Origin of the sequence: Streptomyces sp. NPDC055955 (assembly GCF_042270245.1) — a bacterium.
Classification (GTDB): domain Bacteria; phylum Actinomycetota; class Actinomycetes; order Streptomycetales; family Streptomycetaceae; genus Streptomyces.
Map to the genome: position 1 here is coordinate 136,720 of NZ_JBHJYS010000014.1, position 53,546 is coordinate 190,265.

Below are 53,546 nucleotides of genomic sequence, written 5' to 3' on the forward strand. Positions count from 1 at the left end.
GCGGCTGATCCCCGTGACGACGCTGCGGGGCGCGGTCTCCGCGCTGACGGCCCTGGACAAGGGCGACGCGAGCAAGGTCCCCAGCTGCTGAAGCCCTGAAGCCCTGAAGCCCTGAAGCCCTGAAGCCCTGAAGTCCCCGTCCCCGGCGGCCGGATCGGCTCACTCCGTCACGAAGCCCTCCTTCACCAGCCAGTCCTTCGCCACGTCGTGCGGGTCCTGGCCGTCGACGTCGACCTTCGCGTTCAGCTCCTGCGCGACCGTGTTGTCGAGCTTCTTCGTGATCGGCTCGATGACCTGCGCCATCGCCGGATACTTCTCCAGGGACTTGGTGTTCATCTCCGGGGCCGCGTTGTAGTTCGGGAAGAAGTGCTTGTCGTCCGCCATCACCTTGAGGTTCATCGCCCTGATGCGACCGTCGGTCGTGAAGACCTCGCCGAACGTGCACGTGCCCTTCGCGGCCTGCGTGTAGATGATCCCGGTGTCCATCTGCGTGATGTTCGTGGTCGGGATGCTCATGCCGTACGCCTTCTCCATGCCCGGCAGCCCGTCCGCGCGGTTGGCGAACTCGCTCTCCACGCACAGCGTCACGGCCTTGGGGTCCTTCTTGGCGAGCGCGGCCACGTCCGAGAGGGTCTTCGTTCCGTACTTCTTGAAGTTGGCCTCGTTCATGGCCAGCGCGTACGTGTTGTTGAGCGCGGACGGCGGCAGCCAGGTGATGCCGTTCTTGAGGTCCGCGTCGTGCACGGCCTGCCACTGGGCCTGCGGGTCCGGGATGGGGTGGGAGTGGCCCAGGTACGTGATCCAGGCCGTCCCCGTGTACTCGTACATCCCGTCCGCGTCACCGTTCTTGATGGCCTCGCGGGCGCCGATGGAGCCCTGGATGCCGGTGCGGTCGAGGACCTCGGCGCCGGCCGCCTTGAAGGCGATGCCCATCATGGCGCCGAGGATCAGCTGTTCGGTGAACTCCTTCGACGTGACGGTGATGGCGGCGCCCTTGAGCGGCTCGCCCTGGCCCACCGAGCCCGGCTTCACGTCGTCGACCATCGGGCTGCCGCTGGTCAGTCCGCAGCCGGCGAGCAAGGACGCCACGAGGCCCGCTGCCGCCGCCGCACGGTACGTACGCCTCATACCCGGACCTCCAGCCCGCGCGGCCGCAACAGGAGTTCGGCCAGTGACGCCAGCCAGTCCACGAGCAGGGCCAGCGCGACCGTCAGGATCGAGCCGAGGACGAGGACCGGCATGCGCTGGGTGGTGATGCCGGTGGTGATGAGGACGCCGAGTCCGCCACCGCCGCCGAACGTGGCGAGGGTCGCCGTGCCGACGTTCAGGACGAGCGCCGTGCGCACGCCCGCGAGGATCAGCGGTACGGCCAGCGGCAGTTCGACCTTGCCGAGGACGCCGAGCGGTGACATGCCGATGCCGCGCGCCGATTCGAGGAGCGTGGGGTCGTTCGCCTTCAGGCCCGCGATCGTGTTGGAGAGCACGGGCAGGATCGCGTAGATGATGATGCCGATCAGGGCCGACCGCCGGCCGATGCCCAGCCAGATCACCAGCAGGGCGAGCAGGCCGATCGCGGGGGTGGCCTGGCCCATGTTGGCGAAGGCGAGGGCGACCGGGGTGGCCCTGCGGAACATCTTGCGGGTCAGCAGGATGCCCAGCGGGATCGCGATGATCAGTACGAAGAACGTGGAGACCACCGTCAGGTAGATGTGCTGCTTGAGGAGCTTCCAGACCACACCGCCCGCGATGGCGTTCTCGGAGATCGTGTCCAGGGTGGCCTGCTGGAACCAGAGCCAGGTGGCCAGCAGCACGACCGCGACCACGGCCGGCAGGAACGTGAGCTTCTGCCAGGAGATCCGGCGCTTCTCGCGGACCGGCGGAGGTGGCGCCTCCTGCTCGGCCTCGCCCTCGTCGCGGAAGGCGACGCCCTTTACCTCGTGCTCGCCCTCGGGGCGCTTGCCCGGGGGCGGCTTGGGGGTGTTCACGCTTTCGGTCCCCCCTCGCCTTCCTGCTCCTGGTGGGTCTGCTGGGCCCGCAGTTCCTCCAGTTCGTGCTGGTGCTCCACGGCTTCGAGCCGGTCGGCGTCCAGGAGTTCGTGCACGGAGTTCATCAGCGTCTCCATGTCGACGACGCCCTCGTACTCGCCGCGCCGCCCGGTGACCGCGACGCGTCCCGCGTTGTCGGTCAGGACCGCTTCGAGCGCGTCGCGCAGGGTCGCGTCCCGGGTCACCGTGTCGTGCACGAGGGTGCCCGCGCGGGCCAGTGATCCTTTGGCACGCATCAGGTCGCCGCGCCGCAGCCACTTGTAGGGGCGGCGCCGCTTGTCGAGCAGGAGCAGTTCGTTGGTGCCCGCGTCGCGCAGCTTGTCGAAGATGGTCTGGAGGGGGTCGTCGACCTGCACCGTCGGGTAGTCGGTGACCTCCACGTCCCGTACGCGGGTGAGGTTGAGGCGCTTGAGGGCGGCGCCCGCTCCGACGAAGCCGGACACGAAGTCGTCGACGGGGTTGGTGAGGATGGCCTCGGGGGTGTCGAACTGGGCGATGTGCGAGCGCTCACGCAGGACCACGATGCGGTCGCCGATCTTGATCGCCTCGTCGAAGTCGTGGGTGACGAACACGATCGTCTTGTGCAGCTCGCGCTGGAGGCGGATCAGCTCGTCCTGGAGATGGTCGCGGGTGATCGGGTCGACGGCGCCGAACGGCTCGTCCATCAGGAGGACGGGCGGGTCGGCCGCCAACGCCCGGGCCACGCCGACGCGTTGCTGCTGACCTCCGGAGAGCTGGCGCGGATAGCGGCCGCGGAACTCGGCGGGATCGAGGCCGACCAGGTCCAGCATCTCCTCGACGCGAGCCTTGATCTTCGACTTGGACCAGCCGATCATCTTCGGCACCAGGGCGATGTTCTGCGCGACCGTCATGTGCGGGAAGAGGCCCGAGGACTGGATCGCGTAGCCGATCTTGCGGCGGAGCTTCACCGGGTCCATGTCCGTGACGTCCTCGCCGCCGATCCTGATACGGCCGCTGGTCGGTTCGATGAGCCGGTTGATCATCTTGAGGAGGGTGGTCTTACCGCCACCCGAGGGTCCTACGAAGATGACGGTCTCGCCCGCCTTGATCTCCAGGCTGACGTTGTCCACGGCGGGCGCGGCGGATCCGGGGTAGCGCTTGGTGAGGTTCTCCAGCTCGATCGTCGCTCCCGTCGTGGAGTCGGGCCGCCCCGCGTCGGCGTCGGCGGTGGCGGTCGCCGTGGTGGCCGACGCGGGGGTCTCGGGCACGGAGTCAGACACGGATCCCCCTCGGGATGGTCAGGCGGCCGACGAGGACGTACGCGGCGTCGAAGAGGAGCGCGAGGATGATGATGCCGATGGTGCCCGCGAGGACCTGGTTGAGCGCGTTCTTGCTGCCCAGGGACGCGATGCCGCGGAAGATCTCGTTACCGAGGCCGGGGCCGGACGCGTAGGCGGCGATGGCGGCGATGCCCATCAGCATCTGGGTGGAGACCCGGATCCCGGTGAGGATCGGCGGCCAGGCCAGCGGCAGCTCCACTTTGGCGAGCCGGGCGACGCGGGACATGCCGATACCCTGCGCCGCGTCGATGAGGGAGGGGTCCACGCCCCGCAGGCCCACGATGGAGTTCCGCACGATGGGCAGCAGCCCGTACAGGGTCAGCGAGATGACGGTCGGCGGGACGCCGAGGCCGACGATCGGGATCAGCAGACCGATCATGGCGAGCGAGGGGATCGTCAGGATGGTCGAGGTCGCCAGGGTGGCGACGTTGCCCGCCCACTCGCTGCGGTAGGTGAGGACGCCGATGACGACGCCGGCGAGGGTCGCGACGACCATGCACTGGAAGACGAGGCTGGCCTGCTGATAGGCATCCGCCAGCAGCTGCTGATGGCGGGTGACGATGTACTCCCAGAAGTTCACGGGCCTCACCTCCTCGCGCCGGGCTGACGTCCGGCCGGCTTCGGCCGGTGGTCCGGGGGTGTCCCCGGGAAGACGCGGCGCCGGCACTCACCTCGTCCGGGCGGACTCCGTGAGCGTCGAGGACGTGGCGGGTCAGGAATCCGACGAGGCCTGCTCCACGAGCGGGATGATCCGCAGCGGAACGGGGTTTTCCATGACGATCGCGGTGGAAGCCCGGACGATGCCATCAAAACCCACGACCCGGTCGATCACCCGCTGGAGATCGGCGTTCGAGCGGGCCACGAGGCGGCACAGCATGTCGCCGCTGCCGGTCGTGGTGTGGAGTTCGAGGACCTCTGGGACCGTGGTCAAGTGCGCCCTCACGTCGGGGCCTTGGCCCTGCCGGATCTGGAGCGTGGCGAACGCCGTGACCGGATAGCCGAGGGCCGCCGGGTCGACCTGAGGTCCGAAGCCGCGGATGACTCCGTTCGACTGAAGCCGGTCGAGGCGCGCCTGCACGGTGCCGCGCGCGACCCCCAGGCGCCGGGACGCCTCAAGGACCCCGATCCGGGGCTCGCGCGCGAGCAGCAGGATCAGCCGCCCGTCCAGATGATCGATCGCCATACGGGCCTCCGTGATGGTCATCCTGTACAGAACGCCCGCCCATAATGGCGATCCATTGAGCAGATTGACCACCTAAATCGCAAACTATTGCGCATCTTGTGGTTCAGAGAGAGTCTCGGGCCATGGCAGCTACTTCTGCGCACATCCAGCCCACCCCTGACACCGCGCGCGAGGCAGACCCCTTCCCGGTGAAGGGAATGGACGCGGTCGTCTTCGCCGTGGGCAACGCCAAGCAGGCGGCCCACTACTACTCGACCGCCTTCGGCATGAAGCTCGTGGCCTACTCGGGCCCGGAGAACGGCAGCCGCGAGACGGCCTCCTACGTGCTCACGAACGGCTCCGCCCGTTTCGTGTTCACCTCCGTCATCAAGGCCTCCACCGACTGGGGCCACTTCCTCGCCGGCCATGTGGCCGAGCACGGCGACGGCGTCGTCGACCTCGCCATCGAGGTCCCGGACGCCCGCGCCGCGTACGCGTACGCCGTCGAACACGGCGCCCGCGGCATCACCGAGCCGTACGAGACCAAGGACGAGTTCGGCACCGTCGTGCGCGCCGCGATCGCCACCTACGGCAAGACCCGCCACACACTCGTCGAGCGCACCGGGTACGACGGCCCGTACCTGCCCGGCTTCGTCGCCGCCGACCCGATCGTCGAGCCGCCGGCCAAGCGCACCTTCCAGGCCGTCGACCACTGCGTCGGCAACGTCGAGCTCGGCAGGATGAACGAGTGGGTCGGCTTCTACAACAAGGTCATGGGCTTCACGAACATGAAGGAGTTCGTGGGCGACGACATCGCGACCGAGTACTCGGCGCTGATGTCGAAGGTCGTCGCCGACGGCACGCTCAAGGTCAAGTTCCCGATCAACGAGCCGGCCATCGCCAAGAAGAAGTCCCAGATCGACGAGTACCTGGAGTTCTACGGCGGCGCCGGCGTCCAGCACATCGCGCTCGCCACGAACGACATCGTCGCCTCCGTGCGGACCATGCGCGCCGCGGGTGTCCAGTTCCTGGACACTCCCGACTCGTACTACGACACCCTCGGCGAGTGGGCCGGCGAGACGCGCGTGCCCGTCGAGACGCTGCGTGAGCTGAAGATCCTCGTCGACCGCGACGAGGACGGCTACCTGCTGCAGATCTTCACCAAGCCGGTCCAGGACCGGCCGACCGTCTTCTTCGAGATGATCGAGCGGCACGGCTCGATGGGCTTCGGAAAGGGCAACTTCAAGGCGCTCTTCGAGGCGATCGAGCGCGAGCAGGAGAAGCGCGGCAATCTGTAGGGAGCGCGTCTAGGCTGGTCCCATGGCCAGGATCAACGACGTGGGCGGCATGACAGGGTTCGGCGCCATCGACACCACCGACGACGCCGAGCCCTTTCACGCGGACTGGGAGGCGCGCGTCTTCGCCCTCCAGCGCGCGCTCCTCGTCGAAGGGGTCTTCAATCTCGACGAGTTCAGGGACGCCATCGAGACGATGCCGCCGGGCGAGTACCTCGCGGCCTCGTACTACGAGCGCTGGTTCCACGCGATCCGCACGCTCCTCGAACGCAAGGGCGTCATCGAGGAAGGGGCGCTGCGCGATGACTGACCGGTTCGCGGCCGGCGCCCGCGTCCGCACGTACCCGCACGACCCGGCGCACCACACGCGCCTGCCGCGGTACGCCCGCGGAAAGCTCGGCGTCGTGGTCGAGCCGGAGGGGCGGGCACCGCTCGCCGACGTGCGCGCGCAGGGCCGGGACGACGCCCCTGTCGAGATGATCTACGCGGTCCGGTTCGCGGCGCGCGAGCTGTGGGGTGAGGGCGAGCACCACGTCGTACTCGACCTGTCGGAGAGCTATCTGAGGGAGGCCGAGTGATGTCCGGTACGCACGAGGACGCGGTGATCTCCCGTCAGGTGCGGCGTCTGGAGAGCCTGTTGGAGGCGCAGGGCATCGTCGGGGGTGACACCGTCGACGAGGTCATCGACGGGTTCCTGGCGGGCGCCTCGCCCGTGAACGGCGCGAAGGTCGTGGCCCGCGCGTGGACGGACCCCGCCTACCGCGAGCGGCTCCTCGCCGACGGCACCTCGGCGGTGGGTGAACTGGGCTTCTCCGCCGGGGGAGTTCAGAAGCAGCGGCTGCGCGTCGTCGAGAACACCGCCGACACGCACAACGTCATCGTCTGCACGCTGTGCTCCTGCTATCCCCTGCGCCTGCTCGGTCCCTCGCCCGGCTGGTACAAGAGCGAGGCGTACCGCTCCCGCGTCGTGCGGGACCCGCGCGGCGTCCTCGCCGAGTTCGGTGTGACGCTCCCGGAGTCCGTGGACATCACGGTCTGGGACTCCAGCGCGGAGACGCGGTACATGGTCCTGCCCAGGCGCCCCAAGGGAACGGACCGCCTGAGCGAGGAAGAACTGGCGTCCCTGATCACGCGGAACGGGCTCATCGGGACGGGTGTGCTTTAGGGCGCCGGGGGCCGGAGGTCTCGGGGGCCGGAGGTCTCGGCTTTCGAGGGTCTCGGCTTCCGATGGTCCCGGGTTCCGGGGGTTACGCGCCCGGGGGCTTGGGCGTCTGGGTCTGAGGGGCCGGCCGGGGCGACGGCTTGGCCGGAGCCTGGGCCGGAGGCGTGGCCGCCGGGGGCGCGGGCTTGGGCGGCGCGGCGGGGGCGGTCGGGCGGACCGCGGGGCTCTCGTTCGCCGGGGGCCGGGATGCGGGGCGCTCGGGGGCCGGGCTCCGGGGCGCCGCGTGGGGCTTCGACGGCGGTGCCGTGCTCGCCTTCGTCCCCCACGCCTTGCCGGGCTCCCCGACGGGCGGGTCGCCCAGCGCAGCCAGCGCCTTCTTCGCGAGCGGGGACAGGAGCGGCGAGAACGCCGGGTTGATGCGCAGGGCCTCGCCGATGTGCCGGCGGGCGGGCCCGTCCATCTTCAACTGCCGCTCGACCTCTCCCCGGTGGTACACGATCAGCGCGCTGCGTACGGTGCCTCCGTGCTCCGGGTCCGTCGCGCGCTGCGCGTACTTCAGCGCCTCCTTGTCGTTGCCCGCCTTGTGCAGCGCCCAGCCCAGCGCGTCCGCGGTCTGCACGCTCGGCGCCCGCCCCCATTCGGCCCGCAGCCGGGTCACGGCCGACCGGGGGTTCCCGTGGTCCGCCTCGAGCCGGCCGAGGAGGAGCGAGTCGTCGACTCCGTTCACCCCGTCCGCGCCCGCCCTCTTGCGCAGCAGGTCGTACTCGGCCTTCGCCGCGTCGCCGAATCCGAGCGACTCGTACAACTCGCCCAGCTCCAGGGCGTATTCGGGCCGCGGTCGCGTGGCGAGCACGCTCCGGTACGCCTGGACCGCCTCCGTCGTACGGCCGAGCGACGCCAGGGCGCGGCCCTTCCCGGCGAGCGACGCGTCGTTGTCGGGGTCGGCAGCGAGGGCCTGGGAGAAGTAGTTCAGCGCCTGCGCGGACTGGCCCCGCTCCCACATCAGCTCGCCCGCCCGGTGCAGACACGCGGCCCGCTCGGACGGCGTCGAGGCGAGCGCCGCCGCGTCGGTCAGCGACGCGAGCGCGTCGTCACGCCAGCCGTGGTCCTGGTAGACCTGCCCCGCGCGCGCCATCACGACCGCGCCCGAGTGCAGTTTCGTGAGCGTGCCCAGCGCCCGGTCCACGGCCTTGTAGTCCCCGAGGCGCCCGTACGTCTCGATCAGCAGCGGATACGTCGTCCACCGCTTCGGCGCCAGTTTCACGGACGCCTCGCCCCACTTCTTCGCGGTGCGGTAGTCGTGCCGGGCGTTGGCGAGCGCGGCGAGCCCGTCCATGGCGTCCACGTTCCCGGCCGACCGCAACTGCAGCGAGATCCGCAGGGCGCGTTCGGCCTTCGGGTAGAACACCGAATCGGCCGTCCGCTGCCCCTGTTCGACATAGGCGGCCCCGAGCGCCGCCCACGACCGGTCGTCACGCGGATGGGCCCGCAGATACGCCTCGCGGTCCCTGATGAGGGCTGCCAGATCGGGCAGCGACGCCTCGACCCCCGCGACCGCCGCGTTCGCCGCGCGGCCGGCGGACCCCGGAGCGGGTGCCGCGCCGCGCTCCGGCGAGGAGGGCGGTACCAGCAGGATGCTGCCGAGCACCACGGACCCCGTGACGGCGCTGACCAGCGCGCCCTTCGCCAGCGGGGACAGTCGGCGCCCCGGCTCGGGAACAGTTGCCGGAGTCTGTGCTTCCGCTTCGATCTCCTCGGTCTTCATGACGCACACTGTGCGTCAATACGAAGAGCACATCACGGCAACATCCCGGCAGGTGAAGGCCGCCGCAGACGGGTTCACACCGATGGCCCCGAGTGCGAGGCTGTGATCATGAGCCGCACACTCGTCGAACGACTTCAGGAAGGCCTGCCGGCCGGGGCGGTCCTCGCCGACCCCGACGTCACGGCCTCGTACGCGCATGACATGGCCAGCTTCTGCGACGCGGGAGCGCCGGCCGTCGTGGTGCTGCCCCGCACCGTCGAGCAGGTCCAGCACGTGATGCGCACGGCCACGGAGCTGCGCGTCCCCGTCGTCCCGCAGGGCGCCCGCACGGGCCTCTCCGGCGCGGCGAACGCGTCCGAGGGCTGCATCGTGCTGTCCCTGGTCAAGATGGACCGCATCCTGGAGATCAACACCGTCGACAGGATCGCGGTCGTCGAGCCGGGCGTCATCAACGCCACGCTCTCCCGCGCCGTCAACGAGAAGGGCCTCTACTACCCGCCGGACCCGTCCAGTTGGGAGATGTGCACCATCGGCGGGAACATTGGCACGGCGTCGGGCGGCCTGTGCTGCGTGAAGTACGGGGTGACGGCGGAGTACGTCCTCGGTCTCGACGTCGTCCTCGCCGACGGCCGGCTCCTGTCCACGGGACGCCGCACGGCCAAGGGTGTCGCGGGCTACGACCTCACCCGCCTGTTCGTCGGCTCCGAGGGCAGCCTCGGCATCGTCGTACGGGCCACACTCGCGCTCAAGCCCGAGCCGCCGCAGCAGCTGGTCCTGGCCGCCGAATTCGCCTCCACGGACGCCGCCTGCGACGCGATCTGCAAGATCATGGAGGGCGGTCACGTTCCGTCGCTGCTCGAACTCATGGACCGTACGACGGTGAAGGCCGTCAACGCGATGGCGAACATGGGGCTCCCCGAGACCACCGAGGCGCTGCTCCTCGCGGCCTTCGACACCCTCGATCCGGCCGCGGACCTCGCCGCCGTCGGCGCCCTGTGCGAGGCCGCGGGCGCGACCCAGGTCGTCCCCGCCGACGACGCCGCCGAGTCCGAACTCCTGCTCCAGGCCCGGCGCCTCTCGCTCACCGCACTCGAAGCGGTCAAGGGCACGACGATGATCGACGACGTGTGCGTACCGCGTTCGAGGCTCGCCGAGATGCTCACCGGCGTCGACCGCATCGCCGAGAAGTACGGCCTCACGATCGGCGTCTGCTGCCACGCGGGCGACGGCAACACGCACCCCACCGTCTGCTTCGACGCCCAGGACGCCGACGAGGGCCGCCGCGCCCGCGAGTCCTTCGACGAGATCATGGCGCTCGGTCTCGAACTCGGCGGGACCATCACCGGCGAACACGGCGTCGGCGTACTCAAGAAGGAGTGGCTGGCGCGCGAGCTCGGCCCGGTCGGCATCGAGATGCAGCGCGCCGTCAAGGCGGCCTTCGACCCGCTCGGCCTGCTCAACCCGGGCAAACTCTTCTGACGCCCGCCCCTCCGGGCCGGCCGGCCCGTATCCACCCCCGTGGGACGCGCGCTCACTCACCGTCCTGGGACTCGTCCGAGGGCCACGGGTCGCGCAGCCACAGGTCGTCGACGCGGCCCGAGGCGGGAGCGAGCAGCTCGGCGAGGCCGTCGTCGATGCCGAGCCGCTCGGACTCAGAGCCCGGAGGGACCACCCGCAGTGTCCGCTCCAGCCAGGCGGACACCGCGGCGGAGGGCGCCTCCAGGAGTGCGTCGCCGTCCGGTGAACTCAGCGCCATGAGGACGACGTTGCGGCGGTCGACCTTCGTCGGCCACACGCGCACGTCCCCGTGCCCGCACGGCCGGAACACCCCCTCCACGAGCAGCTCGCGCGCGAACGTCCAGTCGACGGGGTGCTCGGAGCCGATGTGAAAAGCGATGTGGACGGCGTACGGGTCGTCGGTCCGGTAGGTGAGCCGGGCAGGGACAGGGATGCTGCGCTCGGGCGACAGGACGAGCCTCAGCTCGAGTTCGCGTTCCACCACGGTGTGCATGTCGTGCGTTTCCTCTCCTCGTACGGGTCGTGCACGGGCTCGCGGGAGCGGCCCCGTGCAAGGAGAGAGGGCGAAGGGCGCGGAGCATTACGCGAGTTCCGGAAAGTTTTTTCGGCGTCCCCGGAAAGTGGTCCGTACGGGCGGACCCGCCCGGCGGCGGGCGGTGGTCTGATAGATGTGGACCCCCAACAGAACCCCCGAGCAGATACGGGACGACGGACATGAGCGCCCCAACTCCGGCACCCGGCGACGACAGGCCCCGCGACGGGTACTACCCCGACCCGTCCATTCCCGGATATGTCCGGTACTGGAACGGTGTCGCCTGGGTGCCCGGCACGAGCCGCCCGGCCCCGTCCGACGGCGAACCCCTCGCCGCCCCCGCCGGGGTGGCCCCCGCCCCCATCCCCGAGCCCGCCCGCACGCCCGCGCCCGCGTCCCTCGAGGAAACCGGCCCGGTCTTCCTCGACGAGGAGCCGGAGCGGTACTCGGACGAGCCGGCCGCACCCGAGCCCGCCACGGCCTGGCAGGCGGACGCGTCCCGCCAGACCGGCTTCGGCGGCGAGCAGGACCGCCGCGTGTCCTGGGGCACGGACCCGCGCGTGCCTGCCCAGCAGCAGCAGCAGGAGGAGGAGCGCGCGGACCGAGCGGTCACGAACCGCCCGGCACAGCCGGAGCCCCCGACGCCGCCCACGGACGGAACCGTCACGTTCCGCCGCCCCGCCCCGCCCGCGGACCGCCCCGAGGGCACGATGACGATGCGGGCGCTGCCCGCTCGGCAGACGCCGGGCCGGCAGGGGCCCGTGGTGCCGGGCCAGCAGGGGCCCGCGGTACAGGGCCAGCAGGGGCCCGCAGTGCAGGGCCAGCAGGGGCCCGCGGTACAGGGGCAGCAGGGGCCTGCGGTACAGGGCCGGCAGGGTCCGGGGCAGCAGGGTCCGGGTCAGCAGGGCCGGCAAGCGCAGGCCCAGCCCCAGCAGCCCATCGCCCCGTACCCGCAGGCGGCCCAGCAGCCCGCACCTCAGCAGGCCGACGCCCAGCCCCGGTCCGGCTTCCAGTCCCAGCCCCAGCCGCAGCCTCAAGCGGGCTTCGGCACACAGGGCCCGGCGCAGCAGCCCCAGGCCCAGCAGGCGGCCGCCCCGCAAGCCGCCCCCCTCCACCCGCACGCACCCCAGGCCCCCGCCCCGGCGCAGCAGTCCCAGGCCGGCCGGCCCGGCGCGGTCCCGCCGCAGGCCTCCGGTGCCGCCTCCGCCACCCCCATGACCTCCGGCCCCGGCGGCGGTTCGCCCTCCTGGGCGCAGCAGGTGCACCAGCTCGCCCAGCCTCAGTCCGCGCAGCCCGCCGCAGGCAAACCCGCGGAGCCGGCAGGCCCCGTCACGCCGTGGAAGCCCGTGGCCGACGACCCGTTCCTGGCGGCGGCCCAGGCGCAGGCGTCGGCGCGGCCCGCGGGGCTCGGCAGGCGTCTCGCCGCCCGGCTCATCGACTCGGTGGTGCTCGGCGCGGTCACCGCGGTGGTGGCCGTCCCGCTCGGCACCAAGGCCGTCGACCACATCGACGGGAAGATCGACGCGGCGAAGGCGTCGGGCCGGGAGGCCACGGTCTGGCTGCTGGACGGCACGACGGGCGCCTATCTCGGCATCGTCCTCGCCGTTCTCCTCGTCTCCGGTGTCCTCTACGAGGCCCTGCCGACCGCCAAGTGGGGCCGCACCCTGGGCAAGAAGGTGTGCGGGCTTCAGGTGCGGGACATCGAGGAGCACGAGGCGCCGACGTTCGGCGCGGCGCTGCGGCGCTGGCTGGTGTACAGCGTGACCGGCCTGCTGGTCGTCGGGGTCCTCGGCGTGCTGTGGTGCCTGTTCGACCGGCCGTGGCGCCAGTGCTGGCACGACAAGGCGGCCCGCACGTTCGTCGCGGGCTGACCCCGCCCGTCCCGCTCAGCCGCCGCTCGGGCGAGCCGTCGTACTCCGGACGGCGGCTCGCCGGATGCGGAATCGGGGGGTTCGCGGTCGACTCGGGCCATGAGCACCGAACCGCCGCCCCCCGGCTCAGGCCAGCCCCCGGAAGACGACCCGTTCAGAAAGCCCCCGCCGCCCCAGGGCGGCGGCTCACCGTACGACGCCCCGCAAGACCCGCACGGGGCTCCGCAAAACCCCCAGAACCCTCAGGGCCCGCAGAACCCCCCGGGCTCGGGAAATCCGTACGACTCCCCGCCGCCCCCGCCCGGCGGCACTCCGCCGCCCCCGCCCGGCGGCACTCCTCCGCCCCCGTACGGCGGTGGAGGAGGTGGGCCCTATGGGAATGACCCCTACGGCGGCGGTCCCTACGGGGAAGACCCGCTGGCAGGGATGCCGCCGCTGGCGGACAGCGGCAAGCGCGTGCTCGCGCGGATCATCGACATCATCCTGGTCAGCATCGTCGTGGGGCTGCTGTCCTGGGCGTTCGGGGTCGCCACGTACCAGACGAACCCTGACAAGATCCAGTACGGCAGGCAGTTCGGTCAGTCCGTCCTCGCCGCGGTCCTCTACATCGGGTACGACACCTTCATGACCTCGAGGACCGGCCAGACCCTGGGCAAGCGGCTGCTCAAGCTGCGTGTGGCGAACCTCAACGACGGTGCGACGCCCAGCGTCCAGACCAACCTGGTGCGCGCGGCGGTCCTGTGGCTGCCGGCGGTGTTCTGCTGCGCCTGCATCTGGACCGCGATCTGCGGCGGCTGGAGCTTCTTCGACAAGCCCTACAAGCAGGGCCTGCACGACAAGGCCGCGAAGACGGTGGTGGTCAGCACCGGCTGAACAGGCGCGGGGTGGTGCTTCCGGCGGGTCCGTGGGTCACGGGCCCGCCGGTCCGCGTGTGCCGGACGGCGTGACCTCGTACACGGACTCGGGGGCGGCCTGCGGGGCGACCGCCGAGGGCACGGTCGCTCGCCGCACCTGCACCCGCTCCTCCTCCGCCGTGGCGGCGGCAGCCGGCGCGGCGCCGGGCCGCGACCTCGGCAGGGGCACCGTCAGTGCCACGAGGAGACCGAGGCCGAGTGAGGCCAGGGCGATGACCGCGATGCCGAGGCCCGAACTCGTCTGCGACAACAGCAGCATGGCGAGGGTCGAGAAGATCACGGTCGCGGAACCGTAGGCGAGCTGTGCGGCAGTCGGACGCGGCATGGCGTTATCCGTCCTCGGGACAGCGGATGCTTACTTCACTGGCGTATAGCAGGAGCCATTGGCAGCTGCATATGTAACGAGTGCGGAGCCGGGTCGACTTGGCTGTAGCGCGCCGTCAAATGACTCTAATCCGACGCATGCCCGAGAGGGTAGGGCGGTAAGCATGACCTAACCCACGGCGCCGGTGCACGGGGGGCGCACGGAGTCACCGAGTCCACGAAGTGGACGGTTCGGCGCGCCCGTTGGGCAGACGTTCGCGTCCGGATATCGGTGTCGTGCCACTGCATAGTGCACTTCGGTTGTCCCAGTCAAGGTCTTTTATTTCTCCTTCACCTCCGGTCAAATAGCGTCACTTGTGATACGTGGCTGAAACGCCACGGAGGAGGGGAACCATCAAGTGACCACCAAGAGACGGGCGTTGAGATCCGCCGCCGTGCTCGTGACGCTGGCCGCGACCGCGGCTGCCGGATCGGTCCTCGCGACGGGCGCCCAGGCCGACACCCCGGCCGTAGGAAGCTCCACGTCGCACGGCAAGACGTACGGGGGCAAGGGGCACGTCATCGGCGGCCCCTTCAGTCAGCAGATGGAGCAGCAGCGCAAGACCGCGCTGGAGCAGGTGCTCTCCGGGAAGTCGAAGGTCGTCAAGCGCGACGGCTCGCAGGTCGTGAAGCTCGGCAAGGACAAGTACGTCGAGCTGGGCCGGGAGCGGACCGACAAGATCTTCACGATCCTGACGGAGTTCGGCGACAAGGTCGACAACACGACCCTCGTCGACCGCGCCGACGACGACACGCCTGACCTGAAGCCCAAGTACGGGGGCACGCCCGGCCCGCTGCACAACCGGATAGCCGAGCCGGACCGTGCCAAGAACAACAGCACGGCCTGGCAGAAGGACTACAGCAGCAAGCACTTCCAGGACCTGTACTTCGGTACGGGCAAGGGGGTCGACTCGCTGAAGACGTACTACGAGAAGACGTCGTCGGGCCGCTACTCGGTCGACGGCGAGGTCTCGGACTGGGTCAAGGTGCCTTACAACGAGGCGCGTTACGGCTCCAACTACTGCGGCGCCGACAACTGCCCGAACGTCGAGGACCTGGTCCGTGACGGCGTCAACGCGTGGGTCGAGCAGCAGAAGGCGGCCGGCAAGTCCGACGCCGACATCAAGGCGGACCTGTCCCAGTACGACCAGTGGGACCGTACCGACCACGACAACGACGGCAACTTCAACGAGCCCGACGGGTACATCGACCACTTCCAGATCGTCCACGCGGGCGAGGACGGGTCGGCCGGCGGCGGCGCGCAGGGCGGCGACTCCCTGTGGGCGCACCGCGGTTACGCCTACGGCCGCGACGACGGCGACACCGGCCCGACCGGTTTCAAGGCGGGTGGCACCCCGGTCGGCGACACCGGCATCTGGGTCGGCGACTACACGATGCAGCCGGAGAACGGCGGCCTCGGCGTCTTCGCCCACGAGTACGGCCACGACCTGGGTCTGCCCGACCTGTACGACACCACGTACAGCGGCGAGAACTCGGTGGGCTTCTGGTCCCTGATGTCGGCCGGCTCCTGGCTCGGCACCGGCAAGGACTCCATCGGCGACATGCCGGGCGACATGACCGCCTGGGACAAGCTGCAGCTCGGCTGGCTCAACTACGACAAGGCCAAGGCGGCGACCAAGTCGACGCACACGCTGGGTGTTTCGGAGTACAACACCAAGCGCAAGCAGGCCCTCGTCGTGGAGCTGCCCGAGAAGAAGAACGTCACCACCGACATCGTGAAGCCCACCGAGGGCGCGAAGCAGTGGTGGTCGGACTACGGTGACGACCTCTCCAACACCCTGACGCGCCCGGTCGATCTGACCGGCAGGTCGAAGGCGGCCCTCGAACTCGACGGCTGGTACGACATCGAGAAGGACTACGACTACCTGTACACGCAGGTGTCCACGGACGACGGTGCCAGCTGGAAGACGATCGACGGCACCGCCGACGGCGTCACCATCCCGCGTGACGGCGGCGACAAGCCGGCCCTGACCGGCGTCTCCGGCAAGTTCCAGCACCTGGTGTTCCCGCTGGACGCCTACGCGGGCCAGAAGATCAGCGTCCGCTTCCGCTACAAGACGGACGGCGGCGCCGGCGGCATGGGCTTCACCGCCGACAACCTCACCGTCAAGGCGGACGGCCAGGCGCTGTTCACCGACAACGCCGAGGGCGACGACAACGGCTGGACCGCGCGCGGCTTCTCGCGCGTCGGCGCCTCCGTGACGGGTGACTTCCCGCAGTTCTACCTCGCGGAGAACCGTCAGTACGTCTCCTACGACCAGACCCTCAAGGTCGGTCCGTACAACTTCGGTTGGCGTGACGGCGGGGCGAAGAACGACTGGGTCGAGCACTACTCGTACCGTCCCGGCCTGATGATCTGGCAGTGGGACACCTCGCAGCGCAACAACAACGTCGGCCAGCACCCCGGCAAGGGTCTGATCCTGCCGGTCGACGCCCACGCCAAGCCGCTCAAGTGGGCCGACGGCAAGTACATCACCAACAAGATCCAGCCGTACGACGCCGCATTCAGCTGGTTCCCGAACCGTGGCTTCTCGCTGCACAAGCTCGGCGTCGAGACCAAGATCCCGGCGCAGCTGGGCGTTCCGGTCTTCGACGACCACAAGGGCACGTACTGGTACAAGGAGAACCCGACCGGCAGTGTCCAGACAACTGACACCAACACCCGGATCTCGATCGTCGGGCAGCCGCTCGACGGCTCGTCGATCACGGTGAAGGTGGGCCCCTCGGCGAAGTAATCCACATCGCCGCAGGTCAGAGCATGATCGGCCGTCGCCCTCTAGCGGGCGGCGGCCGATCGTGTTTAGGTGCGTCCTGTGAGTTTCTTATTGACACTACGTCTCACGGGGGTGTGACAGTCATGTCCGCAGGAGGGTTCTGCAAGCTGCCGAACGGCCGCGTGGTGGTGGCGCTGACCGTGCCCAGCCCGTCGCCGGACGACGGTGCGGTACGGGTCCTGGTGCACGCGGCGAACCGCGCCCGCGCCCTGACCCGGCTGCGCAACCTGGGCCTGCGGGCGATCTACCTGAGGGGCAACGCGGAGCCCCCCACGCCCGACGAGATCACAGCGGTCCTGCACCACCCGGACGGCCTGCTCTGGCGAGCCGCCCCCCGCTGCACGGCGGGCGAACTGTGGCACCCGATCAGAGCGCTCATGAGACCGAGACACCCCGACCGGGCCGTCCACTCCAGCCGGTCCGCCGGTCCCGGTTCCCCGGGCTCCTCCGGCTCCCCGGGCTTCTCCGGTTCGCCCTCCAGGGGCTACTCCGGACATTCCAGCCCCTCAGGCGTCTGAGGAGCGGTCCGCGGGCTCAGACGACGGGCTTGCCGCTCAGCTCGACACCCGCGACCCGCATCTCCTCGAGCGCCGCCGCGGTGGTCGCCGCGGCCACCCCGGCCGTCAGGTCGAGCAGCACCTGAACCCGGAACCCCTCCCGCACCGCATCCAGCGCGGTGGCGCGCACGCAGTGATCCGTGGCGAGCCCGACCACATCCACCTCGGTGATCCCCCGCGCGCGGAGCCAGTCCGCCAAGGGCACCCCGTTCTCGTCGAGGCCCTCGAACCCGCTGTACGCGGCCGCGTACGCCCCCTTGTCGAAGACGGCGTCGATCGCGCCGGACGCGACGACGGGCGCGAAGTTCGGGTGGAAGCCGATGCCCTCCGTGCCCGCCACGCAGTGCGCGGGCCAGGAGTGGACGTAGTCCGGGGAGTCGGAGAAGTGGTCACCGGGCGCGATGTGGTGATCGCGGGTGGCCACGACGTGCCGGTACCCGGCGGGCGCCTGCCCGATGAGCTCGGTGACGGCCGCGGCCACATCGGCACCGCCCGCCAGCGCGAGGCTGCCGCCCGCGCAGAAGTCGTTCTGAACATCTACGACGATCAAGGCGCGGCGCATAGGAGGTGTCCTTCGCTGGGAGACTTCGAGCGTAGAGACTCGAAGTGCGTTGCGGGAGGGGGCGTTTGCCCGTCAAACGGGCGTGTTCACCAGATACTCCGTAGGAATCACCGCTTCTCCGCGCGACAGCTGCTTCGCCGAGAGCGGCAGCCCGTCGAGCGCCTCGATGTGCCGCTCGCGCACCGCGTCCAGCGGCTCGCGGGCCACGACCGTGCCGCCCTTGACCAGCTCGACCAGGAGCTGTCGGTCGACGAGATCGGCCGGGACGGGACCCGTGCCGAGTACCTCGGCCTCGGCGACCCCCTGTTCGTCGCGTCGCCGCGCGGCCCACTTGCGACCGCCCACCGACGTCTTCGCGCCCATGGACTTCTTCGCCACGGGCAGCAGCGGAGCCTTCGGATCGGTGGACTCGGCGCGCGCGACGAGCTTGTAGACCATCGAGCACGTCGGGTGCCCCGAGCCGGTGACCAGCTGCGTGCCCACTCCGTAGGCGTCCACGGGCGCGGCCGCGAGCGAGGCGATGGCGTACTCGTCGAGGTCGGAGGTGACGACGATCTTCGTCTCGGTGGCCCCGAGCTCGTCGAGCTGCCCGCGCACGCGGTGCGCGACGAGCAGCAGGTCCCCGGAGTCGATGCGCACGGCGCCGAGCCCGGTCCCCGCGATCTCCACGGCGAGGCGCACGGCCTCCGTCACGTCGTAGGTGTCCACGAGCAGGGTCGTGCCCTCGCCGAGGGAGTCCACCTGCGCGCGGAACGCGTCGCGCTCGGTGTCGTGCAGCAGCGTGAAGGCGTGGGCGGACGTGCCGACGGTCGGGATCCCGTACCGGAACCCGGCCGCGAGGTCCGACGTGGTGGCGAAGCCGCCCACGTACGCGGCGCGGGACGCTGCGACGGCCGCCAGCTCGTGTGTGCGGCGCGCGCCCATCTCGATCAGCGGCCGGCCGCCCGCGGCGGAGGCCATGCGGGAGGCAGCTGCGGCGATCGCCGAGTCGTGGTTGAGGATGGAGAGGATCACCGTCTCCAGCAGGACGCACTCCGCGAAGGTGCCCTCGACCCGCAGGACGGGGGAGCCGGGGAAGTACACCTCGCCCTCCTGGTAGCCCCAGATGTCGCCGCTGAAGCGGTAGCCGGCCAGCCATTCGAGGGTTCGTTCGTCGACGACGCCGCGCTCGCGCAGGAAGCCGAGTTCGCGGGCGTCGAACCGGAAGTTCTCGACGGCGTCCAGCACCCGGCCGGTGCCCGCCACGACGCCGTAGCGGCGGCCCTCGGGCAGCCTGCGCGTGAAGACCTCGAAGACCGAGCGCCGGTCGGCCGTGCCCGCCTTGAGTGCGGCCTGGAGCATCGTGAGCTCGTAGTGATCGGTGAAGAGCGCTGTCGACGGAACATCCACCGGCAGGCCAAGGTCCGCTGTGTTCATATCCGGGATGCTACCCCCAATTAGCGTCAGTGTGACGATTTCCGTGGCCCATTTGTGCGGTCACCGCCCCCTAGTGGCAGCATGGGCTGTGTGACGGCTCCTGCACCCCTAGAGATCGAACGCACCGAGTCGGCGGAGGAGACCTTCGCCGTGCCCGAGCCGGACGTCCCCTGGATCACGCTCGTACACAACGACCCGGTCAACCTCATGAGTTATGTGACGTATGTCTTCCAGACGTACTTCGGGTACTCGAAGGACAAGGCCACCAAGCTGATGCTCGACGTGCACCAGAAGGGCCGCGCGGTCGTCTCCACCGGGTCCCGCGAGGAGATGGAACGCGACGTGCAGGCCATGCACGGCTACGGTCTGTGGGCCACCCTTCAGCAGGACCGCAAGTAGCGCACGCAAGCAGCGACGGAGTAGCGACGCACCTGATGCCAGGACACTTCGAACCGATTCCCGGCGGCGGCGCTGCCGTCGCGCTCGACGAGGTCGAGATCTCGATCATCCGCTCCCTGGCGGTCCAGCTCATGGAGCTGATCGGCCCCGGGCCCGGCGCGGACGCGCCCGACGACCCGCTCGCCGAGCTCTTCGCGGAGGGCCCGAGCGAGCCGCCGTCCGACCCGGTGCTCCAGCGCCTCTTCCCCGACGCCTACGGCGGCCCGGGTGGCGTGGGGCAGGCGACAGAGGGTGAGGCGGACGAACAGCGCGCGCACTCCGCCGAGTTCCGGCGCTTCACCGAGAACGACCTGCGGGCCGGCAAGCGCGAGGACGCGCTCGCGGTGATCCGCTCGCTGGACGCGCTGACGTCCGCCGGTGAGGGGGGAGTGGTCCTCAAGCTCTCGCCCGAGGAGTCGCTGCGCTGGATGCGCGCGCTCAACGATCTGCGCCTCGCGATCGGCACCCGCCTCGACATCACCGACGAGGAGGACACGGATCTCCTCTACCGGCTCCCCGACGAGGACCCGCGCAAGCCGATGGTGATGGCCTACCTGTGGCTGGGCGGGCTCCAGGAGACTCTGGTCGAAACCCTTATGCCCTGACCTGTCAGGACATGTCGAGCGGAGTCCGAGCGTCCGTATGTAAGCGCGTTCGCTCAGCGGTTGCTCAATTCCGGATAACGATCGTGTCACTTGAACGGTCTTGTATGCCGCACGAGGGGTTTTTTGTCCGGTTTTTCCAGTGGTGTGTGCCACACGTGCCTTTCTCGATCAGTGTTGCCGCCGTGATAAATCTTCACGACCGCCCGACGGACGCCACCCCTGTCCCGTCGGGTGCGCCCCGACCGGCAGACCGCCGGTAGGCACAGCTCCATCCATCCAGGGGCCCAGACCCCGAGGATCGTCACAGTCGATCCGAGCCGCAGCGGCACGGATCGGCATGGAGAAAGGCGCAACACCATGACCTCAGTGCAGGTCGGCAAGCAGAACGACGGCAATGAGGCCGTGCAGGCCCCCGGCGAGTCCGGTGAGGGCGAGGGTTACCAGCGCGGACTCGGTGCCCGGCAGATCCAGATGATCGCCATCGGCGGCGCCATCGGGACCGGCCTCTTCCTCGGCGCGGGCAAAGGCATCTCGAAGGCGGGCCCCAGCCTGATCCTCGCGTACGCCATCGCGGGCCTCGTCATCTTCTTCATCATGCGGGCGCTCGGCGAGCTCCTCATGTACCGCCCCGTCTCGGGCTCCTTCTCGGAGTACGCGCGTGAGTTCATCGGCCCCTTCGCGGGCTTCGTGACCGGCTGGACGTACTGGCTCTTCTGGGTCGTCACCGGCATCACCGAGGTCACCGCGGCCGCCCAGTACATGAAGTACTGGACCCACGACAGCGTTCCGCAGTGGCTCACGGCACTCGTCTTCACCCTCATCCTCTACGCCGTGAACCTGATCTCCGTGAAGCTCTTCGGTGAGCTGGAGTTCTGGTTCTCGATGGTGAAGGTCACCGCGATCGTCGGCATGATCCTCATCTGCGCCGGCATCCTCACGGTCGGCTTCTCCGACGCGGGCGACACCGCCTCCGTCACACACCTGTGGTCCGACGGCGGCTTCTTCCCGAACGGCATCGGCTCCACCCTCATGACCCTCCAGATGGTCATGTTCGCCTTCCTCGCCGTCGAGCTCGTCGGCGTCACCGCGGGCGAGTCCAAGGACCCGAAGACCGTCCTGCCCAAGGCCATCAACACCGTGCCGTGGCGCATCGCCGTCTTCTACGTCGGCGCGCTGATCATGATCCTCTCGGTCGTGCCGTGGACGAACTTCCAGCCCGGCGTCTCCCCGTTCGTCGCCGCCTTCGAGAAGATGGGCCTCGGCGTCGGTGCCGCCATCGTCAACTTCGTCGTCCTGACCGCGGCCCTGTCGTCCTGCAACTCCGGCATGTACTCCACCGGCCGCATGCTGCGCGACCTCGCGCTCAACGGCCAGGGCCCGAAGTTCTTCACCAAGCTCACCAAGTCCGGCACGCCCCTCATCGGCACGACGGTCTCCGCCGCGATGATGCTGGTCGGCGTCTGGATCAACTACCAGTGGCCCGGCGAGGCGTTCAACTACGTCGTCTCCTTCGCCACCATCTCCGGCATGTGGGCCTGGATCGTCATCCTGATCTGCCAGATCCGCTACCGCCTCAAGGCCGACCGCGGCGAACTGCCCCAGTCCTCCTTCAAGGCCCCCGGCGGCATCATCCCCAGCATCCTGGCGCTCGCCTTCATCGGCATGGTGATCGTGCTGATGGGCATCGACAAGGACGCCCGCGTCTCGCTCTACTGCGCGCCGCTGTGGGCCGTCATCCTCGGCGTCTCGTACGTCGTCCTGCGCAGCCGCAACCCGCAGAGCGCGGCGTTCGCGAAGCGCGAGCAGGCCGAGCAGCCCAAGTAGTCGACGCGGTCCCAGCAGCCCAGCACTGCTAGCAGTCCCAGCAGTCCCAGCAGTCCGAGCAGTTCCGGGGCAACACCCCACGTCTCAGCATCCGGGCCCTCCCGTACCGCACTCCGGTACGGGAGGGCCCGTCTGTTTATCCTGAGCCCCATGCTGACCCTGACCCAGGCCCTCTACGACCAGATCGTGGCCCACGCGCGCGCCGACCACCCCGACGAGGCGTGCGGCGTCGTCGCGGGACCGGTGGGCACCGGCAGGCCCGAGCGCTTCATCCCGATGCTCAACGCCGCCCGCTCGCCCACGTTCTACGAGTTCGACTCGGGTGACCTGCTGAAGCTGTACCGCGAGATGGACGACCGGGACGAGGAGCCCGTGATCATCTACCACTCGCACACCGCGACCGAGGCCCACCCCTCCCGCACCGACATCACCTACGCGAACGAGCCGGGCGCCCACTACGTCCTCGTCTCCACGGCGGACACCGACGACGCGGGCCCCTTCCAGTTCCGCTCCTTCCGGATCGTCGAGGGCGTCGTGACCGAGGAAGAGGTCGAGGTCACCCCGTAGTCCCACCGCCTCCGATCCGGGAGGCGTCCCAGTCTTCGGACGGATATCGACCACATGGTGAGATCACACTCCGGGATCCCGGACGGGAATCGATACGATGACCCCATGGTTCTTCACGACGTGAGCGACAAGACGCCGGGCATGCTGCTCGTGGCGCGCCTTCACGTCGACCTGTGCCGCCTCGCCAGCGCCATCTGTCCCGATTCCTGACGCGCCCCCGCACTGCTTCGCAGGCTTCGGGCCGCTGCGGCGGACTCCCTCCGCCGGTCCGACGTGTCGTGGGCACCGCTGTTTCAGCGCACGCCAAAGCCCTTCCGTACCCTCCCCTGTTACTGGAGTCCAGCCATGGCCATCGAGGTCCGCATCCCGACCATCCTCCGTACCTACACCGACGGCCAGAAGTCCGTCGAGGGCAGCGGGGACACGCTCGCCGAGCTCTTCGCCGACCTCGAGACCCGCCACACGGGCATCCAGGCCCGCATCGTGGACGGTGAGCAGCTGCGCCGCTTCGTGAACGTCTACCTGAACGACGAGGACGTCCGCTTCCTCGACGGCATCACCACCAAGCTCGCCGACGGCGACAACGTCACGATCCTGCCGGCCGTGGCCGGCGGCATGGCCTGATCGGGATGCGGTACGACTCCCCGCTCGCCGCGGTCGGCAACACGCCCCTGGTGCGCCTGCCGCGGCTCTCGCCGTCCGAGGACGTACGGATCTGGGCGAAGCTCGAGGACCGCAACCCGACGGGCTCGGTCAAGGACCGCCCCGCGCTCCACATGATCGAGCAGGCCGAGAAGGACGGCCGGCTCACCCCCGGCTGCACCATCCTCGAGCCGACCTCGGGCAACACCGGCATCTCGCTCGCCATGGCGGCCCGCCTCAAGGGCTACCGCATGGTGTGCGTCATGCCGGAGAACACCTCGCAGGAACGCAGGGACCTGCTCGCGATGTGGGGCGCCGAGATCATCCCGTCGCCCGCGGCGGGCGGCTCCAACACTGCCGTCCGCATGGCCAAGGAACTGAGCGCGCAGCACCCGGACTGGGTGATGCTCTACCAGTACGGCAACCCGGACAACGCGGGCGCCCACTACGCGACGACCGGCCCCGAGATCCTCGCCGACCTGCCCTCCGTCACCCACTTCGTGGCGGGCCTCGGCACGACGGGCACCCTCATGGGCGTCGGCCGCTACCTGCGCGAACAGAAGCCGGACGTCAAGATCGTCGCCGCGGAGCCGCGCTACGACGACCTGGTCTACGGTCTGCGCAACCTCGACGAGGGCTTCGTCCCCGAGCTGTACGACGCCTCCGTCCTGACCACCCGCTTCTCGGTCGGCTCCGCCGACGCGGTGACCCGCACGCGTGAACTCCTCCAGCAGGAGGGCATCTTCGCGGGCGTCTCCACCGGAGCGGCCCTGCACGCGGCGATCGGCGTCGGCCGCAAGGCGGTCGCGGCCGGGGAGTCCGCCGACATCGTCTTCGTGGTCGCCGACGGCGGCTGGAAGTACCTGTCGACCGGCGTCTACACGGCGGCCACGACAGAGGAAGCGATCGAGACGCTGCACGGCCAGCTCTGGGCCTGAGCACGAATCGTCGAAGCGGGGGCCGGGCCGGCAGCAGTACGGCCCGGCCCCCGCTCTTGCTGGGGCTCGCTTGTGCGGTGAGCCTGTTTTCGCGCGGGCCCGCTTCTGCGGTGAGCCTGTCTTTGCTCGGGCTCGCTTGTGCGTGGGCCTGTTTTCGCCCCGGTCCGCGTCTGCGTGAGCCTGTTTTCGCCCCGGTCCGCTTCTGCGTGAGCCTGTCGTCGCTCGGGCCCGCTTTCACGCGAGCCCGTTTTCGCGCAGGCGCGCTTCTGCCCAGGCCCCTGGCCACGTAAGCGCGTGCCGCGTAAGCCCGCAGGCACCGTCAGCCGGCTCCCGCGTCACCGCGCCAGATGCCGGACCTGGTCCCACACCACCGGGTCCAGCACCCCGGCCCTGCGCCGGAAGTCACCCACGGGAACCTCGCGGAGCTCATCCGTCTCCAGGAAGCTCGGCCTGCCCTGCGCGTCGCCCACGGAGCCGGGCGGCAGCGCGATCACCCCGGCCCGCTCGTCGTGGTACTTGCTGGTGATCTTCGCGACGCGCGCCCGCCGCCGGCGCACCGTCAGCACCAGACACGGCCGGTCCTTGCCGCCCGGCCCGTCCTCGTACGGCACCAGCGCCCACCAGATCTCGCCCGGCTGCGGCCGCGCACCCGGCGCGCGCGGCCCCCGCGGGGGGCGGGTGCGGCCGCCGGGCCGACGGTGCCCGCGCCCCCACCCGTCGACGAGCGTCGCGACCAGCGCGAGCAGCAGCACCGCGGCGAGCGCGAGCCACCATGACGTGTCCATACGGGAGACGGTACCGGTGGCACCGGCGCGACGCCGCACCGGACGCACGCCCCCCGAACCGGTGACAGCACAGGTGAGTTCTCCCACAACAGCCCACGACGGAGGAGCGACCGGCCCTTTTGCGCCTTACGCTCGACGGACCGCTCGCCCCCTCTTCCCACTGTTCCCATCCCGCTCTCTGACTGCCAGCGCGGAGGTTCCGGCTCTTATGAAGCTCACCGTCGTCGGCTGCTCGGGGTCGTTCCCGTCCGCGGATTCGGCCTGCTCGAGCTACCTCGTCGAGGCCGACGGCTTCCGGCTGCTACTCGACATGGGCAACGGCGCCCTGGGCGAGCTGCAGCGCCACTGCGGTCTCTACGACCTCGATGCGATCTTCCTCAGCCATCTGCACGCCGACCACTGCATCGACATGTGCGGCTACTTCGTGGCGCGCTACTACCGCCACGACGGCGGCCGCTGCGCCCCGATCCCGGTCTACGGCCCCGAGGGCACGGAGCAGCGCCTCACCACGGCGTACGCGGACACGCCCTCCGCCTCCTCGATGAGCGAGGTCTTCGACTTCCACACGGTGAAGCCGGGCTGGCACGAGATCGGCCCGTTCACCGTGCGCACCGAGAAGGTGTGCCACCCCGTCGAGGCGTACGGCATCCGTGTCGAGCACGGCGGCAGGTCACTCACCTACTCCGGGGACACGGGCACGTGCGTCGCGCTCGACGAACTCGCCGCGGACAGTGACCTGTTCCTGTGCGAGGCGGCGTTCACGTACGGCAAGGAGAACATCCCCGACCTCCACCTCAACGGCCGCGAGGCGGGCGCGACCGCGAGCCGGGCCGGTGCCCGTCGCCTCGTCCTCACCCACATCCCGCCGTGGACGGACCCCCAGGCCAACCTCGCGGACGCCCGCACCGTGTACACCGGACCGGCCGAACTGGCCGTGCCCGGGCGGGTGTACGAGATCTGAGCCCGGCATGACGAAGGCCCCCGGAACCGCATCGGTTCCGGGGGCCTTCGCCGTCGTGCGGGGGCCGGGGCCTACTTGCTCTCGGCCTTGAGGAGCTCGGCCAGTTCCTCGTCGGACTCACGGCCCGGCGTAGGAATGTTGAACTTGGTGATCGCGAACCGGAAGATCACGTAGTAGACCACCGCGAAGCAGAGGCCGACCAGCGCGAGACCCCACGGGTTGGTCGCGATACCGAGGTTGAGGAAGTAGTCGACCGCGCCGGCGGAGAAGCCGAAGCCGTCCTTCATGCCGAGCGACCAGGTCAGCGCCATCGAGACACCGGTGAGCACCGCGTGGATCGCGTACAGGGCCGGGGCGATGAACATGAACGTGAACTCGATCGGCTCGGTCACACCGGTGACGAACGCGGTGGCCGCGAGCGAGAACATCATGCCGCCGACGACCTTGCGGCGCTCGGGACGAGCGCAGTGGACGATCGCGAGGCAGGCCGCCGGGAGGGCGAACATCATGATCGGGAAGAAACCGGTCATGAACTGGCCGGCGCTCGGGTCGCCCTGGAGGAAGCGCGCGATGTCGCCGCTCTTGCCCTCGTACGAACCGGCCTGGAACCACGGGAACGAGTTGAGCAGGTGGTGCATGCCGATCGGGATCAGCGCGCGGTTGGCGACACCGAAGATGCCGGCGCCGACCGCGCCCGAGCCGACCAGCCACTCACCGAAGTTGTGCAGGCCGGTGCCGAGCACGGGCCAGATGAGACCGAAGACGATGCCGATGACCAGGCCCGCGAAGGCGGAGAGGATCGGGACGAGGCGACGGCCGCCGAAGAAGCCCGCCCAGTCGGGCAGCTTCGTCCGGTAGAACTTCTGGTAGAGCAGGGCCACGACGACGCCCATGACGACACCACCGAGCACACCGGCGTTGACCGGCGCCGCGTTCATGACGATCTTGCCGTCGGCGACGGCGGCGACCTTCGGCAGGTTGCTGTCCGTGAAGGTGGCGAGCACCTTCTGGAAGACCAGGTAGCCGGTGACGGCCGCGAGCGCGGTGGAGCCGTCGGACTTCTTGGCGAAGCCGATGGCGATACCGACGCAGAACAGCAGCGGCATGTTGTCGAGCAGCGCACCGCCGCCCGCCGACATGTACGACGCCAGCTTGGTGATGAAGGTGGGGAACGACTCCCTGCCGAGCATGTCGGGCTGCCCGAACCGGACCAGGAGCGCGGCGGCGGGCAGCACCGCGACCGGCAGCATGAGGCTGCGGCCGATGCGCTGCATGACAGCCATCGCGCCCGCGCCCTTCTTCTTGGCGGCCGCGGGGGCGGCACTGGCCGTGGTCACAACTTCCTCCAGTAGGCAAGGCGCCGCCCGGGGGGAAAGGTGGGGACGGCGGCGTCTCGGGAACCCGGCTCTGCGGCCGCGTGGTCTACACCACTCAGTGGTGTAGACCTGTTGTAGCACGGTGAAGGTCGTATAAGGAACCCGCTCCTTCCTGGGATCCCTGTGCGCTCAGTCATATGCGACAGCGCGAAACAAAACCCCCGGACCAGGAGGTCCGGGGGCTCTGGGGATGCCGGGGGGTGTGGGGCCCGGGCGCGGCGGGAGATCAGGCCTTCGTGACGTCCTCGACCTGGTCCTCGGGCTCACGCCCCGGCGTCTTCAGGTCGAACTTGGTGATCGCGAACCGGAAGATCACGTAGTAGACCACCGCGAAGGCGAGCCCGATCGGGATGATCAGCCATGGCTTGGTCGCCAGACTCCAGTTGATGACGTAGTCGATCAGACCTGCCGAGAAGCTGAAACCGTCGTGCACACCGAGCGCCCACGTCACCGCCATCGAGACACCGGTGAGCACCGCGTGGATCGCGTAGAGCATCGGCGCCACGAAAAGGAACGAGTACTCGATCGGCTCGGTGATCCCGGTGACGAACGAGGTCAGGGCGACCGAGAGCATCAGGCCGCCGACCACCTTGCGGCGCTCCGGGCGCGCGCAGTGCGTCATCGCCAGACACGCGGCCGGCAGCGCGAACATCATGATCGGGAAGAATCCCGAGGTGAACTGGCCCGCGTTCGGGTCGCCCGCCAGGAACATGTTGATGTCACCGTGCACCTCGGTGCCGTCCGGCTTCGTGTACGTGCCGAACTGGAACCAGATGGGCACGTTCAGGAACTGGTGCAGACCGATCACCAGCAGCGCGCGGTTGGCGACACCGAAGATGCCGGAGCCGAGCCAGTCCAGACCCACGAGCCAGTCGCTGAAGCTCTCCAGGGCGTCACCGATCGGCGGCCAGATCCACAGACAGATCGCGGCGACGACGATCGCGACGAACGCCATGATGATCGGCACGAGACGGCGGCCGTTGAAGAAGCCCAGCCAGTCGACCAGCTTCGTGCGGTGGAAGCGCTGCCAGAAGAAGGACGCGAGCAGACCCATGACGATGCCGCCGAAGACACCCGGATTCTGGTAGGTGTAGGCCGCCACCGAGTGGTCCAACGTCACCTGGCACCCCGTGGCGACCGGCTGGGAACCGGCCGGGCAGGCCTCGGGGAACTGGCGCATTACGTTGTAGTAGACGAGAAAACCGACGACCGCCGCGAGCGCCGTCGAACCGTCCGCCTTCTTGGCCATGCCGATCGCCACACCGATACAGAACAGCAGCGGCAGACCGAGCGCGCCGTCGAGGAGCGCGCCACCGGCACCGACCATCACCTTGGAGACATCGGTCCACCCCAGACCCTGGTCGCCGAAGACGTCGGGCTGGCCGAGCCGGTTGAGGATGCCGGCCGCCGGCAGCACGGCGATGGGGAGCTGGAGACTGCGACCCATCTTCTGCAGACCCTGGAAGAGGTTGTTCCACAGGCTGGGTCTGTAGACGGCCGCACTGTCGGCGCTCATGGGCGTCCTCCCGGAACGAACAAGCCGCTGTGGCAGTACGTTTGGCGGTCGTGGGAAACTGGTGTAGACCAGTTGAGGGACGGGTCGGCCGGCACCGGCCCGTGAGGGCATGACGCCGTGATCGTCATCATTCGTCACGGGCAGCATGACCGCTCGTGAAGATGGGCCAACCGTGGGTTACCGTGACAAAGCGGGCCCATGGGGGCCAAGAGAAAAGTCAGGGAGAACCACATGGCCACCAAGGCTGAGAAGATCGTCGCCGGGCTCGGCGGGCTCGACAACATCGAAGAGGTCGAGGGCTGCATCACCCGCCTGCGCACCGAGGTCATCGACCCCAGCAAGGTCGACGAAGCCGCCCTCAAGGCCGCCGGCGCCCACGGCGTCGTCAAGATGGGCACCGCCATCCAGGTCGTCATCGGCACCGACGCCGACCCCATCGCCGCCGACATCGAAGACATGATGTGAGCACCGGGCAACCCGCCTAGGCGCCACCCGAAGAAGGCCCCGCACCCGACACCCGGAACGGGGCCTTCGACGTTTTCGCTAGGCTCCCCCCATGTCTCGCATCGACGGCCGCACCCCCGAACAGCTCCGCCCCATCACCATCGAACGAGGGTGGAGCAAGCATGCAGAAGGCTCCGTCCTCGTCTCCTTCGGCGACACCAAAGTCTTCTGCACCGCCTCCGTCACCGAAGGCGTCCCCCGCTGGCGCAAGGGCAGCGGCGAAGGCTGGGTCACCGCCGAATACTCGATGCTCCCCCGCGCCACCAACACCCGCGGCGACCGCGAATCCGTCCGCGGCAAGATCGGCGGCCGCACCCACGAGATCAGCCGCCTCATCGGCCGCTCGCTGCGCGCCGTCATCGACTACAAGGCCCTCGGCGAAAACACCATCGTCCTCGACTGCGACGTCCTCCAGGCCGATGGCGGCACCCGCACCGCCGCCATCACCGGCGCCTACGTCGCCCTCGCCGACGCCATCACCTGGGCCCAGGGCAAGAAGCTCATCAAGGCCGGCCGCCAGCCCCTCACCGGCACCGTCTCCGCCGTCTCCGTCGGCATCGTCGGCGGCATCCCCCTCCTCGACCTCTGCTACGAGGAAGACGTACGCGCCGACACCGACATGAACGTCGTCTGCACCGGCGACGGCCGCTTCGTCGAGGTCCAGGGCACCGCCGAGGCCGAACCCTTCGCCCGCGACGAACTCAACTCCCTCCTCGACCTTGCCGTTTCGGGCTGCGCCGACCTCGCCACCGCCCAGCGCGCGGCACTCGAGGCCACCCTCCAAAGGTAAAGAGCGCGCCAAGTAGGGTGGCAACCCGCAAGACGCCGACCGCGTCACAACGGACGGGCGTACGGCACCTCGCCGTACGCCCGCTTCCGCACACAGGGGAGGACCGCTCCATGGCCGCACACCCACGCCACCGTCGCCGCATCGCCGTCATGACCGCAGCCGCGGCACTCATAGCCGTACCGGCCGTCACCGGCTGCAGCGCCGTCGACAAGGCACTCGACTGTGTCCAGACCGCCGACTCCATCGCCGACAGCGTCAGCGACCTCAAGCAGGCCGTCGAGAACGCCACGAACGACCCCGCACAGGCCGACAAAGCACTCGACTCCATCGACAAGAACCTCGACAAAATCGGCGACAAGACCGACAACGCCGACGTCTCCCGAGCTGTCGACGACCTCAACACCGCCGTGGGCAACGTCCGTACAGCCATCAAGAACGGCGACGGAACCCCCGACATCACCCCCGTCACCGACGCCGCCGGCGAACTGACCAAGGTCTGCACGCCGTGACGACGGCACCGACGCCGGCGCGATACTGGTCCCCATGACCCGCCTCATCCTCGCCACCCGCAACGCCGGCAAGATCACCGAGCTCAGGGCGATCCTCGCCGACGCAGGCCTGCCCCACGACCTCGTCGGCGCGGACACCTATCCCGACATCCCCGACGTCAGGGAAACCGGCGTCACCTTCGCCGAGAACGCCCTCCTCAAGGCCCACGCCCTCGCCAGAGCGACCGGCCTGCCCGCCGTCGCCGACGACTCCGGCCTGTGCGTCGACGTACTCGGCGGAGCACCCGGCATCTTCTCCGCCCGCTGGGCCGGCCGCCACGGCGACGACAAGGCCAACCTCGACCTCCTCCTCGCCCAGCTCGGTGACATCGACGACGACCGCCACCGCGGGGCCCACTTCGCGTGCGCCGCGGCGCTGGCGCTGCCGGACGGCACGGAGCGTGTGGTCGAGGGCCAGTTGCGTGGGGTGCTGCGGCACGCCCCGTCGGGCTCGAACGGCTTCGGCTACGACCCGATCCTCCAGGTGGAGGACGACACCCGGACGTGCGCCGAGCTGACCCCCGACGAGAAGAACGCGATCTCCCACCGCGGCAAGGCGTTTCGGGCCCTGGTGCCGGTGGTGCGGGAGCTGTTGGGCTGAGCCGGGCCGGCCGTGAAGAAGGGCGCTCCCCGATGGGGAGCGCCCTTGTGTGTGCGGTCGGAGGGATTCGAACCCTCACGGGATTTCTCCCACCGGGACCTAAACCCGACGTGACTGCCAGATTCCACCACGACCGCGACATAGCGAACATCTCACCTTCCTGGTGAGATCCGCCCCGTCAGTGTACGGCGGCCCCGCTCGGCGCGGGAGCGCGCGTGATGTGTCGGCATCAAGTTCCGGTCGACGCATGACAGTTCGGGCACAGGTGGGTCGTTCGAGGGGCGATGCGGGGCCGTGCGGGTCAGAACCTCGGCGCTCGCGCCTGGGACTCCACCAGTTCGGCCGCTTCCTCCTGTGTCTCCACCGACGGCGGGGAGCCCGCCAGGGGCTGTTGGGCCGTTTCCTTCATGCAGGCCACCGCGATCACGCCGACCAGGGCCGCCGCCATGGCGTAGTACGCGGGCATCATGTCCGTGCCGGTGACGCTGATCAGGGCCGTGACGACCAGGGGTGTCGTGCCGCCGAAGATCGACGCCGAGAGGTTGTAGCCGACGGACAGCGAGCCGTAGCGGACCTGGGTGGGGAACAGGGCCGGGAGCGCCGCCGACATGGTGCCGAGCATGCAGACCAGGGACAGGCCGAGCAGCAGCATGCCGAGCGAGACCGCCCACAGGGCGCCGTTCTTGACGAGGAGGAACGAGGGGACGGAGAGGAGGAGGAAGCCCAGCATTCCGGCCATGAGGAGCGGCTTGCGGCCGAAGCGGTCGGAGAGTTTGCCGACCTGGGTGATGACCAGCATGAGGACGACCATCGTGGCGATGAGGATGAGCAGCCCGTGGGACTCCTTGTAGCCCATCTCGTCGGACAGGTACGTCGGCATGTACGACAGGAGCATGTAGTCGGTGATGTTGTAGGCGCCGACCAGGCAGATGCACAGGATGAGCGTGGGCCAGTAGTCGCGGAAGATCTTGGCCAGGTCGCCCTTCGCGGTGGTCTCGACGTTCGAGGCCGCGTCGGAGGCCCGGTGTGAGGATTCGTCCTCGAGTTTCTGGAAGGCGGGTGTCTCGTCGAGGCGGAGCCGCAGGTAGAGGCCGACGAGGCCGATCGGGCCCGCGACCAGGAAGGGGATGCGCCAGCCCCAGGACTCCATGCCCCCGCTGCCGAGGAGGGTGGTCAGGAGGGTGACCAGGCCCGCCGCGCCGATGTAGCCGGCGAGGGTGCCGAACTCCAGGAAGCTGCCGAAGAAGCCGCGCCGTTTGTCGGGTGCGTATTCGGCGATGAAGGTGGAGGCGCCGCCGTACTCGCCGCCCGTGGAGAAGCCCTGGACGAGGCGGAAGAAGATCAGCAGGACGGGTGCCCAGAAGCCGATGACGGCGTACGACGGGATGAGTCCGATGGCGAAGGTGCCGATCGCCATCATGATCATCGTCATCGCGAGGACCTTCTTGCGGCCGATCTTGTCCCCCATGGGGCCGAACACCATGCCGCCGATGGGGCGGACGAGGAAGGAGACGGCGAAGGTCGCGAAGGAGGAGATGAGCTGGACCGTGGCGTTCCCGGAGGGGAAGAAGACGTGGCCGATGGTGACGGCGAGGTAGCTGTAGATGCCGAAGTCGAACCACTCCATGGCATTGCCGAGCGAGGCCGCTTTGACCGCCCGCTTCACGGCCGCCTCGTCGGTGACGGTGATGTCCGTACGGCGCAGAGGCGGATTCTTGCGGCGCTTCACCGCGCGGAAGAGGGTGCGGTGGCGTTTGACCACCGCGGGGTCGGCGGCGGACCCGGTCTGCTCTGGGTCGAGGACGCCCGACATGGAGTGATCCCTTCTGTGGACGCGTTGTTCCACGGAATCACTTGCTCGAAGGTGGCGATCGCAAACGGAAGTCCCCTTCGAGGGGACTTCCGTCACATCTGCGCGTACCCGGAGGGCCTGCGGTGATCCGCGGCCCGGGGGTCAGATTCCGAGATCCTTGATGATCTTCGCCACGTGGCCGGTGGCCTTCACGTTGTAGAGGGCGCGTTCGACCTTGCCGTCCTCGTCGACGACGATCGTGGAGCGGATCACGCCCGTCACCGTTTTGCCGTAGAGCTTCTTCTCGCCGTAGGCGCCGTAGGCCTCGAGGGTCTCCTTGGAGGGGTCGCCGAGGAGCGTGACCTTGAGGTTCTCCTTCTCGCGGAACTTCGCGAGCTTCTCCGGCTTGTCCGGGGAGATGCCGATCACGTCGTAGCCGGCGCCCGCGAGGACGTCGAGGTTGTCCGTGAAGTCGCAGGCCTGCTTCGTGCAGCCGGGGGTGAGGGCGGCCGGGTAGAAGTAGACGATGGTCTTGCGGCCCTTGTGGTCGGCGAGGGAGACCTCGTTGCCGTCGGCGTCGGGCAGCGTGAAGGCGGGGGCGGTGTCGCCGGTCGTCAGTCGCTCGCTCATGGTGGGACTCCTCGTACGGGATACGGGTACGGGACCCGAGCGTAATGGGGGTGCCGTGGGGTGCGAGCGTCGCCGAGCTGACAGACTGTCCACGACCAGTGCCATAACAGCGACCATGGAGGCAGCGCGGTGTCGGACACGTCGAGAACGTCGGATGCGCGGACCCCGGCGCAGATCGAGGCGGACATAAAGCGCCGTCGCGAGGCGCTGGCCGAGACGCTCGACGAGATCGGGGTGCGGGTGCACCCCAAGACGATCGTCGGTGACGCGAAGGCCAAGTTCGTCGCGAGCGTCGACCACTCCGTCGGGCGGGCCTATGTGGGCGCGAACCGGCTGGTGTCGGATGTGAAGGCGCAGTTCGTCTCCGAGGAGGGTGCGCCGCGTGTGGAGCGCATTGTTCCGGTGGCTGTCGCGGTGGTCGGTCTCGTGGGGCTGCTCGCCGTGACCGTGCGGCGCCGCAAGCGCTGACCCTTCCCGCGTGCGGGAGCGGCCGGGGCAGGTAGGTTTCGGGGCGTGAGCGCCAACAGCGAGAAGCACAGCACCCAGCACGACAAGTTGCCCATTCGCATGCTGCACGACCGTGTGCTCGTGCGGCAGGACTCCGCCGAGGGCGAGCGGCGCAGTGGCGGCGGGATCCTGATCCCGGCGACCGCGGCCGTGGGGCGGCGTCTGGCCTGGGCCGTGGTGGTGGCCGTCGGGCAGAACGTGCGGACGGTGGAGCCGGGCGACCGGGTGCTGTACGACCCGGAGGACCTGGCCGAGGTCGAGGTGCGGGGTGTCGCGTACGTGCTGATGCGTGAGCGCGATCTGCACGCGGTGGCGGCCGACCGGTTCGAGGGTTCCCAGGATTCGACGGGGCTGTATCTGTAGAGGTCCGTCCGTGCAGGGGCGCCCTGTCCCTGTAGCGGTACCCCCTACGCCTACCCCTAGCCGTACCCGTACCCGTACCCGTGGAGCGGTCCGGCTCGTAGTTGTTCGCAGAAGGGCTGGTGACCCTTGTCACCAGCCCTTTTGCGCGTTCTTTGCTACCTTTGGGGGACCCCGACGAGACGCGCCGTACCGGGTATCGCAAAGACGACGCACCCCTGTTGATCCAACTGACGGAGGTGCCTGTCATGGCCTGGGTTCTGATCGTGGTCGCCGGATTTCTCGAGGTCGGCTGGTCGATCGGCATGAAGTTCACGGACGGGTTCACACGGCTGTGGCCGAGCGTGTTCACCGGCGCGGGCATCGTCGCGAGCATGGTGATGCTCTCCTACGCCGCCAGGAGTCTGCCGATCGGTACGGCCTACGGCGTGTGGGTGGGCATCGGTGCGGCCGGTGCGGCTGTCGTCGGCATGCTGGCGCTCGGGGAGCCGGCGACGGCCGCGCGGATCTTCTTCATCGTGCTGCTGATCGTCGCGATCGTGGGTCTCAAGGCGACATCGGGGCACTAGGGCCTGATCCGGACGAAAGACCGTCTTTCGGCTGCTGAGGGGCGCTGTCACCGGTCGGAGTTGGAGTCGGGATCGGACTCGGAGTCGCGGGTGGAGTCCGGGTCGCCGAACAGTTCGTTGACCGGTCCTGACGGTGGGTTCGATTCCTCCGACGGCGTCGCGAGGGTGGGCTCCGCCGGTGTGGACGGTTCGGTCGGGGGGCCGGAGGACGCCGGTTCGGAGGGGGGCTCGCTGGAGGGTTCGCCGGTGGCCGGTTCGGTGGAGGATTCGTCGGGTGCGGCCGAGGGGATCTCGGGCTGGTCGGCGCCGGATTCCAGGTCCAGGTCGAAGTCCTTGGCGGGACTGCCCGTGAGCGCGGCCTTGGTGAACTGGGCCCAGATCTGCGCCGGGAAGCCGCCGCCGTTGATGCGCGCCAGGCCCAGCGCCCCGTACAGCGGGGTGTGGGCTCCGGTGTCGGGGTTCTGGCCCATGACGGCGACGACGGTGGCGAGGTCGGGGGTGTAGCCCGCGAACCAGGCCGCCGTGTCCTCCTCGGCGGTGCCGGTCTTGCCGGCGGCCGGCCGGTCCGCGGCGAGGGCGGCCGTGCCGGTGCCGCCCTCGACGACGCTCTGCAGGACGGACGTCGTCGTGTCGGCGGATTCGCGGGTGACGGCGCGCCGGGTGGTCTGTTCGGGCAGGTCGGCGTTCTCGCCGTCCTTGGTGACCTCGGTGACGAGGGTGTACGTGGCGCGCCTGCCGTGGTTGGCGAGGGTCGCGTAGGCCTCCGTCATGTCGAGGACGCTGGGTGTGGACGGGCCGAGCGCGATCGAGGGGGACTCGGTCAGGTCGGGGGTGTTCTTCGGGAGTCCGAGGGCGATGGCGGTCTGCTTCACCTTGTCGGAGCCGACGTCGACGGCCATCTGCGCGTAGACCGCGTTGACGGACTTGTCGGTGGCGGCGCGGACGGTGATGGGCCCGTAGTCGACCTTGTCCTCGTTCTCCGGGGCGTAGTAGCCGCCGCTCCAGCCTTGTACGGGGCGGGCGTTGGTGCCGTCGTAGATGGTGTTCGGGGTGATGGTGCGGCCGTCCTGGGTGGTGGAGGCGTTCTCCACGGCCGAGGTGAAGACGAACGGCTTGAACGTGGAGCCGACTTGGTAGTCGCGGCGGGTGGCGTTGTTGACGTACTGCTTCGTGTAGTCGATGCCGCCGTACATCGCGAGGACCTTGCCGGTCGCGGGGTCGATGGCGGCGCCGCCGGCGCGGACGTTGCGGTCGGCCGCGCGGTTCTGCTTGTCGAGTTTGGACATCAGCTGGTCGTCGACGGCTTTGACGAAGGCGTCCTGTTTCTTCTTCTGGAGTGTGGTGGTGATGCGGTAGCCGCCGACGGCCAGGGTGTCCTCGTCGATGATGTCGTTGTCGGTGAGGTAGTCCTTGACGGCCTGGACGAGGTAGCCGCGCTGGCCGGACATCCCGGCGGGGCCCTTGGCGTCGTCGGGCATGGGGAACGTCATCTTGTTGCGTGCCGCGGCGCCGAGCCAGCCTTCCTTGACCATGCCGTCGAGGACGTAGTTCCAGCGGGCGACGGCCTGCGCCTTGTTCTCGGGGTGGGCGACGACGTCGTACGAGCTGGGGGCGTTGAGGAGGGCCGCGAGGTAGGCGCCCTGCGCGGTGGTGAGGTCCTCGACGTCGACGCCGTAGTAGGCCTGGGCGGCGGCCTGGATGCCGTAGGCGTTGCGGCCGAAGTAGCTGGTGTTGAGGTAGCCCTCGAGGATGTGGTCCTTGCTCTCCTCGCGGTCCAGCTTGATCGAGATGAAGAACTCCTTCACCTTGCGGGTGATGGTCTGTTCCTGGCCCAGGTAGTAGTTCTTCACGTATTGCTGGGTGATCGTGGAGCCGGACTGCTTGCCCTTGCCGGTGAGGGTGTTCCAGGCGGCGCGGACCATCGCCTTGGGGTCGATGGCGGACTCGCTGTAGAAGTCGCGGTCCTCGGCGGCGAGTACACCGTGCTGGACGGTCCTGGGGATCTGGGAGAGGGAGACGTTCTCGCGGTTGATCTCGCCGTCGCGGGCGAGCTGGCTGCCGTCGGCGTACAGGTAGACGTTGCTCTGCGCGGTGGCGGTGGCGTTGGCGGGCGGGATCTTGACGAGGTAGTAGCCGAGGGCGAACAGGCCGATGCACAGGAGGAGCAAGCCGAGGATCGTGCCGAGGGTCATGCGCCAGGTGGGGATCAGGCGGCGCCAGCCCGTGCGCGGGGGGCGTTTGCGTGTCGCCGGCTTCCCGGCCTTCCCGGACTCTGCGGCCTTCGGCTGCTGCGGCTCGTCGCTCATGCCCTGTGGAACTCCTGTTTCCCTCCGTACGTCACGTACGCCTCGCACGGCTCTTTACTTCTTGCCGGACACTCTGGCATCGATGCGTGGCGCGGCCGGGGCGTGGCACGCGCCGGGGGAGCCGAAAATGCGTGGCACGGTACACCCTGCTCCCGCTAGGCTCCTGCGCTTTGGTCCGGAACGGAAGACGGGAGCGCGGGGGAGTGTTCGTGGGGTCCTGCCGCCTGTACGCGGCCGTCGCGGCCGGCGGGTTCCGGCGCTACGCGACGTACCGTTCGGCCACGGCGGCGGGCGTGTTCACGAACACCGTCTTCGGGTTCATCGTGGCGTACACGTATCTGGCGCTGTGGGACGAGCGGCCGGGGCTCGGCGGGTACGACCAGGCGCAGGCGCTGACGTATGTGTGGATCGGGCAGGCGCTCGCGCAGGCCCTGTCGATGTTCAACACGGGGTTCGCGGTCGACATGGTGGCGCGGATCCGCAACGGCGACATCGCGGTGGACCTGTACCGGCCCGTCGATCTCCAACTGTGGTGGCTGGCAGGTGATTTCGGGCGGGCCGTGTTCCAGCTGGCCAGTCGGGGCGTGGTGCCGCTGACGGTGGGCGCGCTCGCTTTTCCGCTCGCGCTGCCGGGTGATCCGGTGGTGTGGCTGGAGTTCCTGGTGGCGGTGATGCTGGCGGTGGTGGTGAGTTTCGCGATCCGCTATGTGCTGGCGCTGAGCGCGTTCTGGCTGCTCGACGGGTCGGGAGTCCTGCAGTTCGGCGGTCTGGTGGGGATGTTCTTCACGGGGCTGCTGCTGCCGCTGAACGCGATGCCCGGCGCGCTCGGCGACATCGCGCGGGTGCTGCCGTGGGCGTCGCTCCTGCAGATGCCCGCGGACATCCTCCTCGGCGCCCGCTCCGGTGCGGCCGAAGTCCTCATGGCGTACGCCTTCCAGGCCGGGTGGGCGGTCGTCCTGCTCGCCGCGGGCCGCCTCCTCCAGTCCTCCGCGACGCGCAAGGTGGTGCTCCAAGGTGGCTGACGTCGGCGGGAGCGTACGGGTCTACGGCCTGATCGCCGCGATGTGGATCCGTTCCACCCTGGTCTACCGCACGTCGTTCGCGGCCGCGGTCCTCACCAACTTCCTCGTCACGGGACTCGATTTCGTCGTGATCTGGATGATGTTCTCGCAGGCGACCTCGCTGGGCGGCTACAGCTTCGCGGAGACCGCGTTCCTGTACGGGACCGCTTCCGTCTCCTTCGGGATCACCGCTCTCCTGCTGGGCAGCGTCGACGATCTCGGGCTGCGGGTGCGCGACGGCTCCCTCGACGCGTTCCTGGTGCGCCCCGCCCCGGTGCTCGTACAGGTGGCGGCGGACCGCTTCGGCCTGCGTCGCCTCGGCCGTTTCCTCCAGGGCGCCCTGGTCCTCGGCTGGTCGCTGACGCGCCTGGACCTCGACTGGACGTTCGGCAGGCTGCTTCTGCTGCCGGTGATGCTGCTGAGCGGCGCGGCGATCTTCGGCGCGGTGTACGTGGCCGGGGCGGCGTTCCAGTTCTGGGCGCAGGACGCTGCGGAGGCGCAGAGCGCGTTCACGTTCGGCGGGCTGACGCTGCTCCAGTACCCGCCGACGGTGTTCGCCAGGGACTTCGTGATCGGCGTGACGTTCGTCGTGCCGCTGGCCTTCGTCAACTGGCTGCCCGCGCTGTACGTGCTCGGCCGCCCCTACCCCGTCGGCCTGCCCTGGTGGCTCGCCTTCACGCCGCCGCTGGTGGCCGCCGGGAGCTGCGCGCTCGCGGGTCTGGCCTGGCGCGCGGGTGTCCGTTCGTACCGCAGTACCGGGAGCTGAAGACGTATGGCTGAGGACTTCATCGAGGTCGACGGCGTGGAGAAGGTCTTCGACGTGCGCAGGAAGACGGGGCTGCTGCGGCGCGAGCGGCATCAGGTGCGGGCCGTCGACTCGCTCACCTTCGGCGTGCCGCGCGGCGAGATGGTCGGCTACATCGGGCCGAACGGCGCGGGCAAGTCCACCACGATCAAGATGCTGACCGGCATCCTCACGCCGAGCGCGGGCCGGCTGCGGGTCGCGGGCATCGAGCCGTCCCGGGAGCGGACGCGGCTCGCGCGGCGGATCGGCGTGGTGTTCGGGCAGCGTACGACGCTGTGGTGGGACCTGCCGCTGATCGACTCGTACCGGCTGATGCACCGCATGTACCGCATCCCGGACGCCCGTTACCGGGAGAACCTCGACCGGTGCGTCGAACTGCTCGAACTGGGCGGCCTGCTGGACACGCCGGTGCGGCAGCTCTCCCTCGGGCAGCGCATGCGGGGCGACATCGCGGCGGCCCTCCTGCACGACCCCGAGGTGCTCTACCTCGACGAGCCGACCATCGGGCTCGATGTCGTCTCCAAGGTCAAAGTGCGGGGGTTCCTGCGGGAGTTGAACGAGGAGCGCGGTACGACGGTGCTGCTGACCACGCACGACCTGACCGACATCGAGCAGCTGTGCAAGCGCGTCATGGTCATCGATCACGGGCGCCTCATGTACGACGGCCAGCTCGACGGCCTGCATCAGGTGGGGGAGAGCGAGCGGACCCTCGTCGTCGACCTGGAGCGTGAACTGCCGCCGCTGGTAGTGGAGTTCGCCCGGGTGGTGAAGGTGGACGGGCCGCGCCAGTGGCTGGCGTTCCCGGCCGCGCAGTCGGCGGCGCCGCTGGTCGCGCAGGTCGCGGCCGAGTATCCGCTGGTGGACCTGTCGGTCCGGGAGCCGGACATCGAGTCCGTGATCGCCCGTATGTACGCCAGGGAGGAACCATCCCTGGGAGGAACGGCCGCACCCTCGTAGGCTGGCCCCATGACGGACGAACGCCCTGAGCGCCCCGAGCCGAACGACCTGCCCCAGCTGCGGGCCTCCGACGCCGACCGGGACCGGGTCGCGGAGGCACTGCGCGACGCCCTCGCCGAAGGACGCCTGGACATGGAGGAGTTCGACGAGCGGCTCGAGGCCGTGTACGCGGCGCGTACGTACGGTGAGTTGGCGCCGATCACGCGCGATCTGCCGGGGGTGGGCGCGGCGGCGCCGGGGGCCCCGGTGAGTTTCGTGAAGGAGCCGCAGCCCGAGGGCGCGGTCGACTGGCGGGCGCGGATCGGCGGGGAGGCCACGTCCACGTGGGCGCTCGCGCTCTTCGGCGGGTTCGGCCGTAAGGGGCGCTGGACGGTGGGCGAGAGGTTCACCGCGTTCGCGATGTTCGGCGGCGGCGAGATCGATCTGCGGGAGGCGCGGTTCGCGTCCCGCGACGTGGTCATCAACTGCTTCACGATCATGGGCGGGATCCAGATCAAGGTGCCGCCGGAGCTGGACGTCACCGTCAAGGGCTTCGGCTTCATGGGCGGCGTCGACGACCGGGCCTCGGGCGAGGGCACGCCGGGCTCCCCGCGGGTCGTCGTGCGGGGGTTCGCCCTGATGGGCGGCGTCGGCGTGGACCGCAGGGTGTCGCGTGAGGAGCGCCTCCGCCTCAAGGAGGAGCGCCGCCAGGACAAGCTGGACCGCAGGGCGGCGCACCGTGAGGCGCTGGAGGGGCACCGCGAGCGGCACGCCGAACGTCATCATCTGCGGCACGAGCGCCACGAGGAGCGGCGCGAGCGCCAGTGGGAGCGGGCGGAGGAGCGTCGCGAGCGGCGTGAGCTCTAGCGCGGGGCGCGCTACAGCTGGGCCGGCGTCGCCCCCTTCAGCGTCGTCAGGTTGAACGTGTACGCCATCCTGCGGAAGCCGGAGTCGCTCGGGTGCAGGTGGTCGCCGGAGTCGTATCCGGGCAGCAGCCTGCGCGGGTTGTAGGGGTCGCGCAGTGCCTTGTCGAAGTCGACGAACTCGTCGAAGACCTTGCCGGAGCGGATCTGCGCGTTCACGGCCTGGCGCACGACGTCGAGGCGGGGCTCGTAGCCGCGGTGGCCCTGGAACGGCATGAGGGTCGCGCCGACCACGCGCAGGCCGCGGGTGTGCGCCTGCCGGGTCAGCTCCCGCAGGCCCTCGACGATCTTGTCGGGGTCGTTCTGGTGCGGGTTGCGGAGGATGTCGTTGATGCCGAGCGCGATCACGACGGCCTTGACGCCGGACCGGTCGAGGACGTCCCGGTCGAAGCGGGAGAGGCCGCTCGGGTTGTTCGCGGGGCGGCCGAGGCCGTCGGACAGGATGCGGTTGCCGCTGATGCCCTGGTTGACGACGCCGTAGCGCGCCGTGCCGTTCTCGTCGCGCAGCCGGGCGGCGAGCACGTCCGTCCAGCGGCGGTTGGTGCCCACCGTCGAGGTGACGCCGTCGGTCAGGGAGTCGCCGATCACGACGACGGTGCCGTCCGACTCGTTGCTGAGCACGTCGAGCGCGGTGACGTAGCGCCAGTACGGGGTCTGCTGCGTGTAGGCGGCGCCGGTCTCGTCCTCCGCGCGGTCGCCCTGGGCGACGTACGACATCTGACGGGCCTGCGGGTGATAGGTGACCGGGCCCGACGGGGTGGGCGAGTAGCTCGTGACGAGCATGTCGGTGTTCTGCGGGACGTGCAGCCGCACGGCGTCGCTCATGGCCTGGGAACCGGCCGGGATGACGACCGAGGTGTTGCCGGCGAAGGTCAGGCGGCGCAGCGTGCCGGCCGTGGCGGTCGGGCTGTTGGGCGCGGCGGCCACGGCGACCGAGGCGTGCGTGATGCTGAGCGGCTGCTGCCCGTAGAGGTTGGAGAACGTGATGCGGGCGCTGGTGCCGCCGATGCTGGTGTGCACGACGTTGCGCACGGAGCGGCCCGCGAGGCCGTCGGTCTCGGTGCCGGGTTCGCCGCCCGCGGGGGAGGCCGACCAACTGCCCGCCCACGTACCGGTGGAGGCGGGGGCCGCCGAGTTCTGGGGGTGCCGGGGACCGGCGCTGACCGTGCTGTTGGAGCCGTCGTAGGCGCCGGAGACGCCCAGGTATATGGCGGCCGAAATCACGACGACCAGGGCCGCGAGCGCGGCCAGCAGGGCATAACCGTGGCGCTTGGTCATGCGGGGGTGTCTCCTCGGGCAGCGGGAGCCCCGAGGCTCCGGTGTGATGATCCCATGATGCGTCATGGGCCGGGAGGAAGCCGACACTGCCCCCCTCCGCCTTTTGAGACGCCGGGAACTTGTCGTCCGTTCCGGGAGTCGGTGAGGTAGGGACAATGTGTGAGCGGGATGACACGGGGGACTGCCGGTGGACGGACTTGCGACGGGCGGAGTGAGCTGAGTGGGCGAAGTGGAGGACGCGAAGCGCGCGGCGGCCGCGCGCGACACGGAGGATTCGGGCGAAGCGGGCATGGGTGAGCATGCCCGTGCGGGCGGCTCCTCATTCGGGACGCGACCGGCTCCGTTCGGCGCGGGCCCCGGCTCCTTCAGCCCCGCCGACGTGGAGAAGCAGCGCGGCGTACGGCGGATGAAGACCACCGCCGGCGGCCTGCTCCTGCTCGTCGCCGTCATCTACGTACTCGCCAAGTGGGGGCAGAACTCCGGCGCCGGAGCCTGGGCGGGCTACGTCGCGGCCGCCGCCGAAGCGGGCATGGTCGGCGCCCTCGCCGACTGGTTCGCGGTCACCGCGCTCTTCCGCCGCCCCCTCGGCCTGCCCATCCCGCACACGGCGATCATCCCGACGAAGAAGGACCAGTTGGGCGTATCGCTCGGCGAGTTCGTCGGAGAGAACTTCCTCTCCGCCGACGTCGTACGGCAGCGGCTGCGCGCCGTCGGCATCGGTCGTCGGCTCGGCACCTGGCTGGCCGAACCGGAGCACGCCGATCGGGTGACGGCCGAGCTCGCCACCGCCCTGCGCGGAGCCCTCACCGTGCTGCGCGACTCGGACGTCCAGGCGGTCGTCGGTGAGGCCATCACGCGCCGCGCCGACGCCCAGGAGGTAGCTCCCGGCATAGGCAAGTTGCTGGAGAGGGTCGTCGCCGACGGTGGCCACAAGCGGGCCGTGGACCTCGTCTGCGCGCGGGCCCACGACTGGCTGGTGCGGCACGGGGACTCCGTGATGGACGCGGTGCAGGGCGGCGCCCCCGGCTGGACCCCGCGGTTCGTCGACAGGAAGATCGGCGACCGCGTCTACAAGGAACTCCTGCGCTTCGTCACCGAGATGCGCGACATGCCCGGGCACCCCGCCCGCGGCGCCCTCGACCGCTTCCTCGAGGACTTCGCCTGCGACCTCCAGTCCGACACGGACACGCGGGCGCGCGTCGAGCGCCTGAAGTCCGAGATCATCGCCCGCCCCGAGGTCCAGGACCTGATCGCCTCCGCCTGGTCCGCGGTCCGCGCGATGATCGTGGCGGCGGCGGAGGACGAGCGCAGCGAGCTGCGGCTGCGCGTACGGGCCTCGTTGCTCTCCCTCGGCTCCCGGATGGCGACCGACCGCCGCCTCCAGGACAAGGTCGACGGCTGGGTGGAGGGCGCGGCCACGTACGTCGTGACGACGTACCGCACGGAGATCACCTCCCTGATCACGGACACCGTGGCCGGCTGGGACGCCGAGCACACCTCGAAGAAGATCGAGGCGCACATCGGTCGTGACCTGCAGTTCATCCGGATCAACGGCACGGTGGTGGGCTCGCTGGCAGGGCTCGCGATCTACGCGGTGTCGCGGGCGCTGGGGGCGTGACGCGCCGCCCCCGCGGCCTGCGCAGGGTCAGCGCGAGGAGCGCCGCCCCCGCGCACAGCGCGCCCGCGCCCACCCACACCGGGTCGTACGAGCCGAAGGCGTCCCGCGCCGTCCCGCCCGCGAACGCCACGGCCCCGGCCCCGACCTGGTGCGCGGCGCTCACCCAGCCGAACACGACCGGTGCGCCGGCCCCGTAGTGGGCGCGGCACAGCGCGATCGTCGGCGGCACGGTCGCCACGTCGAGCAGTCCGAAGACGACGGTGAACGCGACGAGCGGCGCGTCCACGGCCGACGTCAGGAGCAGCGGCAGCGCGAGGAGGGTGAGGCCGCGCAGGGCGTAGTACACGGCGAGCAGGCGGCGCGGATCGGCGCGGTCCGTCAGCCATCCGGACGCCACCGTCCCCGCGACATTGAAGATCCCGATGAGGGAGAGCAGCGAAGCGGCGACGGTCACCGGCATCCCGTGGTCGTGGGCCGCGGGCGCGAAGTGCGTCCACATCACTCCGTTCGTCGAGGCTCCGCAGACGGCGAAGGTCCCTGCGAGCAGCCAGAACGGGCCGTGGCGGGCGGCCCGGGCGAGCGTGCGCACGGCGCGCCGCGCGGCGTCCTCCCTCGGGGCCGGCCCGTTCCGCGGATCGCGCACCGCGGCCCACACCACGGGCAGCGCGCCGGCCGCGGCGAGCGCGAGAGCCGTGGCGGCCGCCCGCCACGAGTACGCGTCGATCACCCACGACAGCACGGGCAGGAACACGAACTGCCCCACCACGCTCGCCGCCGTGAGCAGCCCGGTGACGAGCCCGCGCCGCGCGACGAACCACCGCTCGGTGACGGTCGCGGCGAACGTCGTGGCCACCGCCCCCGTCCCCAGGCCCACCAGCACGCCCCAGTACAGGACGAACTGCCAGGGCGCGGTCATGGTCGTGGCGAGCCCGGCCCCGGCCCCGACGAGACACAGGGCGCCCACGGCGACGCGTCGCATCCCGAGCCGGTCCATGAGCGCCGCGGCGAAGGGGGCACTCGCCCCGTACACGACCATGTTCACGAGCGAGCCGAGCCCGACGGACGCCCGTGACCAGCCGAGATCCTCGTGCAGCGGCCCGACGAGCAGCCCGGCGAGCGTGCTGAACGCCCCGGCCGTGACGATGGCGAGCGCGGCTCCGGCGGCGACGGTCCAGGGCGAGCCGGGTGTGTGGGGGTGCGGCCGAGGGCCGAAGGTCTTCATGACCTCACCCTGTGACGGAGGTGCCCGCCGCCACGACTGGCCAGATGGCCATGAGGTGAAAGAATCTGGCCATGACTCCCGTGAGGCCCGCGACGCCGGCGCACAGCGGCCGCCGGACCGTCGCCGTACTGGTCCGTGACGGCGTCCTGCCCATGGAACTCGGCCTGGTCCACCAGCTGTTCGGCACCGCGAGGTCCGCGGCGGGCGAGCCGCTCTACGACGTCCTCACCTGCGCCCCGCGCCCCGGCATGATCCGCACGGACGCGGACTTCCCGATCCACGCGGAGCACGGCCTGGCGACGGTGGCGGCCGCGGACACGATCCTCGTACCGGCGTCGCACGAGACGGACGAGGGCCTGCGGCCGGGCGGCCTGCCCGAGGAACTGGCGGAGGTCCTGCGCGCGGTGGCGGCGGCCCCGGGTGGACCGGAGGGGGTGCGCGCGGCGGCCGCCCCGCGCGGGGCGGACGAGGCCCGCGCGGTGGCGGCCCCGCGCGGGGCGCAGGCGGAGCGTGGGGCGCAGGACGTGCCCGGGCGCCGCCCCCCGCCGGGCCCCCGCCGTATCGCCTCCATCTGCACAGGCTCGTTCGTGCTCGCCGCGGCGGGGCTCCTGGACGGTCGGCGCGCGACGACGCACTGGATGTCGGCCGATCTCTTCGCGCGTACGTTCCCGTCCGTGACGGTCGACCCCGGCGTCCTGTACGTCGACGAGGGCCGGATCCTCACGTCCGCGGGCGAGGCGGCGGGCATCGACCTGTGCCTCCACATGATCCGCCGCGACCACGGCGCGGCCGTCGCGGCGGAGGTGGCGCGCCGCACGGTGGTGCCCCCGCATCGGGAGGGTGGCCAGGCCCAGTACATCCAACGCCCGGTGGAATCAGAGGGGTTGACGTCCACGTCCGGGTCGCGCGCATGGGCCCTCACCCGTCTCGCCGAGCCCCTCACCCTCGCCGAACTGGCCGCACACGACGCCATGTCCGTCCGCACCTACAGCCGCCGCTTCCGGGAGGAGACCGGTCTCACCCCCGTCCGGTGGCTGACCCAGCGCCGCGTGGACCGCGCGCGCGAGCTCCTGGAACAGACCGATCACACGGTCGACCGCATCGCGACGGAGGCGGGCTTCGGTACGGGAGCCTCGCTCCGGCAGCACTTTCAGGCGGGGCTCGGGGTGTCGCCGGGGGCGTACAGGTCGACGTTCAGGGGGAACGTTCGGCAAGGATGACCGTTGGTCCGCGCACCGCCCCGGCAAGTCCGCGCACCGCCCCGACCCGACCCCACCGCACGGGAGCCCCCGATGACCATCCGCAGGATCGTCCCGGACCTCACGACGAAGTCGCCCGAGTCGATGGCCGAGAACCGCGACTTCTACGGCCTGCTCGGCTTCGAGGAGGTCATGAACCAAGGGTGGGTGATGACCCTCGCGTCACCCTCCAACCCGACCGCCCAGGTCAGCTTTCTCACCCACGAGGCGACCGCGCCCGTGGTCCCGGACCTCAGCGTGGAGGTCGAGGACGTGGACGCGGTCTACGCGCAGGTACGCGCATCGGGCGCCGAGATCGTCCACGACCTCCGCGACGAGGAGTGGGGCGTACGCCGCTTCTTCGCGCGGGACCCGGAGGGGCGCGTGGTGAACGTGCTGCAGCACCGGGGCGCGTAGCCCCCCGCAAGAGTCTGGCTTACGCGGCGCGCCGGTCGGCCAGCACGTACGACGCGGCGGCGACGCCCCCGGCGACCGTGAACACGGCGGGCCAGGCGCCCATCTTCTTGGCGAGCGGGTGCGACCCGGCGAAGGCGGCGACGTAGGCACCACCTAGCACGGCGGCGACCTTGCCCCCGGCGGCCTGTCGCCATCGAGCCCCGGCCGCGACGCCGGCAGCGGCCAGCACCACGCCGCCGAGCTGCCGCTTCTTGGTGAACCGCGCCACGGCGTACCCGCCGACAATCCCGCTCGCGGCCACCGCGGCCGCCGGTACCTTCGCCATCACTGCCTCGCTTCTCCGTCATGTACGGCCCGGGTGGACGTGGGCCGATTCGAGGCTAACGCGCGGGATTGCGGCACCCGCGGGCAGGCTCGGTTCCCTGCGAACGGGGACTCAGGGTGCCGTCGCCCGCGGACCGCCGTGCTCTAGAATTCCTGTGCGATCAACGGGGGTTGAGCGCCACATGCGACCGGGGGAGCGGTGTGATGGGCGATCCGAAAGATCTACGGGTTCCACCCGAGAAGCTGACCAAGCTCGCGGACGACCTGGACGACATGCAGGACCACCTGGACAAGCAGGTGAAGCGCATGGACACGATCGTCGACAGCATCGAGGCGGGCTGGAGCGGCCCGGCGTCGACGGCGTACCGGGGATTTCACCGGGCGGCGGCCGAGGACGCCGTACGGATCCGCGAGGTGATGAAGGTCCTGGAGCAGGCGGTCCGCATGAGCCGCGACGGCTTCACCCAGCTCGAACTGGACAAGCTCGACCAGTTCCGTCGCATCCAGGTCAACGTCGACGTGGCGGGCGAGGCGGACAAGCTGTCCACGCCGAACGTCGAGCCGGCCGCGCCGCCGGCCCGTCCGCGCAGCGGCCTGGACAGCTTCTGATCCGGCCGCTCCACCCGGTCATCCGCACGTCCACCGACCGCCGCCGCATCCGCAAGCAGCCGTGGACCACAGGCCCGTACGCGGATGCAGCCGTAGCCATGACTCGTAGCCGCAGACGCGCACAGCGACAAGGGGGAACCGTGCCGCCCAGCGACGCCGACGACCACATATCGGTCACCTTCACCACTCTCCACCATCTCGCGGTGGAGCTCGAGGACATCCTCAAGCAGCTCAACGGCAGGATCGACGACCTCTACGAGCGCGTCGAGCCGGTCGTCCTGTCCTGGCAGGGCGAGGCCCGGGAGATGTTCGTCGACAAGCTCGACGAGTGGGACCACTCGGCGCAGGATCTCCAGGCGGCCCAGAAGTGGCTGCACGAGATCGTGACGACCGGCCACATCAACTACGCGGCGGCGCACCGGGCGGTCCTGCGCGGCTGGGGCGCGGCCTGATGGGGACGCCGGCGCCGAGCAGCGGCACCATCGACGTCAAGCCCTCCACGCTGCACCAGGTCGCGGGCGGGTTCGCGGGCGAGCAGACGCCGTTCGACAAGGCCGCCAAGAACCTGATCAAGGAGCTGAAGGAGTACCCCGACGCGGGCGGCTACGGCACCGCCCCGCAGGCCTTCGCCGCCTCCTACCTCAAGGCCGGCAACCGCTACCTGGAGGTGTGGGCCAAGTCCGTCGTCAGTATCGGAGGCGCCGCGGTCGGCTTCGCCACCACCGCGAACAACTACTCCAAGGCGGAGGCCGCCAACGACGCCTCGGGCAAGACCAAGCCCCAGACGCAGCCCCCGCCCGTCGTGATCGACAAGGCCCCGGACTACGGCTCGGTCCCCGACCTGAAGTGGGGCGACGACGACGGCGGGGACGACTTCATCCGCTCGCTCCTGGAGTGCATCCCGGACGTCGTCTGGCACATCATCCGCCCGCTGCTCGAACACGCCTTCCGCTGGGGCAAGGTCGCCGAGGTCTACCCGTATCCGCAGCAGCACTACCTCAACTCGCTGTCGCAGTCCTGGGCAGACATGACGAAGGCGCTGTCCTGGGCCGAGGGCAATCTGACGGGCCAGATGTACGGCATCACCCAGCAGAGCAACAGCGAATGGCACGACGCCATGCGCCAGTTCTGCAGCTCGCTGTGGGGCAGTACGGCTTGGGGCACGACGACGGCGAACTACGAGTGGAAGCACGACTCGGCCGCCAACCAGAAGCCGAGCCACCCAGTCATGACCGTCCTGTTCGACACCGCGATGAAGATCAGCGACCTGCTGCGCGAGTTCGCCGAGGCGGCGGTGTACGTCAACGGCGAGGTCTGGGACATCTACCTCGAGGCGGTCAAGAAGGCCGTCGGGGACATCGACCTCAGTGACGGCGTCGACCTCAAGGACCTCAAAGAGGGAGCGAAGGGCGTAGGCCGCTTTCTCAAGGGTCTCGCCAAGGGCGCCGCGGAGGTGAGCGTCGAGATCACCCTCAACATCGACACGGCCGCGCTCAACCGCGTCGTGGAGGAGTACAACCGCCGCGTGAACGCGCTCGTGCCCCGACTCGACGCGCTGATGGAGGCGTTGGACGAGGCGTATCGGAGCGCTCCGACGTACGCGGCGGAGGAGGCCCGGGCGGAGGCGTTCGGCGCGCGCTCGCTGAACGACTTCAAGCAGGAGCACAAGTACACCAAGGACGCGGACGAGAAGAACCACTTCTACGCCATCGACCTGGCGAACGCGGAGGGCCTCTACGGCGGCCACAGCGTCGACAAGCACGTGGGCAAGACGGATGAGCAGCTCGCACAGCGTCTGCGCGACCAGCAGCTCGTTCGCCCGGACGGATCCGTGCGACCGGAGGCTGCGTCGTCGTTCACGAACATGGCATCCGCCCAGCGGTTCACCCAGGAAACCCTCGACGACATCGACAACGCCGGAAAGATCGAGCGCTGGCTCGACCGGTTGGAGAGGGCGCCGACCGCGAACGAGAGATCGACCCTGACACTCGACAAGCCCTTCACCGAGGTGACGGGACGGACCGTCACCCGTGGCTCGTACGACGCCGACGGCCTCAAGGCGCAGGGCGCCGATACGCACGGCGTGAACGTCGTCCTCCGGTACAAGAGGGGCCTTGAGCCACCCTTTATCGTGCTCACATCCATGCCGACCGCCTGAGCGGAAGGCCCAGGCCCGACAACGGAGAGGAACAACCACCCACTGTGACCATCCATACCGGCGCGGTCTTCAACAACGGGGTCGTGGCCAAGCTCCTCGACGTACTCGTCGCGGCGCGCGCAACCACACCGGCGACGCCCTCCGGGGGCGAGCTCGCGCGGATCAACCGCACACTCGACAGCAACGCCGCCGTGCGCTGGGCGATGCCGAGCGCCTCCCTGTCCGCCCTGCTCCAGCTCATCTCCGAGGACCTGGAACGGTCGGGTGATGCGTGCCTCCCCGTGGGCTTCGCGGAACGCCTGACAGCCGCGGCCGGCCCACAGGACCGCTCGGCATTCCTCAGGGACACAGCCGCGACTCTGCGGGCGTTGCAGCAAGAGGGCATCCCCCGCTTCGACGAGCTGCCCATGTCCTCATGGGAGGCCGAACTCAGATTCTCGACCCTGAGGGACTTCTCATGGTGGGTCGAGTCGGACGAGTACGACGACTTCGAAGACGGAGTTCTCGCCGGTGTGACGAGCGAACACCCGGACGGCTGCGCCGAGCGCGTCCCGCCCCTGATCGCGGAACTGCACGCCGCGCTGCTCCTGGAAACCGACCCGGCATCCTCGGTGGCCCTTCTGGCGATCGTTCCGTGGGCCACACCCCCTGTGCTGCGGGCGATCCTGCGTCTGGCCTCCTCCCACCTCCTCGAAGCGCACTGAGGCCGCCCCATGCCGCGACCGAACCCGTCCGCCACCCACCCCGACCGCGAGAGCGCGCAGTGGGCCACCCAGCACGTGGTCACGACCAACGAGCAGCTCACCCCTCGCCGGCTCGTGCGGCCGACCGGCACCCACCTCGCCGCCGAGGCCGCGTGGCCGTCCCTGTTCTCGGACGGCCCGGCGCCGCGGCTCCTCGACCTCGCCGTCAAGGCGCAGGAGTCCAAGGGCGAACTGTCACTGGACGACGAGATCCGGCGCTACATCCGCACCGTCCGAGGCAACTGGATCACGAACTGGAACTGTTCCGTCTACGCGGCTTCCGGAGTTCTCGAATTCACGGCGGATTCCGTGGAGCGCGGTGAAGGGCTGGCCCACTTCCCGCCGGAGTTCCAGAAGAAGGTGGAACGAGCCGCCGGCGACGTGAACCCGGCGGAGTATCTGCGGATGCTCGCCGAGATCGTACGCATCCTCGACCGCGAGCCCTCACCCGAGTACGACGAACTCCCGATGTCGGGCTGGGAATTCCAGCTGGCCTTCCCCCACCTCTTCGGGTTCGACGCGATCCTGATGGACGAAGGGGACCAGGAGTTCGCGGACACGGTCCGGTCGGCGGTGACGAACGAACACCCCTATTGCGCCGAGCGCGCCGCGGCCTACACCACCGAGGCACAGCGCGCGCTGGTTCTCTTCCCGGGCCCGGACGGGCTCAGGCCGCGCCTGTACTGGGCCACCCGCGACCGGCTCCAGGAACTCATCGCCACCGTCAACGAGCACATGCAGCGAGAGCACTCATGACCGCACACCCGACCCGCTCCGCCACCTACCCCGACCGCGAGACCGCGCAGTGGGCCACCCAGCAGGTGGTCACGGCCAACGAACAGCTCATCCACCGCTGGCTCGCGCAGTCGACCCGCTCCCGCCTCACGATCGAGGCCGCGTGGCCGTCCCGCCCGGACCCGGTCGGCCGGGTCCTGCTCCAGGCGATGATGCTGGCGGGCCGCGACCCCGTCGACGTACGGTCCGCCCGCGTGATCCTCAAGCGGGACGACGCGAGCCGGCACGGCTTCGCCGTGCACGCCACGTTCCCGGTCCACCTGTAGCCACCCGTATCACCCCGTAGAGGACGCCGAGCCGTGCCCATGAAACCCCTCGAACACGACCGACGTTACGGCGAGTTGGACCAGGTGATGCGTGCCTACGACGGCCAGGCCGCGGATGACACCGAGGACAAGCCGAGTACCGCACTCACCGCCTACCTGCGTCACACCTGGCACACGCGCCCCTGGGCGCTGGCGACCGCCGAGACGCAGCTGCGCGAGTACTCCCGCAACCCTCCGGGCCGAGTGCGCCTGCGCCTGGGCGAGTTCTACTCGGTCCCCGACGTCGGCCTGCCCGAGGGCGACATCCAGGAGTGGCTGAGCCTCCTCGCCGACCACATCAAACACAGCATCGAGGAGGGCGAAGTCCCGCCGCCTTCCGCCCCCATGACCCACTGGGAGTGGCGCGCCCGCTTCCCGGAGGCGGCCCAGTTCCTCGGCGGCTGGTTCTCCCAGGACATGCCGGACGAGTTCGCGGACCACGACGCGGCGACCACGGACTACATCGCCACCACGGACCCCCACCTCAAGGCACGCCTGGCGGGTGAGCTCCACGAACTGCTGGCCCTGCCCCTCGACGAATCCGACTACGCGCTGGCGCTGGCGGAACTGGGCATGGAGGTCGACCCTCCGTCGCCGTACTCCCCGAGCGGCTGGCTGGCGCGGGTGGCGGAGCAGATGGGCGGGGGAGGCTTTGTGGCGGATTACGGGGAGGGTCGGGGGCCGGTGGGCACGTAGGGCCCCTGTCCCGCACTCAGCGGCCGGTGGCCGGGACGCGGGCAGGTACCCATCTCGCATGAGTGCGTCGGTCCTCAACGCCCCGACCACGCAAGGGCATTGTGAGAGGGGCTGAAACCCGCCCACAAAGACGATTCCCGGCCCATGGACGGGGTGCTACGTTCCCGGCCATGCCCAATACGACCAAGACCACCAAGGCCGAGATAGATGAGATCACGGCCGAATTCTTCGGCGCGTTCGACAACAGGGACGGCAGGGAGGCGGACGTCGACCGGATCCGCCGCCTGACGATCCCGGGCGCGCTGATCGTCAGCACCGGCCCGGCGACCACGGCCTACACGGTGGACGAGTTCATCGAGCCGCGCCACAAGCTGCTGTCGGACGGCCGACTGGTCGAGTTCTCCGAGTGGGAGACGTCCGAACGGACGGAGATCGCGGGTGACATCGCCGCGCGCTTCGGCGAGTACCGCAAGTCAGGCGTCATGAACGGCGAACCGTTCGAGGGCGGCGGCACGAAGTCCATCCAGTTCGTCCGCACGCCGGAGGGCTGGCGGATCGCGTCGTTCACTTGGTACGACCAGCCTTGACGGAGGCTGCGCGGGCGAGGCGTCAGCTGATTGCCGACGCTGCGATCTCCTGCTGACGCACGCGACGTGGGCCCGCGCGTGAATCTACCCGGGCCCACCAGAGCGGTAGCGGAGATCAAGTACGTACGGACCGCTATCAATCCGCTATCTCATGCGAACAGCCACCACTGAGAACCAGCTCCCGCCAGCACGCAGCCGAACGGACGGGGAGGGAGGCGTCAGCGACGAGGCACGCGATCGGCCACGCAAATCGGTTTGCAGCTCACCGACGGCCAGTCGAACCCTGCGCGACGCAGTCGATGAACTGCGACCAT

At 69.9% G+C, this 53,546-nt stretch carries 60 protein-coding genes, 1 tRNA gene and 1 riboswitch (2 of these 62 only partly in view); of the genes, 40 read left to right on the plus strand and 21 right to left on the minus strand.

Annotation, left to right across the window (positions count from 1 at the left end; genetic code table 11):
• On the plus strand, nt 1-91 hold the 3' portion of the coding sequence (locus ACFC96_RS26950; protein ID WP_376256671.1) for a S16 family serine protease. The gene continues 668 nt to the left of window position 1, outside the view; only the last 91 of its 759 coding nucleotides appear in the window; the start codon falls outside the window, past its left edge; the stop codon is at nt 89-91.
• 68 nt (nt 92-159) lie between these two features.
• Here ACFC96_RS26950 and ACFC96_RS26955 read toward each other — a convergent pair whose 3' ends face one another.
• The 5 genes from ACFC96_RS26955 to ACFC96_RS26975 form a co-directional block, all read right to left on the minus strand.
• Nucleotides 160-1,128 carry a glycine betaine ABC transporter substrate-binding protein gene (locus tag ACFC96_RS26955; protein WP_376614525.1) on the minus strand — a complete coding sequence of 323 codons (969 nt, stop codon included), beginning with the start codon at nt 1,126-1,128 and terminating at the stop codon, nt 160-162.
• On the minus strand, nt 1,125-1,985 hold the full coding sequence (locus tag ACFC96_RS26960) for an ABC transporter permease (protein ID WP_376256667.1): 861 nt from the start codon (nt 1,983-1,985) through the stop codon (nt 1,125-1,127). The genes ACFC96_RS26955 and ACFC96_RS26960 overlap by 4 nt, the downstream gene beginning before the upstream one ends.
• Nucleotides 1,982-3,286 (minus strand): betaine/proline/choline family ABC transporter ATP-binding protein, encoded by a 1,305-nt coding sequence (locus ACFC96_RS26965; RefSeq protein WP_376614527.1) that lies wholly within the window; start codon nt 3,284-3,286, stop codon nt 1,982-1,984. The genes ACFC96_RS26960 and ACFC96_RS26965 overlap by 4 nt, the downstream gene beginning before the upstream one ends.
• Nucleotides 3,279-3,926, minus strand: coding sequence for an ABC transporter permease (locus tag ACFC96_RS26970; RefSeq protein ID WP_376256663.1), 648 nt, complete (start codon nt 3,924-3,926; stop codon nt 3,279-3,281). Before ACFC96_RS26970 ends, ACFC96_RS26965 begins: the two co-directional genes overlap by 8 nt.
• 132 nt (nt 3,927-4,058) lie before the next feature.
• Nucleotides 4,059-4,529, minus strand: coding sequence for an Lrp/AsnC family transcriptional regulator (locus tag ACFC96_RS26975; RefSeq protein ID WP_116512739.1), 471 nt, complete (start codon nt 4,527-4,529; stop codon nt 4,059-4,061).
• A gap of 122 nt (nt 4,530-4,651) precedes the next feature.
• Between ACFC96_RS26975 and hppD the strand changes: the two genes are divergently transcribed.
• From hppD to nthA, 4 genes are read left to right on the plus strand one after another with little or no spacing between them, the layout of a single operon-like run.
• The gene (hppD, locus tag ACFC96_RS26980; protein ID WP_376614529.1) at nt 4,652-5,806 is read left to right on the plus strand and encodes a 4-hydroxyphenylpyruvate dioxygenase; all 1,155 of its coding nucleotides are present in this window, start codon (nt 4,652-4,654) and stop codon (nt 5,804-5,806) included.
• Between the two features lie 22 nt (nt 5,807-5,828).
• Complete coding sequence (locus tag ACFC96_RS26985; protein WP_376256659.1) at nt 5,829-6,113, plus strand: hypothetical protein; 285 nt, start codon at nt 5,829-5,831, stop codon at nt 6,111-6,113.
• The gene (locus tag ACFC96_RS26990) at nt 6,106-6,381 is read left to right on the plus strand and encodes an SH3-like domain-containing protein (RefSeq protein WP_376256657.1); all 276 of its coding nucleotides are present in this window, start codon (nt 6,106-6,108) and stop codon (nt 6,379-6,381) included. Before ACFC96_RS26985 ends, ACFC96_RS26990 begins: the two co-directional genes overlap by 8 nt.
• Entirely contained in the window at nt 6,381-6,968 is a 588-nt protein-coding gene (gene nthA / locus ACFC96_RS26995) for a nitrile hydratase subunit alpha (RefSeq protein ID WP_376614531.1), read from the plus strand. The genes ACFC96_RS26990 and nthA overlap by 1 nt, the downstream gene beginning before the upstream one ends.
• An 82-nt stretch (nt 6,969-7,050) precedes the next feature.
• On the opposite strand, the gene ACFC96_RS27000 is transcribed toward nthA, so the two are convergent.
• Nucleotides 7,051-8,730 carry a tetratricopeptide repeat protein gene (locus tag ACFC96_RS27000; RefSeq protein ID WP_376614533.1) on the minus strand — a complete coding sequence of 560 codons (1,680 nt, stop codon included), beginning with the start codon at nt 8,728-8,730 and terminating at the stop codon, nt 7,051-7,053.
• A 108-nt stretch (nt 8,731-8,838) separates the two neighbouring features.
• Here ACFC96_RS27000 and ACFC96_RS27005 point away from each other — a divergent pair, with 108 nt between their 5' ends.
• A complete protein-coding gene (locus ACFC96_RS27005; RefSeq protein ID WP_376256651.1) occupies nt 8,839-10,209 on the plus strand; it encodes an FAD-binding oxidoreductase in 1,371 nt (456 codons plus the stop codon).
• A gap of 52 nt (nt 10,210-10,261) precedes the next feature.
• On the opposite strand, the gene ACFC96_RS27010 is transcribed toward ACFC96_RS27005, so the two are convergent.
• Nucleotides 10,262-10,741, minus strand: a complete 480-nt coding sequence (locus ACFC96_RS27010; RefSeq protein ID WP_376614535.1) for an SsgA family sporulation/cell division regulator — start codon at nt 10,739-10,741, stop codon at nt 10,262-10,264.
• Nucleotides 10,742-10,962: 221 nt separating this feature from the next.
• Between ACFC96_RS27010 and ACFC96_RS27015 the strand changes: the two genes are divergently transcribed.
• Nucleotides 10,963-12,651: an RDD family protein gene (locus tag ACFC96_RS27015; protein ID WP_376614536.1), complete on the plus strand. Its 1,689-nt coding sequence runs from the start codon at nt 10,963-10,965 to the stop codon at nt 12,649-12,651.
• A gap of 99 nt (nt 12,652-12,750) precedes the next feature.
• Entirely contained in the window at nt 12,751-13,524 is a 774-nt protein-coding gene (locus ACFC96_RS27020; protein WP_376614538.1) for an RDD family protein, read from the plus strand.
• A 36-nt stretch (nt 13,525-13,560) separates the two neighbouring features.
• Here the strand turns inward: ACFC96_RS27020 and ACFC96_RS27025 are convergent, their stop codons facing one another.
• Nucleotides 13,561-13,890: a hypothetical protein gene (locus tag ACFC96_RS27025; protein ID WP_376614540.1), complete on the minus strand. Its 330-nt coding sequence runs from the start codon at nt 13,888-13,890 to the stop codon at nt 13,561-13,563.
• Nucleotides 13,891-14,287: 397 nt separating this feature from the next.
• Between ACFC96_RS27025 and ACFC96_RS27030 the strand changes: the two genes are divergently transcribed.
• Together ACFC96_RS27030 and ACFC96_RS27035 are read left to right on the plus strand one after the other, a co-directional pair.
• The gene (locus tag ACFC96_RS27030) at nt 14,288-16,684 is read left to right on the plus strand and encodes an immune inhibitor A domain-containing protein (protein ID WP_376256642.1); all 2,397 of its coding nucleotides are present in this window, start codon (nt 14,288-14,290) and stop codon (nt 16,682-16,684) included.
• Nucleotides 16,685-16,806: 122 nt separating this feature from the next.
• Nucleotides 16,807-17,241, plus strand: a complete 435-nt coding sequence (locus ACFC96_RS27035) for a hypothetical protein (RefSeq protein WP_376256641.1) — start codon at nt 16,807-16,809, stop codon at nt 17,239-17,241.
• Nucleotides 17,242-17,257: 16 nt separating this feature from the next.
• Here ACFC96_RS27035 and ACFC96_RS27040 read toward each other — a convergent pair whose 3' ends face one another.
• Nucleotides 17,258-17,842, minus strand: coding sequence for an isochorismatase family protein (locus ACFC96_RS27040; RefSeq protein WP_376256639.1), 585 nt, complete (start codon nt 17,840-17,842; stop codon nt 17,258-17,260).
• 72 nt (nt 17,843-17,914) lie between these two features.
• Entirely contained in the window at nt 17,915-19,258 is a 1,344-nt protein-coding gene (locus tag ACFC96_RS27045) for a nicotinate phosphoribosyltransferase (RefSeq protein ID WP_376614542.1), read from the minus strand.
• Between the two features lie 81 nt (nt 19,259-19,339).
• Here ACFC96_RS27045 and clpS point away from each other — a divergent pair, with 81 nt between their 5' ends.
• The 7 genes from clpS to ACFC96_RS27080 all read left to right on the plus strand — a co-directional run bounded on the left by clpS (nt 19,340) and on the right by ACFC96_RS27080 (nt 24,272).
• Nucleotides 19,340-19,657, plus strand: a complete 318-nt coding sequence (clpS, locus tag ACFC96_RS27050) for an ATP-dependent Clp protease adapter ClpS (protein ID WP_376256636.1) — start codon at nt 19,340-19,342, stop codon at nt 19,655-19,657.
• 35 nt (nt 19,658-19,692) lie between these two features.
• Nucleotides 19,693-20,301: a DUF2017 domain-containing protein gene (locus tag ACFC96_RS27055; protein WP_376614543.1), complete on the plus strand. Its 609-nt coding sequence runs from the start codon at nt 19,693-19,695 to the stop codon at nt 20,299-20,301.
• A 357-nt stretch (nt 20,302-20,658) separates the two neighbouring features.
• Nucleotides 20,659-22,125 (plus strand): amino acid permease, encoded by a 1,467-nt coding sequence (locus ACFC96_RS27060; protein ID WP_376614545.1) that lies wholly within the window; start codon nt 20,659-20,661, stop codon nt 22,123-22,125.
• 150 nt (nt 22,126-22,275) lie between these two features.
• A complete protein-coding gene (locus tag ACFC96_RS27065; protein ID WP_227294987.1) occupies nt 22,276-22,692 on the plus strand; it encodes a Mov34/MPN/PAD-1 family protein in 417 nt (138 codons plus the stop codon).
• 105 nt (nt 22,693-22,797) lie between these two features.
• Complete coding sequence (locus ACFC96_RS27070) at nt 22,798-22,902, plus strand: putative leader peptide (protein ID WP_323136349.1); 105 nt, start codon at nt 22,798-22,800, stop codon at nt 22,900-22,902.
• 135 nt (nt 22,903-23,037) lie between these two features.
• On the plus strand, nt 23,038-23,316 hold the full coding sequence (locus ACFC96_RS27075; RefSeq protein ID WP_116512756.1) for a MoaD/ThiS family protein: 279 nt from the start codon (nt 23,038-23,040) through the stop codon (nt 23,314-23,316).
• 5 nt (nt 23,317-23,321) lie between these two features.
• Nucleotides 23,322-24,272, plus strand: coding sequence for a cysteine synthase (locus ACFC96_RS27080; protein WP_361404253.1), 951 nt, complete (start codon nt 23,322-23,324; stop codon nt 24,270-24,272).
• 335 nt (nt 24,273-24,607) lie between these two features.
• Here ACFC96_RS27080 and ACFC96_RS27085 read toward each other — a convergent pair whose 3' ends face one another.
• On the minus strand, nt 24,608-25,057 hold the full coding sequence (locus ACFC96_RS27085; protein ID WP_340460609.1) for a type II toxin-antitoxin system PemK/MazF family toxin: 450 nt from the start codon (nt 25,055-25,057) through the stop codon (nt 24,608-24,610).
• Nucleotides 25,058-25,265: 208 nt separating this feature from the next.
• On the opposite strand from ACFC96_RS27085, the gene ACFC96_RS27090 reads away from it, so the two are divergent.
• Nucleotides 25,266-26,018 carry an MBL fold metallo-hydrolase gene (locus tag ACFC96_RS27090; RefSeq protein WP_376256630.1) on the plus strand — a complete coding sequence of 251 codons (753 nt, stop codon included), beginning with the start codon at nt 25,266-25,268 and terminating at the stop codon, nt 26,016-26,018.
• Between the two features lie 71 nt (nt 26,019-26,089).
• Here ACFC96_RS27090 and ACFC96_RS27095 read toward each other — a convergent pair whose 3' ends face one another.
• Together ACFC96_RS27095 and ACFC96_RS27100 are read right to left on the minus strand one after the other, a co-directional pair.
• The gene (locus ACFC96_RS27095) at nt 26,090-27,355 is read right to left on the minus strand and encodes a PTS transporter subunit EIIC (protein ID WP_376256628.1); all 1,266 of its coding nucleotides are present in this window, start codon (nt 27,353-27,355) and stop codon (nt 26,090-26,092) included.
• 265 nt (nt 27,356-27,620) lie between these two features.
• Nucleotides 27,621-28,910, minus strand: a complete 1,290-nt coding sequence (locus ACFC96_RS27100; RefSeq protein ID WP_376227784.1) for a PTS transporter subunit EIIC — start codon at nt 28,908-28,910, stop codon at nt 27,621-27,623.
• A 198-nt stretch (nt 28,911-29,108) separates the two neighbouring features.
• Here ACFC96_RS27100 and ACFC96_RS27105 point away from each other — a divergent pair, with 198 nt between their 5' ends.
• From ACFC96_RS27105 to rdgB, 4 genes are all read left to right on the plus strand, one after another.
• Nucleotides 29,109-29,375, plus strand: a complete 267-nt coding sequence (locus ACFC96_RS27105) for a glucose PTS transporter subunit EIIB (RefSeq protein WP_376256626.1) — start codon at nt 29,109-29,111, stop codon at nt 29,373-29,375.
• Between the two features lie 91 nt (nt 29,376-29,466).
• Nucleotides 29,467-30,204, plus strand: coding sequence for a ribonuclease PH (gene rph / locus ACFC96_RS27110; RefSeq protein WP_116512764.1), 738 nt, complete (start codon nt 29,467-29,469; stop codon nt 30,202-30,204).
• Nucleotides 30,205-30,314: 110 nt separating this feature from the next.
• Nucleotides 30,315-30,713 carry a hypothetical protein gene (locus tag ACFC96_RS27115; protein WP_376614547.1) on the plus strand — a complete coding sequence of 133 codons (399 nt, stop codon included), beginning with the start codon at nt 30,315-30,317 and terminating at the stop codon, nt 30,711-30,713.
• Nucleotides 30,714-30,747: 34 nt separating this feature from the next.
• Nucleotides 30,748-31,353: an RdgB/HAM1 family non-canonical purine NTP pyrophosphatase gene (gene rdgB, locus ACFC96_RS27120; protein WP_376256622.1), complete on the plus strand. Its 606-nt coding sequence runs from the start codon at nt 30,748-30,750 to the stop codon at nt 31,351-31,353.
• A gap of 52 nt (nt 31,354-31,405) precedes the next feature.
• Here rdgB and ACFC96_RS27125 read toward each other — a convergent pair.
• From ACFC96_RS27125 to bcp, 3 genes are all read right to left on the minus strand, one after another.
• A tRNA-Leu gene (locus tag ACFC96_RS27125) sits at nt 31,406-31,490 on the minus strand.
• Nucleotides 31,491-31,654: 164 nt separating this feature from the next.
• Nucleotides 31,655-33,166 (minus strand): glycine betaine/L-proline transporter ProP, encoded by a 1,512-nt coding sequence (gene proP / locus ACFC96_RS27130; protein WP_376614549.1) that lies wholly within the window; start codon nt 33,164-33,166, stop codon nt 31,655-31,657.
• A 141-nt stretch (nt 33,167-33,307) separates the two neighbouring features.
• Entirely contained in the window at nt 33,308-33,775 is a 468-nt protein-coding gene (gene bcp, locus ACFC96_RS27135; protein ID WP_266563771.1) for a thioredoxin-dependent thiol peroxidase, read from the minus strand.
• Between the two features lie 129 nt (nt 33,776-33,904).
• Between bcp and ACFC96_RS27140 the strand changes: the two genes are divergently transcribed.
• The 3 genes from ACFC96_RS27140 to ACFC96_RS27150 all read left to right on the plus strand — a co-directional run bounded on the left by ACFC96_RS27140 (nt 33,905) and on the right by ACFC96_RS27150 (nt 35,211).
• Nucleotides 33,905-34,243, plus strand: a complete 339-nt coding sequence (locus tag ACFC96_RS27140; RefSeq protein ID WP_376256618.1) for a DUF3618 domain-containing protein — start codon at nt 33,905-33,907, stop codon at nt 34,241-34,243.
• A gap of 45 nt (nt 34,244-34,288) precedes the next feature.
• Nucleotides 34,289-34,645 carry a co-chaperone GroES gene (locus tag ACFC96_RS27145; RefSeq protein WP_116512770.1) on the plus strand — a complete coding sequence of 119 codons (357 nt, stop codon included), beginning with the start codon at nt 34,289-34,291 and terminating at the stop codon, nt 34,643-34,645.
• Between the two features lie 153 nt (nt 34,646-34,798).
• Nucleotides 34,799-34,859, plus strand: a riboswitch (guanidine-III (ykkC-III) riboswitch).
• A gap of 31 nt (nt 34,860-34,890) precedes the next feature.
• Nucleotides 34,891-35,211, plus strand: a complete 321-nt coding sequence (locus tag ACFC96_RS27150) for a DMT family transporter (RefSeq protein WP_376256616.1) — start codon at nt 34,891-34,893, stop codon at nt 35,209-35,211.
• Between the two features lie 47 nt (nt 35,212-35,258).
• On the opposite strand, the gene ACFC96_RS27155 is transcribed toward ACFC96_RS27150, so the two are convergent.
• Entirely contained in the window at nt 35,259-37,517 is a 2,259-nt protein-coding gene (locus tag ACFC96_RS27155; RefSeq protein WP_376614551.1) for a transglycosylase domain-containing protein, read from the minus strand.
• Nucleotides 37,518-37,726: 209 nt separating this feature from the next.
• Here ACFC96_RS27155 and ACFC96_RS27160 point away from each other — a divergent pair, with 209 nt between their 5' ends.
• The 4 genes from ACFC96_RS27160 to ACFC96_RS27175 are packed head-to-tail and all read left to right on the plus strand — an operon-like array spanning nt 37,727 to nt 41,186.
• Nucleotides 37,727-38,539 carry an ABC transporter permease gene (locus ACFC96_RS27160; protein ID WP_376256612.1) on the plus strand — a complete coding sequence of 271 codons (813 nt, stop codon included), beginning with the start codon at nt 37,727-37,729 and terminating at the stop codon, nt 38,537-38,539.
• A 40-nt stretch (nt 38,540-38,579) separates the two neighbouring features.
• Nucleotides 38,580-39,344, plus strand: a complete 765-nt coding sequence (locus tag ACFC96_RS27165) for an ABC transporter permease (protein WP_376614622.1) — start codon at nt 38,580-38,582, stop codon at nt 39,342-39,344.
• A 6-nt stretch (nt 39,345-39,350) separates the two neighbouring features.
• Complete coding sequence (locus ACFC96_RS27170; RefSeq protein ID WP_376614553.1) at nt 39,351-40,340, plus strand: ATP-binding cassette domain-containing protein; 990 nt, start codon at nt 39,351-39,353, stop codon at nt 40,338-40,340.
• A 9-nt stretch (nt 40,341-40,349) separates the two neighbouring features.
• A complete protein-coding gene (locus ACFC96_RS27175) occupies nt 40,350-41,186 on the plus strand; it encodes a DUF1707 domain-containing protein (RefSeq protein WP_376256608.1) in 837 nt (278 codons plus the stop codon).
• 11 nt (nt 41,187-41,197) lie between these two features.
• Here the strand turns inward: ACFC96_RS27175 and ACFC96_RS27180 are convergent, their stop codons facing one another.
• Nucleotides 41,198-42,520 carry an SGNH/GDSL hydrolase family protein gene (locus ACFC96_RS27180; RefSeq protein ID WP_376614555.1) on the minus strand — a complete coding sequence of 441 codons (1,323 nt, stop codon included), beginning with the start codon at nt 42,518-42,520 and terminating at the stop codon, nt 41,198-41,200.
• Nucleotides 42,521-42,809: 289 nt separating this feature from the next.
• On the opposite strand from ACFC96_RS27180, the gene ACFC96_RS27185 reads away from it, so the two are divergent.
• Entirely contained in the window at nt 42,810-44,138 is a 1,329-nt protein-coding gene (locus tag ACFC96_RS27185) for a DUF445 domain-containing protein (RefSeq protein ID WP_376614624.1), read from the plus strand.
• Here the strand turns inward: ACFC96_RS27185 and ACFC96_RS27190 are convergent.
• The gene (locus ACFC96_RS27190; protein WP_376614556.1) at nt 44,068-45,360 is read right to left on the minus strand and encodes an MFS transporter; all 1,293 of its coding nucleotides are present in this window, start codon (nt 45,358-45,360) and stop codon (nt 44,068-44,070) included. The genes ACFC96_RS27185 and ACFC96_RS27190 overlap by 71 nt on opposite strands.
• A 71-nt stretch (nt 45,361-45,431) precedes the next feature.
• Here ACFC96_RS27190 and ACFC96_RS27195 point away from each other — a divergent pair, with 71 nt between their 5' ends.
• Both ACFC96_RS27195 and ACFC96_RS27200 read left to right on the plus strand, forming a co-directional pair.
• A complete protein-coding gene (locus ACFC96_RS27195) occupies nt 45,432-46,580 on the plus strand; it encodes a GlxA family transcriptional regulator (protein ID WP_376614558.1) in 1,149 nt (382 codons plus the stop codon).
• Nucleotides 46,581-46,652: 72 nt separating this feature from the next.
• Nucleotides 46,653-47,015 carry a VOC family protein gene (locus ACFC96_RS27200; protein ID WP_376256600.1) on the plus strand — a complete coding sequence of 121 codons (363 nt, stop codon included), beginning with the start codon at nt 46,653-46,655 and terminating at the stop codon, nt 47,013-47,015.
• A gap of 19 nt (nt 47,016-47,034) precedes the next feature.
• Here ACFC96_RS27200 and ACFC96_RS27205 read toward each other — a convergent pair whose 3' ends face one another.
• Nucleotides 47,035-47,340 carry a hypothetical protein gene (locus tag ACFC96_RS27205; RefSeq protein WP_376256598.1) on the minus strand — a complete coding sequence of 102 codons (306 nt, stop codon included), beginning with the start codon at nt 47,338-47,340 and terminating at the stop codon, nt 47,035-47,037.
• Nucleotides 47,341-47,543: 203 nt separating this feature from the next.
• Here ACFC96_RS27205 and ACFC96_RS27210 point away from each other — a divergent pair, with 203 nt between their 5' ends.
• The 8 genes from ACFC96_RS27210 to ACFC96_RS27245 all read left to right on the plus strand — a co-directional run bounded on the left by ACFC96_RS27210 (nt 47,544) and on the right by ACFC96_RS27245 (nt 53,232).
• Complete coding sequence (locus ACFC96_RS27210) at nt 47,544-47,948, plus strand: WXG100 family type VII secretion target (RefSeq protein ID WP_376256596.1); 405 nt, start codon at nt 47,544-47,546, stop codon at nt 47,946-47,948.
• A 98-nt stretch (nt 47,949-48,046) separates the two neighbouring features.
• A complete protein-coding gene (locus ACFC96_RS27215; protein WP_376256594.1) occupies nt 48,047-48,400 on the plus strand; it encodes a WXG100 family type VII secretion target in 354 nt (117 codons plus the stop codon).
• Nucleotides 48,400-50,106 carry an RNase A-like domain-containing protein gene (locus ACFC96_RS27220; RefSeq protein ID WP_376614560.1) on the plus strand — a complete coding sequence of 569 codons (1,707 nt, stop codon included), beginning with the start codon at nt 48,400-48,402 and terminating at the stop codon, nt 50,104-50,106. Before ACFC96_RS27215 ends, ACFC96_RS27220 begins: the two co-directional genes overlap by 1 nt.
• 44 nt (nt 50,107-50,150) lie before the next feature.
• A complete protein-coding gene (locus tag ACFC96_RS27225; protein ID WP_376227604.1) occupies nt 50,151-50,810 on the plus strand; it encodes a hypothetical protein in 660 nt (219 codons plus the stop codon).
• Nucleotides 50,811-50,819: 9 nt separating this feature from the next.
• Complete coding sequence (locus ACFC96_RS27230; RefSeq protein ID WP_376614562.1) at nt 50,820-51,605, plus strand: hypothetical protein; 786 nt, start codon at nt 50,820-50,822, stop codon at nt 51,603-51,605.
• Entirely contained in the window at nt 51,602-51,910 is a 309-nt protein-coding gene (locus ACFC96_RS27235; protein ID WP_376614564.1) for an RNase A-like domain-containing protein, read from the plus strand. Before ACFC96_RS27230 ends, ACFC96_RS27235 begins: the two co-directional genes overlap by 4 nt.
• 33 nt (nt 51,911-51,943) lie before the next feature.
• Nucleotides 51,944-52,645 (plus strand): contact-dependent growth inhibition system immunity protein, encoded by a 702-nt coding sequence (locus ACFC96_RS27240; protein WP_376614565.1) that lies wholly within the window; start codon nt 51,944-51,946, stop codon nt 52,643-52,645.
• Between the two features lie 170 nt (nt 52,646-52,815).
• Nucleotides 52,816-53,232 (plus strand): DUF4440 domain-containing protein, encoded by a 417-nt coding sequence (locus ACFC96_RS27245; protein ID WP_376256584.1) that lies wholly within the window; start codon nt 52,816-52,818, stop codon nt 53,230-53,232.
• 262 nt (nt 53,233-53,494) lie between these two features.
• On the opposite strand, the gene ACFC96_RS27250 is transcribed toward ACFC96_RS27245, so the two are convergent.
• Nucleotides 53,495-53,546 carry the final stretch of a DUF397 domain-containing protein gene (locus tag ACFC96_RS27250; protein WP_376614566.1) on the minus strand. It continues 143 nt past the right edge of the window, so 52 of the gene's 195 nt are visible here — the last part of the coding sequence; its start codon lies beyond the right edge, outside the window — the gene reads right to left on this strand; the stop codon is at nt 53,495-53,497.

Excerpts from the sequence above, each read along its gene's own strand:
- ACFC96_RS26955 (WP_376614525.1), bottom strand. The coding sequence starts at position 1,128 with ATGAGGCGTACGTACCGTGCGGCGGCGGCAGCGGGCCTCGTGGCGTCC.
- ACFC96_RS26975 (WP_116512739.1), bottom strand. The coding sequence starts at position 4,529 with ATGGCGATCGATCATCTGGACGGGCGGCTGATCCTGCTGCTCGCGCGC.
- hppD (WP_376614529.1), top strand. The coding sequence starts at position 4,652 with ATGGCAGCTACTTCTGCGCACATCCAGCCCACCCCTGACACCGCGCGC.
- ACFC96_RS26985 (WP_376256659.1), top strand. The coding sequence starts at position 5,829 with ATGGCCAGGATCAACGACGTGGGCGGCATGACAGGGTTCGGCGCCATC.
- ACFC96_RS26990 (WP_376256657.1), top strand. The coding sequence starts at position 6,106 with ATGACTGACCGGTTCGCGGCCGGCGCCCGCGTCCGCACGTACCCGCAC.
- nthA (WP_376614531.1), top strand. The coding sequence starts at position 6,381 with ATGTCCGGTACGCACGAGGACGCGGTGATCTCCCGTCAGGTGCGGCGT.
- ACFC96_RS27000 (WP_376614533.1), bottom strand. The coding sequence starts at position 8,730 with ATGAAGACCGAGGAGATCGAAGCGGAAGCACAGACTCCGGCAACTGTT.
- ACFC96_RS27005 (WP_376256651.1), top strand. The coding sequence starts at position 8,839 with ATGAGCCGCACACTCGTCGAACGACTTCAGGAAGGCCTGCCGGCCGGG.
- ACFC96_RS27010 (WP_376614535.1), bottom strand. The coding sequence starts at position 10,741 with ATGCACACCGTGGTGGAACGCGAACTCGAGCTGAGGCTCGTCCTGTCG.
- ACFC96_RS27015 (WP_376614536.1), top strand. The coding sequence starts at position 10,963 with ATGAGCGCCCCAACTCCGGCACCCGGCGACGACAGGCCCCGCGACGGG.
- ACFC96_RS27020 (WP_376614538.1), top strand. The coding sequence starts at position 12,751 with ATGAGCACCGAACCGCCGCCCCCCGGCTCAGGCCAGCCCCCGGAAGAC.
- ACFC96_RS27025 (WP_376614540.1), bottom strand. The coding sequence starts at position 13,890 with ATGCCGCGTCCGACTGCCGCACAGCTCGCCTACGGTTCCGCGACCGTG.
- ACFC96_RS27035 (WP_376256641.1), top strand. The coding sequence starts at position 16,807 with ATGTCCGCAGGAGGGTTCTGCAAGCTGCCGAACGGCCGCGTGGTGGTG.
- ACFC96_RS27040 (WP_376256639.1), bottom strand. The coding sequence starts at position 17,842 with ATGCGCCGCGCCTTGATCGTCGTAGATGTTCAGAACGACTTCTGCGCG.
- ACFC96_RS27045 (WP_376614542.1), bottom strand. The coding sequence starts at position 19,258 with ATGAACACAGCGGACCTTGGCCTGCCGGTGGATGTTCCGTCGACAGCG.
- clpS (WP_376256636.1), top strand. The coding sequence starts at position 19,340 with ATGGGCTGTGTGACGGCTCCTGCACCCCTAGAGATCGAACGCACCGAG.
- ACFC96_RS27055 (WP_376614543.1), top strand. The coding sequence starts at position 19,693 with ATGCCAGGACACTTCGAACCGATTCCCGGCGGCGGCGCTGCCGTCGCG.
- ACFC96_RS27060 (WP_376614545.1), top strand. The coding sequence starts at position 20,659 with ATGACCTCAGTGCAGGTCGGCAAGCAGAACGACGGCAATGAGGCCGTG.
- ACFC96_RS27065 (WP_227294987.1), top strand. The coding sequence starts at position 22,276 with ATGCTGACCCTGACCCAGGCCCTCTACGACCAGATCGTGGCCCACGCG.
- ACFC96_RS27070 (WP_323136349.1), top strand. The coding sequence starts at position 22,798 with ATGGTTCTTCACGACGTGAGCGACAAGACGCCGGGCATGCTGCTCGTG.
- ACFC96_RS27075 (WP_116512756.1), top strand. The coding sequence starts at position 23,038 with ATGGCCATCGAGGTCCGCATCCCGACCATCCTCCGTACCTACACCGAC.
- ACFC96_RS27080 (WP_361404253.1), top strand. The coding sequence starts at position 23,322 with ATGCGGTACGACTCCCCGCTCGCCGCGGTCGGCAACACGCCCCTGGTG.
- ACFC96_RS27085 (WP_340460609.1), bottom strand. The coding sequence starts at position 25,057 with ATGGACACGTCATGGTGGCTCGCGCTCGCCGCGGTGCTGCTGCTCGCG.
- ACFC96_RS27090 (WP_376256630.1), top strand. The coding sequence starts at position 25,266 with ATGAAGCTCACCGTCGTCGGCTGCTCGGGGTCGTTCCCGTCCGCGGAT.
- ACFC96_RS27100 (WP_376227784.1), bottom strand. The coding sequence starts at position 28,910 with ATGAGCGCCGACAGTGCGGCCGTCTACAGACCCAGCCTGTGGAACAAC.
- ACFC96_RS27105 (WP_376256626.1), top strand. The coding sequence starts at position 29,109 with ATGGGGGCCAAGAGAAAAGTCAGGGAGAACCACATGGCCACCAAGGCT.
- rph (WP_116512764.1), top strand. The coding sequence starts at position 29,467 with ATGTCTCGCATCGACGGCCGCACCCCCGAACAGCTCCGCCCCATCACC.
- ACFC96_RS27115 (WP_376614547.1), top strand. The coding sequence starts at position 30,315 with ATGGCCGCACACCCACGCCACCGTCGCCGCATCGCCGTCATGACCGCA.
- rdgB (WP_376256622.1), top strand. The coding sequence starts at position 30,748 with ATGACCCGCCTCATCCTCGCCACCCGCAACGCCGGCAAGATCACCGAG.
- proP (WP_376614549.1), bottom strand. The coding sequence starts at position 33,166 with ATGTCGGGCGTCCTCGACCCAGAGCAGACCGGGTCCGCCGCCGACCCC.
- bcp (WP_266563771.1), bottom strand. The coding sequence starts at position 33,775 with ATGAGCGAGCGACTGACGACCGGCGACACCGCCCCCGCCTTCACGCTG.
- ACFC96_RS27150 (WP_376256616.1), top strand. The coding sequence starts at position 34,891 with ATGGCCTGGGTTCTGATCGTGGTCGCCGGATTTCTCGAGGTCGGCTGG.
- ACFC96_RS27155 (WP_376614551.1), bottom strand. The coding sequence starts at position 37,517 with ATGAGCGACGAGCCGCAGCAGCCGAAGGCCGCAGAGTCCGGGAAGGCC.
- ACFC96_RS27165 (WP_376614622.1), top strand. The coding sequence starts at position 38,580 with ATGTGGATCCGTTCCACCCTGGTCTACCGCACGTCGTTCGCGGCCGCG.
- ACFC96_RS27170 (WP_376614553.1), top strand. The coding sequence starts at position 39,351 with ATGGCTGAGGACTTCATCGAGGTCGACGGCGTGGAGAAGGTCTTCGAC.
- ACFC96_RS27175 (WP_376256608.1), top strand. The coding sequence starts at position 40,350 with ATGACGGACGAACGCCCTGAGCGCCCCGAGCCGAACGACCTGCCCCAG.
- ACFC96_RS27180 (WP_376614555.1), bottom strand. The coding sequence starts at position 42,520 with ATGACCAAGCGCCACGGTTATGCCCTGCTGGCCGCGCTCGCGGCCCTG.
- ACFC96_RS27185 (WP_376614624.1), top strand. The coding sequence starts at position 42,810 with ATGGGTGAGCATGCCCGTGCGGGCGGCTCCTCATTCGGGACGCGACCG.
- ACFC96_RS27190 (WP_376614556.1), bottom strand. The coding sequence starts at position 45,360 with ATGAAGACCTTCGGCCCTCGGCCGCACCCCCACACACCCGGCTCGCCC.
- ACFC96_RS27195 (WP_376614558.1), top strand. The coding sequence starts at position 45,432 with ATGACTCCCGTGAGGCCCGCGACGCCGGCGCACAGCGGCCGCCGGACC.
- ACFC96_RS27200 (WP_376256600.1), top strand. The coding sequence starts at position 46,653 with ATGACCATCCGCAGGATCGTCCCGGACCTCACGACGAAGTCGCCCGAG.
- ACFC96_RS27205 (WP_376256598.1), bottom strand. The coding sequence starts at position 47,340 with ATGGCGAAGGTACCGGCGGCCGCGGTGGCCGCGAGCGGGATTGTCGGC.
- ACFC96_RS27210 (WP_376256596.1), top strand. The coding sequence starts at position 47,544 with ATGGGCGATCCGAAAGATCTACGGGTTCCACCCGAGAAGCTGACCAAG.
- ACFC96_RS27215 (WP_376256594.1), top strand. The coding sequence starts at position 48,047 with ATGACTCGTAGCCGCAGACGCGCACAGCGACAAGGGGGAACCGTGCCG.
- ACFC96_RS27220 (WP_376614560.1), top strand. The coding sequence starts at position 48,400 with ATGGGGACGCCGGCGCCGAGCAGCGGCACCATCGACGTCAAGCCCTCC.
- ACFC96_RS27230 (WP_376614562.1), top strand. The coding sequence starts at position 50,820 with ATGCCGCGACCGAACCCGTCCGCCACCCACCCCGACCGCGAGAGCGCG.
- ACFC96_RS27235 (WP_376614564.1), top strand. The coding sequence starts at position 51,602 with ATGACCGCACACCCGACCCGCTCCGCCACCTACCCCGACCGCGAGACC.
- ACFC96_RS27245 (WP_376256584.1), top strand. The coding sequence starts at position 52,816 with ATGCCCAATACGACCAAGACCACCAAGGCCGAGATAGATGAGATCACG.